The organism is Coleofasciculus sp. G3-WIS-01 (assembly GCF_040223135.1).
Classification (GTDB): domain Bacteria; phylum Cyanobacteriota; class Cyanobacteriia; order Cyanobacteriales; family Coleofasciculaceae; genus Coleofasciculus.
Genome location: NZ_JAVJZI010000259.1, coordinates 1 through 49,887 on the forward strand (window position 1 = coordinate 1; position 49,887 = coordinate 49,887).

The following is a 49,887-nucleotide window of genomic DNA, read 5'->3' on the forward strand; positions in this document are numbered from 1 at the left end:
CTATGGTCGCGGGTAACGTCTATACCGCCCTTAAGCAGATTATTGCCCTCGGTGAAGATGCGGATTGGAATGGTCCATGTTATACCCCATCCTTAATTTTAGAAGGACTCTCAGTCACCGCTTCCGAGCAAACCTCTATTCTGATTTAGCCCGTTAGGGGAGCATGTAGAGACGCGCCATGGCGCGTCTGGGAGCAGGGGAAGCAGGGGGAGCAGGGGGAGCAGGGGGTGATGAGAGAGAATATTCCCAATTACCTCTTCCCCAATAACTGATATCAGCCGCTCTTGAATTCCCTGTTCCCTGTTCCCTGTTCCCTGTTCCCTTTTTCTTTATTTTTGAGGACGAAATTGCTGTTCGACAATCTGCACCAAGGTTTTTCTGGGCAATAATCGGGGCAGATTAACGATAAAATTATTCTGCCACCGCCCTGTTACTACCGTACAATCATCAGCATCTAGAGCCTGGAGAATTTCCTGAACCACTACCTCTGGGGAATCGGTTTGTTGCTGTTTTAAACTCTCAGGAGCATATTCGGCAAAATTCGCCGTGGTGAAAAAGTTCGTTTCCGTTGGTCCAGGACAAGCTGCCAGAACTTTAACACCCGTGTGCTGATTTTCTGCCCAAAGCGCCTCACTGAAACTAAGAACAAAGGCTTTAGTTGCTGAATAGATGGATAGATACGGGAGCGGTTGAAACCCAGCAATTGAGGAGAGGTTAATAATAATTCCAGAACCTCGTTGTTGCATCTGGGGGAGAACGTGATAAGTCAAGTCTACCAACGCCAGGATATTAAGCTGAATCATCTCTAGCTGTTTACGCCGAGACGTCTGACTAAAGGCACCGTAGTCGCCAAACCCAGCATTATTAATCAGTAAATCGATGGAAATATTTTTCTGATTGACTATTTCAAAGACGTGTGGGACGGCATCAGGTGCGGTAAGATCCTGGGGAATAACCTCAACTTGAATCCCATAGGTGGCTTGTAAATCTTGGGCAAGTTGCTGTAGTTTGGTTTGGGAACGAGCCACAATCACTAAATCGGTTTGCCGTTTAGCGAGTTCCTGAGCAAATGTAGCCCCCAGTCCTGCCGACGCTCCAGTAATTAAAGCAGTGGACATTAATGTTCTATTCTTTTTAGAGATGTTTAGGTTACCATTCTTAACCTAATTTCTAGTTTAACGTATTGCCACTAAAATGGTGCAGCCAAGAAGGAACTCAGCCTCAAGGAATATTTTACAATTCATTGTGGTTGATTAAACAAATAAAGTCTATAATTTATAGTCATACAAAAATATCGACGTTTATTTTAATTGCGAATGTCCCGATTGAACAAAAAATTTTCAGTTTTGATCGTAGTATTGCTGACGGTTATATTTACTGTAGCCTGGGGAATTAACCGTCCAGTTACTGGAGACGATCAAACAGAGATTCTTTGGGATACATGGGGCGTACCGCATATTTACGGGAATAATATAGAGAATCTATTCCAAGGGTTTGGCTGGGCGCAAGCGGCGAGTCATGGCAACCTGATTCTACAGTTATACGGACAGGCACGGGGTAAGGCTGCCGAGTATTGGGGTCAAGACTATTTGGACTCTGATAAGTATGTCCGCACTATGGGCATTCCCGCCAGGGCGCAGGAATGGTACGAGGCGCAAGATCCAACGATGCGGCGTTATCTGGATAGCTTTGCGGCGGGAATTAATCGTTATGCCTGCGAACATGATGAGGAAATTGACGATAAGGTCAAGGTGGTGTTGCCTGTGGATGGGGTGGATGTGTTGGCACATTTGCAACGGGTGACTCATTTTAACTTTGTGGTGAATCCCCAGCGCTGGGAATCATTGAAATCGGGAGAGTCTCAAGCCGGTTCTAATGGATGGGCGATCGCACCGTCTCATTCGGCGAGTGGAAATGCCATGCTACTGGCGAATCCCCACTTACCCTGGTCGAATTTTTATCTGTGGTACGAAGCCCAGTTAACCGCCCCAGGAATTGATGCTTATGGGGCGGCGTTGGTGGGAATGCCTATGTTCTCGATCGCGTTTAATGATCACTTGGGTTGGACAGCGACAGTCAATACCCATCGGGGTTGGACGGCTTATCAACTCACTTTGGCTGATGGGGGATATGAGTTTGATGGGCAAGTTCGTCCCTTTGAAAGTGAAACCCAAACCCTGAAGGTGAAGCAGGAAAATGGGACAATAAAGGAAGAGGAACTGGTGATTCGGCGGTCGATTCATGGTGCTGTGGTTACGCAACAAGAAGGGAATGCGATCGCGTTGCGGGTGGTGGGGTTAGATCAACCGCAGTTAATGGCGCAGTTGTGGGATATGGTGCGATCGCGTAATCGCCAAGAGTTTGAGACAGCCGTCGCCCGTTTACAACTGCCCATGTTTACCATCCTCTATGCTGACCGAGATGGGCATATTTTGCATATCTTTAATGGTCAAGTACCCGTGCGTTCTCAGGGAGATTGGCACTATTGGCAGGGTGTGGTTCCCGGCGATACCTCCGAAACCTTATGGACAAGGTATCATTCATATTCAGATTTACCTCGTATTCTTGACCCAGAAACGGGTTGGTTACAAAATGCCAATGATCCACCCTGGACAACCACATTTCCGCAAAGGATTAACCCTGATGATTATCCGCCCTATATGGCACCCCAATCGATGAGTTTTCGCGCCCAGGGATCAGCGAAGATGCTGATGGCGGAGAATCCAATTAGTTTTGAGGAGATGATTGCTAAAAAATTTTCGTCGCGTCTAGAATTTGCAGATCGGATACTAGATGACTTAATTGCTGCAACACGACAGTCGGGGGATGAATTAGCCAATGAAGCAGCGAATGTCTTAGCCAACTGGGATCGACAGGCAAATGCAGACAGTCGGGGGACGGTTTTGTTTGCTACTTGGGTACAGTTAATGCCGAATAATAATCAGTTTGCGACGAGTTGGAACCCTCAATCGCCTCTGACTACTCCAGATAGTTTGGCAGATCCGGTGGCGGCGGTGAAGACTTTAGCAGGAGCCGCCGCTAGGGTTAAGTCGGATTATGGCAGGTTAGATGTTCCTTGGGGTGAGAGGGCGCGATTGAAGTATGGGGACGTGGATTTACCCGGAAGTGGAGCTTCTGGGCAGTTAGGCAGTTTCCAGGTGATTGATTTCGCACCAATGGATGAGACAAAGTTGCGATCAGTGGCTGGGGATAGTTATATTGCCGCGATCGAGTTTTCTGATCCGGTTAAAGCAAGGGTACTCACGGTTTATGGCAATGCCACACAACCGGGTTCTAGGCATATTGGGGATCAGTTACCCTTGTATGCACGGAAGGAATTGCGACCGGTTTGGCGGACTCGTCAGGATATCGAGGCGCATCTGGAATCCCGGACGGTGTTTTAGGGTCAATGGTACGCTCCTGTCAGCCCACATTCCGCACTTCAATTTGAAGTGCGGAATGTGGGTTATAACACAGAAAAAGTTTTTGCCAATATTCAGTGAAATGAATCTGTTACTCGGTCGAATGATCCGAGTAACATTCTACAATCGCCCCTTGCATACCAGAGTAAAGATTGTGTTCAGGCAAATTTACCAGTAACTTAATTCCATCAAATAACTCGGGTTCAATCATAAATCTATTTCAGTTTCATCTAACACTCAGGGAAAAGTCAGGTACTTTCGCCAAGGCTTCCCGCACTACCTCAGAACCTGCACCCGTAATACAAGATTTTTCGGTTAAATGTCGCTTCCAAGCGCGACTCCCAGGTTGTCCTGAAAATAATTGCAGGATATGGCGGGTTATTTTATTAAGCTTCAGTCCTTTTGCTACCCAATAATCAATATAATTTAACATCCCTTCCACAACCTGATGGCGAGTGGGGGGTATACTTTCCTCCCCAAATATCTGACAATCGGCTTGAGGGAACAGGTAGGGATTATCATAAGCGGCGCGTCCAATCATTACCGCATCGACAAATTTTAACTGTTCCTGTACCTGTTCTAAACTGGTAAATCCGCCGTTAATTTCAATAAATAACTGGGGAAATTCTTGCTTGAGGCGATGCACATCACTATACCGTAAGGGGGGAACCGTGCGATTTTCCTTGGGACTTAATCCTTGTAACCAAGCTTTCCGCGCATGAACGCTAAAATGCTGACATCCGGCTGCTGAGACAATACGGACAAAGTTTGCCATATCCTCATAGCGATCGCACTCATCAATACCAATCCGATGCTTGACGGTAACAGGTATTTTAACCGCCTTAATCATCGCTTCCACCCCCCGCGCTACCCGTTCCGGTTGCGCCATCAGACAAGCACCAAAGTTACCATTTTGGACGCGATCGCTGGGACATCCCACGTTAAGATTAATCTGGTCATACCCCATCCCTTGGGCAATTCGGGCGCATTCGGCGAGTTCTAGGGGATTATCTCCACCCACTTGCAGCACCAAGGGTTTCTCTTGGGGGGAAAAACCCAACAGGTGTTCGCGATCGCCATGTATAATAGCTGCACTGGTCACCATCTCGGTATAGAGGAGAGTGCGGCGGGTAATCTGGCGCATGAAATACCGAAAATGGCGATCTGTGCGATCCATCATCGGCGCGACACTTAAGGGATAAGTTCCCTGGATGGCGTGAGGTTGAGGTAGAACGAGGGTATTGGGACTGACCATGAGGTTGTAGAATTTGTCTGGATGCGATCGCACTTGTGATCAAATATAAATTAAGCCAAAAAGGGAACGTCCAACTAATTGGTGATGAAATTGACCTGTAATACCAAATCCGGCTTATGTTTTTTGTGAGAATTGGAAACCTTAGGGGATACGGTAGGTAGGGGCACGGCAATGCCGTGTCCCTAACCGATGTGGCTAAATCAAAACAACTCCCTATTCCGGAAGAGTCTGAGAATCTAGATAAATTGTAGCCTCTAAAATTATCAAATTCGTGTCATTTTCTCAATCAGAGACTGATGTTGAGGATAAAGCTTAGTTAATTCCTCTCGTTTAGCCAACTCAAAATCATTAAAATCAAAACCGGGATGTACGGTACAGCCCACCAGTGCATAAGATTGCGGATCATTCACCGTCGAGCCAAACCAACATCCCGCTTTGACTAAGGCTTGAAACACCTCACCCTCGTCAAAATTATCACCGAGTTTGATCGCACAATAGTTTCCCGATTCCTCAATCACATGAACGGTTAATGAACTCCCGGCATAAAAATGCCATAACTCATCGGAATCGAGGCGATGCAGCGCCGAAAAATCAGTTCCCTCTAATAAAAAATAGATGGCGGTTGCCGCATTCCGAGAACCTTCAAATCGTTTGGGTAGATTTTCGTGAGGTATTTCTTGCTCACAACGATAAGTCTCCTTGTAGTACCCTCCTTCTGGATGTTTTTCAAGTCCAAGCTTTTCAATCCAATAGCTAGCGTTTTTGGTTGACATAGAGTTTCTCTTTAGAAATCATAATTTTATCTGTAGGGGCACGGCAATGCAATGCCTGAGCATTTTGGCATCATCAAAACCCTTGATCCAAAATCCGCCTTGTAACCGCCTTGCGTCACTTTACACTTCTTCTAGTTTATCGAGTTTTAGCCTCTCGCTCCCATCCCGTGCATCTCTTATGTTAGCAATTCTCCCTATTCCCTAAATATCTGGTTCAATGAGTTGAAACCTGTCGAAAAAACACCATCACCTATTAATTTAACCAGATTCTTTTCGGCTTGGATATCACAGTCAAATAGGGCTGTCCATTCAGCATAAGTTAAATCTCCATCTGTGATTGGTTTAAGCTGCAATGTTGCCACATAGTTCTTTAAGGGCATGGGTGATTCTAGAATTGAGTAGGAGAATAAATAATCTAAGTCGCTGAGAGCCAATAGCTTTTCGCGAATAGTACCCCCTTCTTTGAGATTGAAATGACGAATACAGTTAACTTTATCGCTGGGCTCACCATCTTCTATGAAACTGTTAGCAATAGCTGGATGCCAGTTAGGCAGAGCATTAAAATCTCTGCTCTTCATCCATACGTTATCAATAGGAGCATTGATAACAGAACTTGTAAACACTCTAACCATTATGTCAATTTTACCTCTACTCTATTATCCAAGAGCTGATTAGACAGAATCTATGTTTCAGCTACTCGTTGCCCTATTATACATCCCAGACTCCGAACTTCAAAATGTAGCAAGTAGTAAGTAGGTTGGGTTAAGGAACGAAACCCAACACCATCGTTAGCCTGTTGGGTTTCGTTCCTCAACCCAACCTACGAGGCTAAAATTGTATCGGGCGGCTCTTATCATCAAGTGCCTGCCAAAACAGATTGATATCCTCAGTTTTGATCTGTTGCTCCATGCGATAAACCCCGGGTTCTATTGCTTTTTCCGTCGTCGCCAGTTTCACTAATCCTAGCAGTTGCATCGTGACAATGGGATCAATATATTCGGTTTTTACGCCTTTCTCATGTTTGGCAAAAAAGTTGATCACAAAGCCATCGGCTAACAGGACTAATCGTTTCGACTGCCCGTTAAACTGAATATGATAGATTGTACCAATATCCTGGTGAATGGATTTACGAATTGAAAGACTGCTTTTAATCTTACGCCGAATCCATGCCGCGAAACCAGACGCCCAGGTATCAGGTTGGGCATCTTTCAATCCACTAATTTTGAGCAATTCAGGATATTGTTTAAGTTGGGCAACGAGGGCATCAGGTGTTTTCCCAGAAGCCAAAACTTGACGGATCATATCCATGTCATCGTCGGCGATAAAGCACATCTGTTGTTCATAACACCTCGTATACCCGGTCAACTGTTGCTGAATATCTATCGTTTTTTCGGAAAGAACCGCTAACAATTCATCCAGAAAAGCAATGGCTTTTTTGAATTCATAATCCTTGGATGAACCACTAACCAGGACAAGTTCATCAACCGGATTTCCACTGTTATGTCTGGTCAAAAACGCATTGATATCCTGTTCATCGAATACAGGTAACCCCGTCATGCCAATTATGGTATCAACATGGTTCTGAATCAGGCGCGTCACTTTTTTGAACGAGAGTACCTGTTCTGAGACTAATAACGTGACTTTTTTGGATAAATTGCCGTTACTAAAGAATTGAATCATCCCTTGTCCATTGGGCAAGAATTCCATTTTCTCTGCCACATACCCAGACTCCTGTCTGATAGAATCCCATAACTGATTCAATCTGTCCAGTTCTTGCCATAGCATCTCCAAGGAAATGTCTGGATGTGGGAAAGAATTGGTAAAGACTAATTCCGTAAAGGAGGCGTAGGGGGAAGAGACTGAAAAGAACTCGCGCACGGATTTCTCCAGCGTCTGGTTGTATAGGTGCAGACTACGATTGCCAAACGACAAATCGATAATCACCGGTAAACAGTTGTCTTCGACAACATATCGACCCAAGTTTAAGTAATCAACTTTTATGGCTACATAGGGAAACCTTTCGCTGTCAATTTCTCGATAAAAGGCGTGATCGACAATATCTATGGCAAACACATTACTGGTGCTATTCTGCATTTCGGTCAATTCTTCAACCAGTCGAGTACCGATTGCCCCATTGCCACCAATAACTGCCACTTTACGGGTTTCAAATGTGGGCAATCCTAATCGACCTAATGCCGTTGACGTGGAGTCAATAATTGCTTGTGAAACTCCTTTTGCCTCAAAAATAGTTTTGATGTCATCCCGTGCGGTTGAGAGTACCGGCAGCAAGGCTTTTCCTTGATTCGATTCAATTGCTGCCAAGTCTCTGCGTTCTCCAGCCCCTGTCACTTCAACGGCACCAACAATTATCGTTTCATCCACAGCTTGTTTGAACAGGGAATGCCAAGGATGGCTGGAATCGTTATAAATTTGATAAATCAGAGGTATGGCATATCCGCCATCTTCATAAATCAAAAATTTGGTCTTTTCTTGGAGACATCGTTGAACACTGCGAACCAGTTCGGTTTCCACTAAGGTTGTCATTGCACTCATATAGTCCCGATTCACGTTCGAGTCGTTATATAAGTCGGTAAACAACGCTTCATCAGCACTCAAAAGAAAAGAGGATTGCTTAAAGTCAAATCGGTATTGCGTCGGTTCAATCGGATGTTGAATCATGCGTAAACATCGATAGCTTTGACTCGACACATAATCTAACATCCTCATGGTGGGCCAATTGCTTTCACCATAGGGAATGCCAATAAAGGCATCAATGGTAAATCCTAATGCCTCTAGGGTTTGTAACGTCATCACCACTTCATGGGTGCGATGATGAAGTACCAACAGATGATAGGGATTCTGCTGGTGCAGGCTGGATTTTTCCGGCAAATTAGTATAAATATGCTGCTGAATCGGCATATTTATGCTTGATATCAAGTATTTAACCTGTTTGTGAACCGACTGTTGATCCTCTGCGATATCGATAAAAATATCAGCGGTTGTGGTTGAAGCGGCTTGATCATAATGTATGCCCTTTACCTGCCACTGAATAAAAAAGGTTTGCTGTTGTGAGTCGTACTGCTTATGCACAACTAAGCTACCCCCTCGCCCTAATGATTCAGGAGTGCCGATAATTTCAAATTGATCAGAAGAAACCTCTTCGAGTAGACGGCTATTCCCAATTTGGGAGAAGAGAGTATGCAAAATTATCGCCCCAGACGGCGTTCCCGGTTTCAGAACCGTTTCCAGGATGTCAGGAGTGGCAAAGAAGGCGAAATCAAGGTCTTCTTTTTCGGGGACAGCATCTAAAATTCGGTCAGACCCCGATAAGATGAAGTTATGTTGCTCCCTGATAATCAGTTTTTTCTCTAAGGGAATAATGCTGTCCGACTTATAAGCCTCAGCCGCCAGTTCTTCGGCTAAAAAATAAAGGTAGTCATTGGCGAGTTCTCGATCAAGCGTCATACAAATACTTCTGGGTCTCAGGTTTTTATTGATGTATCGAACATATTACATCCTATCTATATCCCATAACGGTTTAATTAATATTTTTTTACAAGCAGAGTAAATTAGCGATAACTCCGACAGTTTGATCGCAAAACAAAATGGCGTATGGTTTCCCTGGGAATCGCGTTGTTCATATCCTTGAATAAGTTTTTGAATTTCTGCGTTTGTAGCGTTGTCAACTAATGGCAATAGGGTTTGAATCTGCTTTTTTCTAGCGGCTTGCAATTTAGGATTATTTAACCCTAGCCTTTCAATTGTTTCTTTTGCTGCTTTCTCCATTCCCGGTTCATCGGTTGGTAAAATCTCTCCCGCTCCTGTATACCTGAAAAAATCAGCACAGTTTTTTAACAAAGGTGAAACCATCAAATTAGCATCGTACCAATCCTCTTTTTTGTATCCACAATGTTTTTGGGATAGAGGTAATTTTTTAAAGCTTCTCCCCTCGGAGAACTCACCTTCCCCCGGACAAGACGCCAATAAATTAGAATATTTAAGTTCTAGATTAGGGTAGGTTGTACGAGGCTTTAAATGTTCAATGTGGCTGGTTTCTCTGCTGATCTGAATACCACAGTAGCAACAGATAGAACCTTGTTCCTGTAGTAAGGCTTGATGGACGGCTGGTTTCTCTGGCGATCGCAACGCATCCCAATTGGGTTGCCAATCTTCATTTTTCCTGGCTTTCCAAGCCGTAAATCGTTCTGGTTCTTGACCTTTTCTGATATATTTCATCACCCCAATATCTCTTTTCTGCGAATCAGCATATCCGCACTAGCAAATTCGGGTTCGTCTGACCCAATTTCTTGAGCCAGATTATTTTTTAATTGGCGAGCTTCACTCAGTTTACCATCATCAATCAGTCGAAACAGTTCCAAAAGTCTTTCTTTTATTGGCTGCGGACGTTCTGGTGTATCCATTAAGTCTTCCAGAATCCGATTACTGTCTCTACCATAAGAACTTTCTGGCTGCTTGGCGACGATCCCATCCTCGGTTTTCTCCAGAATATAGATTCCTTCTGGCTTAACTTGACTAATCACTTGGGGTGAGTGAGTTGTGACAATAAATTGACAATTCGGGAAGGTTCGGGTTAGTGCTGGAATACTATCGCGTTGCCATTTTGGGTGCAAGTGTAATTCAATTTCATCAATCAGAACAACGCCACTACCTTGAAGCGGCTCGTCTAAACCGGGATTGGCTATTGCTAAACGTCGAGCCAAATCTCCCACCATTGCCAGCAAGCATTTCTCTCCATCAGATAGTTGATTGATGATAAGTTCTTCATCGTGTTTTTGAATCGTCATTCGTAAGGGGGAACGACGAACTCTTAAGTTGGAAAAATTATCGAGAATAGACGATATAGCTCGTCTTACCGCTTCTAACTGGCTGTCTATAAAATCGGCTTTATTCTGGAGACGATATTCATTTTCTAAGTCTTCTCGTTCTCGAAACCATTCAAAGAAACGTTTAAAATCTACTTGTCTCGCTTGGAGGGCTTGCTCATAAGCATCGATCTGCTTAAGTTCATGGTTTTCTGTGACCTCTAAAGGAATATCAACAACCTGTCGATTAATGGGGTAATATACGATTAGAGGTAAGTTGAATTCAGACGGCTCATCAAGAAGATTCCGGCGTATTGTATCAACAAAGTTTTGAAATTCATCACTACCCGTCATCGCTTCCCACTGAGAGCGGATACCCTCTAAATCAACTCGGTACAGTCCCCCACTGCTGGCGATAGACTCTAAGGTAGGGCGTATCTGCTTTTGCAGCTGAAAGCTACTCATACGCTCTTTTAAACCCGGTACTACAAGTAATAGTAGTTGCTCTAGGGCGTTATCGGTAATAGGGATTTGCTGAGAACCTCTTTGGTGACGACGCTTCCAAGTTACGTCTTGAGAATCGTATACTATTGTAATTTCGTTATCGGTTTCATTTTTTCCATTCGTAATATCTTGTTCACTGAAGCCTCGAACCGATCCAGTATAGTCTTGCAACCATCCGGTCATCAGTGATAAAAGTATGGCAAGACAATCAAGGATACTTGACTTTCCGACTCCGTTAACACCAATAATTACAGTTGGGTATGTCTGCTGAAAGTCCAATGTCAAATCATCAAGTCCACGAAAATTATTTATTTTTAGGCGTTTAACTTTCATAATCAGAACATACGCGGTGAATCTAGTCCTAGTAGGGGTACGACATGTCGTACCCCTACAGGTAGCTCTTACTTCTGCACTCTCACACCTCTACACTCTGGCAATTTCAACCGCAAACGCTTCGCTCAACTGTCCTTAACCTGTTGGTTGAGACGATGCGGGTTGAGATGATGCCGAATTCAATTTAGGAGCAGTTATTGGCGCTGAGGAGGGTGGATTTTCTTGCCATCCTGGAGGCGCAAACTGCGGCAAAATTTCCCGGCTGAATGCTTCGGCGGCTTTGGAACGATAGCGATGGGGATTGACGATTAAAGACAACATTCGCTTCACCACAACGCCTTCTATCGTTGCTCGGTGTAAAACACCCATTTGCAATTCTTTTTCGATGGCTGAAATAGACACAAAAGCCGCCCCTAATCCAGATTGCACCGCGTTTTTAATTGCCTCAATTGAGTTGAGTTCCATCTCAATTTTCAGGCGTCGGGTATCAATATCGCAGCGCGTGAGAACTTGATCGATTACCTTACGAATCGTGGATTGGGAGTCGAGGGCAATAAATTGTAACTTATACAGATCCTCCTTATACACCGTTCCCACCTTTGCCAGGGGGTGAAAGACGGGTAGAATGAGCGCCAACTCGTCTTCCGAATAGGGCATAATATGTAGAGTTTCTTGAAGTTCCGTGGGTACTTCACCGCCAATGATGGCTAAATCGACCTGTCCATTGGAAACAGACCAAGAGGTACGGCGAGTCGAGTGGACTTGTAATTGTACTGAAACATCGGGATACTTCTGTCGAAACAAGCCAATCATCCGAGGTAAGAGATAGGTTCCCGTGGTTTGAGAAGCGCCCACAATCAGCGTTCCACCCTGGAGATTCTGTAAATCTTCAATCGCCCGACAGGTTTCCTGACAAAGAGTGAGGATTTTTTCACCGTAGCTTAGGAGTAAGTGTCCGGCTTCTGTCAATTGAGCGCGACGCCCGCCTCGGTCAAATAAAGGAACATCAAGCTGTCGTTCCAAGTTTTGCACTTGTAAACTCACAGCCGGTTGGGAAACGTACAAACTATCAGCAGCACGTTTGAAACTCCCCTCAGAAGCGATAGCTTTGAGAATGCGGAGTTGATCGAGAGTGAAAGGAAGGTCAGACATAGGAGCTAAACCATCAAAAAAGGAGCAATAACAGGCAATCCCAGGGGGGTTGAAGATAAGATTTAACGTCAACGATGAATTGGATTGCCGACAACGAACGTGTAAGCCTCTGCCTGAAATCGACAGTAACACAACACGGGATCAACTCTTTGAGTATTCTTGCTAGGATGAATTGTGCAATGAATCAACATCAGGATTTATGGGGGTCTTGACTAACGTGACATCCAGTCATTGGGTAATGGCTGGACTGCTTTTGAGCTTTGCGATCGCGCATAGTGGTCTAGCCGCACTGCGACCTTGGGCTGAACAACGCATTGGCGCGAGGTTCTATCGAATTTTATTTGCTCTGGTTAGCCTATCTCTTGCCGTTGTATTAATTATTTACTTTTTCAACCACCGCTATGATGGGATTCAATTGTGGCAGATGCAGGGAATTCCGGGGATCAAGTCCCTAGTCTGGTGGCTTTCAGCGATTTCTTTTTTGTTTCTGTACCCCGCGACATTCAATCTTTTAGAAATCGCCGCCATCCAGAAACCTCAAGTTCACCTCTACGAAACCGGAATTATTCGCATTACCCGACATCCGCAAATGGTGGGACAGGTGATCTGGTGTATTGCTCACACCCTCTGGATTGGCACCAGCTTCACCCTACTCACCTCGGTGGGATTAATTTTGCACCATTGCTTTGGGGTTTGGCATGGGGATCAACGGCTTTCCCAGCGCTATGGTGAAGCCTTTGAGTCCGTCAAAGAGCGTACCTCGGTTTTTCCTTTCCTGGCGCTAATTCAGGGACGCCAAACCCTGAAATGGGAAGAATTTATCCGTCCCGCCTATCTAGGCGTAATCGGCTTTGTCGGCTTGTTGTGGTGGGCGCATCCCCTACTCATGCGAGCAACTGCCCAAATAAATTGGTAAAATTAGTAGATTTATTGTTCAAATAATCCCAATTCGATGTAGCATGATCCCAAGGCTAGAGTAAAAATCCAATAGAATTCGAGGGATCATGGTGTTGTCGGTGAACGAGCAGACGTTTAAGCAATACGTTTTAGAAAACTCCAAGATGGTTCTGGTTGATTTTTGGGCACCTTGGTGTGGGCTGTGTCGCCTAATCCAGCCAATGTTGGAGGACGTACAGCAGGAATGGAGCGATCAGATTGAAGTCGTGCGGGTGAATGCGGATAATAGTCTTAGGCTTGCCAGTGCCTATCAACTCAAATCTTTACCCACCTTGCTCTTATTTGAAAATGGTCAGTTAGTGGAGCGATTAGAAGGCTTTCAAGGACGAGATGACTTGCGCTTAGCGATTCAAAACCTGATCGGGAACAATGAATCACAGTATTCAGCATCCATGGGGCAAAGTTTAACTCATACCGCCTTAGAGAATGCAACTCAATCAGCCGCCTAGTAAAAGCAGAAGGCAGAAGGTTCCAGGGCAGAAGGCTCCAGGGCTGTAAAGTTTATGGTATCTGCTTTTTGGCTTATGGTTAACGGGTGGTTATTTGAAAGGTCGCTGCACTGAACTATTCGTGTTTTTGAGGCATCACTATCAGCAAAATTAATCAACCCAAGAGTTTCCTTATAGAATAAGTATTTCTACTTGAGGTTGGCTCACACCGAGCCAACTTTCTTTTTGTATAGGTATATGTCACAGTTGTTAACGGTTTGTCAAAATAGTAAAGAAATCTAAAGTAAGCTGTCTTCCATGGAATCGCTTTATCAATATGCCTGGTTGATCCCGGTCTTGCCCTTGGCAGGGGCAATGCTAGTCGGCTTAGGGCTTATCTCATTCAACAAAACCACAAATCAGCTACGGCAGTTATCCTCCGTGTTCGTCGTATCCCTGCTGGGGGCGGCGATGGTGCTGTCGTTTGCCATCTTCTGGAGTCAATTTCATGGACATGAACCGTTTACCCGTACCCTGGAATGGGCGGCGGCGGGGAATTTCCACCTAATGATGGGTTACACCATCGACAACCTAACGGCGTTGATGTTAGTCGTCGTTACCACCGTCGCCTTTCTGGTTATGGTGTATACCGACGGCTACATGGCACATGACCCCGGTTATGTGCGCTTCTATGCCTATTTAAGCCTGTTTAGTTCCTCGATGTTGGGTCTGGTGATTAGTCCCAACCTAATACAGGTCTATATTTTCTGGGAACTGGTGGGCATGTGTTCTTACCTACTCATCGGATTCTGGTACGATCGCAAAGCCGCCGCCGATGCTTGTCAAAAAGCCTTTGTGGTTAACCGGGTGGGGGACTTTGGTCTCCTTTTAGGTATCCTAGGGCTGTACTGGGCAACCGGTAGCTTCGAGTTTGATGTCATGGGCGCCCATTTAGAAGCCTTTGTCGAATCCGGTTATATTAGCAGCGGACTCGCCGCCCTGTTTGCCGTATTAGTCTTTTTAGGACCGGTTGCCAAATCTGCTCAATTTCCTTTGCATGTTTGGCTTCCTGACGCGATGGAAGGTCCGACGCCCATTTCCGCACTGATTCACGCCGCCACTATGGTTGCGGCTGGGGTATTTCTGATTGCCCGCATGTACCCCGTGTTTGAAAATATCCCTGTGGCGATGACAGTCATTGCCTGGACGGGAGGATTTACCGCATTTTTAGGGGCAACCATCGCCCTGACCCAAAATGACATCAAAAAGGGTCTGGCTTATTCAACCATCTCCCAGTTGGGCTACATGGTGATGGCAATGGGGATTGGCGCATACAGTGCTGGGTTATTCCACCTGATGACCCACGCTTATTTTAAAGCCATGCTCTTCCTCTGTTCCGGTTCTGTGATTCATGGTATGGAAGCCGTGGTGGGTCATGATCCGGATTTAGCCCAGGATATGCGGCTGATGGGAGGATTGCGGAAGTATATGCCGATTACCTCCCTGACGTTTTTAATTGGCACTCTGGCAATTTCTGGGATTCCTCCCTTTGCTGGATTCTGGTCAAAGGATGAAATCTTAGGCAGTGCTTTTGCTGCTTCTCCAGGACTGTGGGTTGTCGGTTGGCTGACGGCTGGACTGACTGCCTTCTATATGTTCCGCATGTATTTCATGACCTTTGAGGGCGATTTCCGAGGTAATATCACTAGTATTAAGGAACAAATTAAAGGGGCTTTGGCTGAACCTGCACCCGCTTTTGGACCTGGTGCCATGGATAGGCGAGAATTAGAGGCTGAGGATCATGACCATGGGCATAGTGAGTCTCCCCATGAATCACCCTTAACCATGACCTTACCCTTACTGTTACTCGCTGTCCCCTCGACGCTGATTGGTCTGGTGGGGATGCCCTTTGACAACTACTTTGAGGAATTTATCCACGCCCCTGGAGAAACCGTGGCGGAAGTGGTGAGTCATGAAGCGGCGTTTAACTGGAGTGAGTTTCTGGTTATGGCAGGTTCCTCAGTGGGGATTGCCCTGATTGGTATTACCGTAGCATCGCTGATGTACCGGATGCGTCAAATTGACCCCGCCGCGATCGCGAAAAACTTTACATCGCTTTACAAGTTTTCCCTCAACAAGTGGTATTTCGATGATATTTATGATCGGATATTCGTCCAGGGAAGTCGCCGCCTAGCCCGCCAGGTGATGGAAGTAGACTACCGTGTGGTCGATGGTGCGGTTAATTTAACCGGTTTAGTTGCCCTGATCAGTGGTGAAGGACTCAAATATCTCGAAAACGGTCGCGCTCAATTCTATGCGCTAATTGTCTTTGGGGCAGTTCTCGGTTTTGTGATTGTTTCTGGGTTGTCTTGATAAGTTTGTCGGGGCGGGTTTGACTCCTATCGTTTCTTACCTCACAACAAATGTGACTTGCACCCGCCCTGACTTGACCCTTCACGACCTTTGAGGGCATGGTTTTGACCCTTCACGACCTTTGAGGGAACCGGGTTTTGAGTTCTAACCATACACTATGAACAATAAACCATAAACTATGAACCATGAACCATGAACCATGAACTAATGACTGATTTTCCTTGGTTAACTGTAATTATTCTGTTTCCCATCGTCGCTTCTGTCGGCATTCCATTATTGCCGCAGAAGAATGGCGTATGGGAACGCTGGTATGCCCTGATTGTTGGGCTGATTGATTTTACGTTGATAGTTTGTGCTTTCGTCACAAAGTATGATTTTGCCAATCCGGGACTGCAACTGGTTGAGAAGTATGCTTGGGTGCCCACCCTAGACTTGAATTGGTCGGTAGGGGTGGATGGCTTATCGATGCCTTTGGTATTGTTAACGGGGTTTATGACGACGTTGGCAATCCTCGCGGCTTGGCCCGTAACCCTAAAGCCTAAGCTGTTTTACTTCCTGATGCTGGCAATGTACGGCGGTCAGATTGCCGTGTTTGCGGTTCAGGATATGCTGTTGTTTTTCCTGGCGTGGGAACTGGAGTTAATTCCGGTTTATTTGCTGCTTTCGATTTGGGGTGGCAAAAAGCGGCTGTATGCGGCGACGAAGTTTATTCTGTATACGGCAGGGGGATCGCTGTTTATTTTGATCGCGGCGTTGGCGATGGCATTCTATGGGGATACTGTCACCTTTGATATGCGATCGCTCGCTTTAAAGGATTATGCCCTAAATCTGGAACTGTTGCTGTATGCTTGTTTGATGATTTCTTATGGGGTGAAGTTACCGATTTTCCCCTTACATACTTGGTTACCCGATGCCCATGGAGAAGCCACCGCCCCGGTTCACATGTTGCTAGCGGGGATTCTGTTGAAGATGGGTGGATATGCCCTAATTCGCATGAATGCCGGGATGTTACCCGATGCCCATGCCTATTTTGCCCCAGTGTTGGTGATTTTGGGGGTGGTGAATATCGTTTATGCGGCATTAACCTCTTTTGCCCAACGCAACCTCAAGCGCAAGATTGCCTATTCCTCGATTTCCCACATGGGCTTTGTCTTAATCGGGATTGGGTCATTTACCGACTTGGGTTTGAGTGGGGCGGTGTTGCAAATGGTGTCCCACGGTTTAATTGGGGCGAGTCTGTTCTTCTTAGTCGGGGCAACTTATGACCGAACCCATACCCTGATGTTGGATGAAATGGGGGGCGTGGGTCAACGGATGCGGAAGATTTTTGCCATGTGGACGACTTGTTCCATGGCGTCTCTGGCGTTACCGGGGATGAGTGGGTTTGTGGCAGAGTTAATGGTGTTTGTCGGATTTGCCACTTCGGATGCCTACAATTCCACGTTTAAGGTAATTGTGGTCTTTTTGGCAGCCGTTGGGGTAATTCTGACGCCAATTTATCTGCTGTCAAATCTGCGGGAAATCTTCTACGGTTCCGAGAATAAGGAACTGGTGGAACACGAGGTTTTACAGGATGCGGAACCGCGTGAGGTGTTTATTATTGCCTGTTTGCTGGTGCCGATTATTGGTATTGGCTTGTATCCCAAGCTAATCACGCAGATGTATGACTCGACGACGCAGCAGTTAACCGCCCGGTTGCGCGGTTCGGTACCGACGTTGGCTGAAGGAAATCCGCCTACAGTATCGATGGTAGCGCCGAAAATTGGAGGACGCGATCGCGTGGGGTTAGAGGTGCCGCCACCTGTGCGTTAGCGCTTCTGGTTTCAAGTAGGGGTACGGCAATGCCGTACCCCTATTTTTTTGACCCAAGATTTACTGAATTTCCTCGCGCAACTCTCGCACAGTTTCTAGATTTAATCCTGTTGTTGCAGCTATTGCTTCATCATCCATTTGAGGGATTAATTTCTCCGCAATTGTACGTTTTTCTTGTTCTCGACCTTGTTGTATCCCTTGTTGCATCCCTTCTTCGCGACCGAGAGCAACCGCTCCTTGCTGATCATAAATAAACATTTCTCTACGCTCAAAATCTTCGAGTTCATCACGGCTGAGGTTAGCTTGGTTGGCGATTTCAAAGGCTCGGTGAAGTTCCGGAATGTTGTCCATATTGGTGGGAACCTGATCAAGAGAGCGTGCTGATTTGATAAAGTAAATCCATTTATCAGTAATGGTTTCCAGTTGTTCGATGTCTTTGGTAAACTTTGGCAATTCAATGAACACCAGTTCAATATCGTTTTCGGGATACACGTAACCATCGGATACTTCTCGATAAACGAAGCGAGAGGTAAACGAATGGCGATGGGGAAACATCTCAAAATCTGTTAGGGTTAGAGCGATAACGGGTTTAAGCATTCGGTAGCCTTCTCCCTTTTGCAGTTGAAAGGCATAGGTTTTGGCGGCGTTGAATAAGACTCTCTTGCCAAAGGATTGCACATTCAGGACTTGCATTTCGATGATCACCAAGGTGCCGTTGTTGAGTTTTGCTTTAACATCGAGGTACGTGTCTTTTAATCCTTCAATTTTTGGCGGTAAATTGGGATTGATGATGTCTAGGTCTTCAATGGTAGGGTTACCGTCATAAATCAAGGCATTCAGAAAACTGATCAGAATGTCTTTACTTTCAGCAGAACCAAATATTTTCTTGAAGGCGTAGTCGGTTTTGGGATTGATAAAGTTCATACTTGGATTAAAACTATAAGTGATGAAATAGGATCAATATACATAGGAATCGCCTAGGGTTAGAGGTAGAATTAGACGCGATCGCGTGGGGTTAGAGGTGCCGCCACCTGTGCGTTAGCGCTTCTGGTTTCAATTTCAAGTAGGGGTTTGGTTACCAAACCCCTACTACCAATTATTGCTCTGAATTGCCGACAAATCTCTGAATGGCATGAAAAAACTGGTTGTGTTCCAGAGAGATTCTGATATTGTGACCCGCATTTTCAATCAGCACCAGCTTTTTGTCTTGTGCCGCACAGTAGTAGTAGAGTTCTTGCCCTTCAGCAACGGGAATTACTGTATCTTTTCTGCCATGAATAATTAGAGTTGGGATAGTGATTTCTCCCATCTTCCGCAGATTGCCAAAAACATCGCCATTCACCCCTACTTCTCCCGTCGAGGTATTCAGATAAGACAATTGAGGAAACTGCTGGGCAAAACCACTTTCAATAATTAACCCCGCCAGTTGAGTTTCGGCTTGCCTTGCCACTTCGATCGCGGCGGCACTTCCCAAACTTCGCCCTAGCACATAGAGTCGCTCTTGGGAAAGCCCTTTTGACTGTAAAATATCACCAACCTGATTAAAGATAGTTACCGCATCAGTTAACACATTATTCGCTGTTGCTTGACCCTCGCTGGCACCATTACCCCGGTAATCAAAAACCAGCAGTGTGACTCCAATCCGCCGATATAACTTGGCAATAGAATTACAATCGGCGGCTAACTCATTAATATTAGGGAAATAGAGAATAACCGGGGCATCAGTTGCCGCTGGGTAGAGGATTCCTCGAACTTTGACCTGAGAGTCAACAGCGACAGCCACTGGGTAGAGTTCAAGGGGCGTAATCTGATTATTCAGCCGGGGACGTAATAGTAACTGCAATAGTGAGGCTTCGTCTAAAACTAATTTACCGAGGATAAATTTCTGGATTGCTTCAAAGTATTGCCACATCCCCATGCGGATCAAGGTGTTATGACCCGCATTTTTAATCCGGATCAACTGCTTATTTGGGGCGGCACAAGAGTTGTATAGTTTTTCTCCTTGTTGGAGAGGAATTAATGAATCTTTCTCACCATGAATAATCAAGGTTGGTATAGAAATGCGGCTGATTTTTTCGGTATTCCCAAATCCCAAACGCTCATCCTCATTACCTCTACCCCGCCAGCTAAGACGTTTGAGCAGGGCGAAGGTATCGGCAAAGCCACTATCAATAATCACTCCGGCTAATTTATCTTGAGCGCGATCGGCAACAGCAATGGCGGGGACACTACCCAGGCTGCGCCCCATCACGTAAAGTCGTTGGGGAAACAGTTGATGCGCCGTTAAGATTTTACCAAAAGCAGCGAATACTTTCAGGGCATCAGCCAGGAGATTAGAGGCGGTGGATGTCCCATCACTTTTACCATAGCCCCGATAGTCAATCACCATCATGGTAATGCCCAAGACAGTGAAAATTTTGGCGATGCTATCGTATTCAGCCGCAATCTCACCGTTGCCATGGAAAAATAGAATAGCGGGCGAATTGCTGGCGGCTGGGTACAATCGTCCTCTGAGAAAGAGTCTCGGTTCGACTTCAACGTCAATGAGATGGATATTTGGCGATCGCGGCTTACCTGTTGTATCCGGTTTGGGATGAAACAGGACTTGCAAAATATCGCGTTGGTCGAGAAGGGGATGCACCATATAGTAGCGGTTTGCGGCTTTGTAGATATTTTATCTTGCTTCTACCAGTAAGGTAGGGAACACTCCATCCTACGCGCCCTGTCTCAATCCTAGAGGCTGGGAGGCTAAGGTGCGATCGCACTTCCTAAACATCACGGCTGTGTTTCTTCTAGCATCGACTCTTTGACTGAATGTTCCCACTAAAGTAGCGTTAAAACTTAGCGTCAAGTATTGACAATTGACAAATGTTGTGTATTGCTCTTTAATCAGAAAAGAAAAAGCGTTAGTACATCCCCGCCAAGAGACTGACTAACGCCCTTTCCTTTGTTCCTTACGGATAATCTAATCATGCCATACAATTTCAATCAAATCACTTACCGAGAGCGACTAACTCCCTGGGCGATCGCTCAACTCCTACCCAATATGCAACGAACGATCGTGGGTCGGTTTCGCAGTCGGTCTGATGCTGACGGTCACTTGGGGTGTCTGCGTCAGCTTATACCCCATGGGTCGTTTGTCGTGGTATTTGACCCGCAACCGGATGAGGAAACGGTATCTGTGTCTCTAGCAACGGCGCAAAAAGCGGTTATTTGAGGATGAGGGGAGGCGATCGCATGTTCTGGATGGGTGAGTGCGATCGCGAATTGATTCTCTTGACACCATCGTAGGGGCGCATAGCGATGCGCCCTTAAAAATGGGGAGTGAAAGGCACAGATAATGTAAGTTTTAATCAGCGATCGCGTTAAGCTTTTACTCTCGAATCCGAATTCGATAAACTTCTACGACCAGTAGTTTACCCTGATAATGCTCCATGCTGTTATGAGTTGATAAATAGTCTATCAGCCTTTGCATTAACTGGGGAATAATCTCTGGGTGATTTCTGAGCTGAAGCGAAATTATTCCCCGATAGTTGCCAGGTGGATAGGAAACAATATCAGCAAAATCTCCATTAAGAGAGACAAGGATTGCATCAAGTTGCTGGGCTTTAGCAATAACGACATTATCAGGGGAATCAATAGCGATGTAATCCCTTAATAGTAAAACTTCATGGTCAGCATCATGCAGAATTTGGCTGATGGAGGAGGGAACACATTGATCGACGAAAAACTTTAAACCCATTAAGCAACTATCTCAAATTCTGACAAATCGCGGGCATAATCGAGACAAGCCATTATTTGCTCTTTTGATAAGTCAGGAAACTCTTGAATTATCTGAGCATAAGTATTACCTGTTGCCAAGTAGCCTAAGATAAGACTGACTGGAATCCGAGTACCTTTAATTCTGGGTTTACCTCGTAGCACTTCTGGAGTGCTGATGATATATTCTTTCCAATTTACAGGCATTAGTTTTTCTCCTTGAAATCACTGTGCGATCGCGCTTTTGGAGGTGAAGGTGCGGTTTAGGTTTGATTCAGATATTTCTCAAACGGCTGAGAGCGAACACAATACAGTTGTAGCCATGATAACTTCATTTCCCTCCTATTCCACCAATATAGCCTGAGCCGCCAAAATCACATCCCCATCGAGTGCTTTGGAATCTGCCGTTGGTTTTCCTCTCCTTCGTGCTTCTGCCCAAAGTTCAGCCGCTTTGAGCATTACTGCTGTAGTAATGGGATGGTAGGTAAGTACAGCTTTTAGTTCATCTAGTCGCCTGATACCTGCCACCTTACCTGCGCGAAGCAATTCACGCCGAACTTCGTAGTCTGCAATTTCTGGCAATATTACTGTGTAACCCTTTGGTTCCAAAGAATCAAACCAACGTTTACATTCTTGATATATAGGAGATTTAGCTTTAGGAGTTGTCACCATTCCTAAAGGACCAGACTCTAGCAATACTATTCTGCTCATAGAATGGTTTAGATAGATACCTGATCTTCTTCTAGTGCCTTACGGAGAATTTCAGCAGTTTCTGTTTGCTCCTGCTCATCTCCCTCTTCTCGCCATTGCCTAAGCAGTTCACTCAGCGCAATCTGTCGTACTGATTTCTTTACAGGATCAGGATTTTTTATTTCGTCCATTGCCTGTTCCGAAACCTGCGATCGCACTGGCTTCATTGTCACGCTTTCACGGAATAAGTGAACGATTTGCAGTAAATTCGGTAAATACTCTTCTGGCGTTTGCTGAATTTCAAGAATTAACTTAGCTAAAACGTGATTGTCGCTTACAGCAGAGTTGTCTTCTGGGGAACTGCTTTCGGTACTTGGTGTGTTGGCTACATTACTTAAGTCTTGCTCAGACATACTTTCCTCCTTGACTTCATCTTTCCCTACCTTAACAACCAACTGAAATGTTATGCTCCTGTAATTTGTTCCCGTACCCAAGCTCGAAAAGCTCTCATCGTCTTATTCCTACCCTCAGTCTTTACCTGGCTCAAATATTGGGGAATTACCTCAACAAGTGGTAGGTTAGGAAAAATCGAACTAAACCCTGACTCGATATACTGCCCATCCTGTAATACATTAATCTGTAACTTGCCCTGCTCAAATCGCCAAAGCTCAGGCACTCCTAATGCTTCATAAATACTCGGATGAGTGCGAGACGTTACATCTATCTCTAAAGCTAAGTCTGGAGGGGGATCGACGGATAAGTCTAATCGTTCTTTTCCTCTTACTGCGGCTTCATTTTGAATATAAAAGCAGTTATCGGGTTCTATGCCTTTGAGCATATCCTCATTTTTAAAGGTAGTAGAACCAAGAGGATAAAAATCAATATCTAGTTCTTCCAGGAGAATTTCAATAAAATTAGTGATAAAGAGCTTCCTGGTTTCATGCTCTGGTAAGGGCGTCATAATTTCTAATAGTCCGTTCTCATAGGCGACTCTTGACGCCCGATGTTCTCCTAACTCTTCTAAAATTGTTTCAAATTCTTGCCAGCTTACATCCTCTAGAAAGACTTTATGACCGGGTGGTATATTAAATCGCTTTAATTCCAATAGCATTGCATTAGCTCCATCTTCAATACTGGAACAGTAAGGTGGGCATAGTCCACTCTACTTTAATTACTGTAAGACCTCTGCTTTCATCTAGGTTAAATGACCTCTCCCCCAACCCCTCTCCTACAAGGAGAGGGGAGCGGAATAAAGTTTGTTAGCGGAATAAAGTTTGTTAGCTGAGAGGGGAGTACAAGTCTCTTGTTCCCCCTTCCGTGCAAAAAAAAGCGAAGCATCCTTTGTCATCCCCCCTCGCAGGGGGGAACGAGGGGGGTGGGAAGGGGGTTAGGGGGTTAGGTTTCTCCACAAGCTGCGGAAATACGCGCCAAAACACGATCAAGATTCTGTCTCACGTCTTCATTTCTAACTCGCAACAGCCGCAATCCTCGTGCAGACAAAATGCGATCGCGTTCTGAATCGTATTCCGTTTGTTGTTGATGAATTTCTCCATCCACTTCTATGACTAATCTAGCAGCATGACAGTAAAAGTCGGCAATAAACCCATCAATAATTTGCTGACGGCGGAAGTGTAAGCCATTCAATCGATTAGCGCGAAGTTTTTGCCAGAGGATTGTTTCTTCTTGGGTCATTTGGCGACGGAGTTCCTTGGCAAGTTGTAGTTTGACTGAGGTTACTTTTTGTCCGATAACAATATTATTGGTTAACTCTTTTGGGGTTTGTTGGGGAGTGGGATTATTCATTAATAAAGTATGGTAATTGATTGGTATTGTTACATTTTGGATGACCTCTCCCCCAGCCCCTCTCCTACAAGGAGAGGGGAGTAAGAGTTTCTTGTTCCCCCTTCCCTTGCAGGGAAGGGGGCTAGGGGGTTAGGTTTCTATCATCATCAATAACTTGATTGAAAAAATTGTGATATTTCGAGTTACCTAGATTGACCACAATCAGATTTTGTCTACATCTTGTTATTCCTGTGTATATTAATTCATCCATGGAATCATCACTGTCTTCAGTATAATCTTCAATAATTAAAACTAATGTATTTATTTCCCATCCCTTGAAGCTATGGATTGTAGATAATTTAACCGTGCCAGAATTAATCCAAAAATTTGCCTTTTTATTTTCACCTATTTCTTTTATTTCAATTTTTGATATTGTATATTTGGTTTTATCAGACATAATTTTATCATAGATTTCCTTTGATTCAAACATAACTTTAGTTTTTTCGTGTTTATCATTTCTTATAAAGTAATCTATCTCTCTTACTGTTTGTATAGTAAATGATAAAAAACAAATATCATTAGGATGTATGTTATATTTATTTATTTTGTTGTAAATATTATCGACTACTATATTCAGTGAAGTATTTTTCATATAATCTAAATAATCAAATACTTCTGGTTTATTGTTATTGTTGTTTTTTATGATTTTAACTTTATCTATTTTATATTTTTCTTGAAAAAAGGTTTCTTGGAATTTTTCCGCTATATGTGCCACTTTAGTTGATAGTCTAAAGGATTCATTTAAAACATTCCAAGCACCAGGCATACCTATGGCTTTAAAGTTTTTATATTCATCTAAGTTTCTTTTGTATATATTTTGCTTAACATCCCCAAATACTACATACTCGCCATCTTCAGCCAGGAAGAATTTCATGATAATTGTTTGCCATTCTTCCTTATAGTCTTGAAGCTCATCTATCAATATGGCGTTATACTTTCTTAGCTTCTGCTTTATTCCTTCAAATAAATTTTTGTTTGAGTAATAATTTTCTTCCCAGTATTGTGTTTGATCAGAACTACTCCAAGTCTCAAAGTTTTCTGGTACATCAATTTTTATTTCTACGTTATTTAACTCTGCATTTATAAAATTATGGTAGTTATTTATATAGAAACTATTCCAGCTAAATTCTTCTCTGACTTCGCTAATTCTGTCATGGATGTAGTTTTTCAGAGTTATATTGTAAGTAAGTATCAATACTTTATCGCCGGTTCTTTTATGTGCATTAACAGCTCTCCGGGCTAATATAAGGGTTTTTCCAGAACCTGCAATTCCTTTAATCTTCTGCCTCGGACTAGACTTACTAAGTGTTAATTTTTTTTGTTTATCCGTCAACTTAATTTCTATTCCTTGTTCGATTGTATGAAATGACGGCTGAAGGTATCTCTTAAAACTATTGTAAAGTTTTTCGTCAAACAATGATGAATTTTCATAAAGCCTTGCTTTACTAAGAATAATTTTCATTTTATCGATATTCAGTGAATCTTTACCAAAAACCTGTATATATTTTTTAGCATTTTCATATTTAAATGCATTGCAGAAAAAATCCTTGATACTTTGTTCATCTTCGTTGTGAAAGTAAACGGCGCAATACACTATTGCATAAAATTTTTGATTCTCTATTTTTCGTTCTAGCAAATCCTCAATATGTAAATTAAATAAATTGTCTTTGTACTTTTTAACTTGCTCAATTGGCGATTTGATAATAGAATGGTTATTTTTTAATCTCCATTGTTTTTGGCTATCTACATAGTAAGATGATAAATTCCAGTCCTTCACTTCTATGATCAAAACACCCGATCCCTTTCGCATAATAATGATGTCTGGTTTATCTCCATTTAAAAAAGGTTGATAGTATATTTCAAATCGATCATCTTTATCTAACGTTTCCTTTAAAAATTTTAGTAAACATTTTTCACCTTCAGTTTTTTCTAATTTTGAGATGTTTTCTTCAGAGGGAAATAGTTTAGCCATTTTCTTATTTTATAAAAATTAAACAACAAATCAGGTGGGCAATTGCCCACCCTACTTTAATTACCTCGCCGCTGTCGGCATCCCCAAAATATCCTCAATCTTGGGCATTTCTGACAACGGAATCACTCGTCCTTCATCCTCAAACCCAGCAATTTGATCGAAATTCAAATACCGATACAAATCACCAGCAAAAGGATTCAATTTTTCCGTCACAATCGCCGTATATTCCTCAACCGTGGGAATCCGTCCCAACAGCGCACAAACGGCGGCTAATTCCGCAGAACCTAAATACACTCGCGCACCTTTGCCCATGCGGTTGTTGAAATTTCGAGTCGAGGTTGAAAATACCGTCGCCTCATCTTCAACTCGCGCCTGATTTCCCATACATAGAGAACATCCCGGCATTTCTGTCCGTGCATCCGCAGCGGTAAAGGTATCATAAATCCCTTCTTCCCGCAGTTGCTTTTCATCCATCCGGGTAGGCGGACAAATCCAGAGGCGCACTTTAACTTTTCCAGCCCCTTCTAATACTTTGGCAGCCGCGCGATAATGTCCGATATTGGTCATGCAAGACCCAATAAACACCTCATCAATTTTGTCTCCGGCACATTCGGACATTAATTTGACATTATCTGGGTCATTGGGTGCGGCGACAATGGGTTCTGTGATTTCGTTCAAATTGACTTCGATAATATCGGCATACTCAGCATCGGCATCCGCAGACATTAACTCCGGACTTGCCAACCATTGCTCCATTTTAGCCACACGGCGCATAATGGTACGAGCATCTTGATAGCCTCGCGCTGCCATATTTTTCAATAGAGCAATATTGGAACGCAGATACTCAGAAATCGTTTCTTTACCCAGCTTAATGGTTGAGCCAGCACAAGACCGTTCTGCCGTGGCATCGGTGAGTTCAAAGGCTTGTTCAACTTTTAAATCGGGTAAGCCTTCCATCTCCATAATCCGTCCAGAGAAAACGTTTTTCTTATTCTCTTTAGCAACGGTTAATTTGCCTTGTTGAATCGCTACATAGGGAATCGCATTGACAATATCCCGCAGGGTAACTCCCGGTTGCAATTCACCCGTAAACCGGACTAATACGGATTCGGGCATATCTAATGGCATAGCCCCCAAAGCGGCTGCAAATGCGACTAACCCAGAACCGGCGGGGAAGGAAATGCCTAGGGGGAATCGGGTGTGGGAATCGCCACCGGTGCCTACGGTATCGGGTAATAACATCCGGTTTAACCAGGAGTGAATAATCCCATCTCCTGGACGCAAGGCGACACCACCGCGAGTGGAGAAGAAGTTGGGGAGTTCTTTGTGGGTGGTAATATCCACGGGTTTGGGATAGGCGGCGGTATGGCAGAAACTCTGCATGACTAAATCGGCGCTGAATCCCAGACAGGCGAGTTCTTTGAGTTCGTCCCGTGTCATTGGACCGGTGGTATCTTGGGAACCAACGGTAGTCATTAAGGGTTCGCAGGAGGTTCCGGGACGCACTCCGGGTAATCCGCAGGCTTTGCCCACCATTTTCTGTGCCAAGGTAAAGCCTTTATCGCTATCCTCTGGCATTGTGGGACGAGTGAAGAGGGTGCTGGGGGCTAATCCCAAAGCTTCACGGGTTTTATCGGTGAGACTCCGCCCGATTAACAGGGGAATACGTCCACCGGCGCGGACTTCATCGAGGATGGTTTCGGGTTTGAGTTTAAAGGTGGAAATGACCTCTCCGGCTTCGTTGGTGATTTCGCCTTTGTAGGGGTGGATAGTAATTACCATTCCGGTTTCCATCTGGGTGACATCGCACTCGATGGGTAATGCACCGGAGTCTTCGGCAGTGTTGAAGAAGATGGGCGCGATCGCACTTCCTAAAATATACCCGCCTGCGCGTTTATTGGGAACGTAGGGAATATCTTCCCCAATATGCCAAAGTACGGAGTTAATCGCGGATTTACGGGAGGAACCTGTACCCACAACATCCCCAACGTAAGCCACAGGATAGCCTTTTTCTTTGAGCTTGGCAATGGTTTCTAACCCATCCGGCATCCGGGATTCTAGCATCGCTAAGGCGTGTAGGGGGATATCCGGGCGGGTGGTGGCGTGGGTGGCGGGAGAAAGATCGTCGGTGTTGGTTTCTCCCGGTACTTTGAATACGGTGACAGTGATGGCTTTGGGGAGTTTGGCACGGCGGATAAACCAATCGGCTTCTGCCCAAGCATCAATGACCTGTTTGGCGTAGGGATTGACATCCGATAGGGCGAGGACATCGTTGAAGGTATCATACACCAAGGTAATTTTACTTAGTTCAACGGCGGCTTCTGATGCTAAGGGGTTGTCAGGGGATTTGAGTAAATCAACTAAGGATTGGACGTTGTAACCGCCTACCATTGTCCCCAAAAGGTCTACGGCGCCTTGGTGACTGATTAGGGGGCTGGTGATTTCGCCTTTGGCAATGGCGGTGAGGAAGCCTGCTTTGATATAGGCGGCTTCGTCAACACCCGGAGGAACGCGATCGCGAATTAGGTGCATTAGGGTTTCTTTTTCCCCCGGTGGCGGGTTTTTCAGCAGTTCGCACAGTTCAGTCGTCTGCTTGGCGTCTAGGGGTAGGGGGGGAATGCCGAGTTCGGCGCGTTCGGCAACGTGTTGGCGATAGGCTTCTAGCATTCTAGTTGTCTCCTCTCTAAGCGTTTGCTGGCATTTTGGCAGTTAAGGTTAGAATTTTTCAAGTGGGGTTGTTCTGTTCTGTCTGCCTGTTGCATAGATAAAGGGTACTGTCTTCTCGTCCTCTTTATTGTTGGCAGTGAACCCTTACCATAGAATTTCTCTCGGTGCTGTATCTGATTTAACGTATCGTTGGTGTTTTCGCTTACGGCTAAATCATAGTGGTTATGAGTACGGATTTACAACTGGGAAGCAGGTGGATGTGCGATTGGTTGATTGATTGGGGTTACTTGCGGGTATTTGGGAGGGAAACGCAGAGGGGCGCAGAGGGAAAGCGCAGAGGTTCGCAGAGGGGTTTGGGGGTAAGTCTCATCAACCGCCTTGGGTTTAAACCCAAGGCTAAAAGCGAAAGTCAGCTAAAGCTGACTGGACTAAGAATAATGGCACTGACTTAAGCCTTTTGGAATCGCCGGAACTCTTGCTATGTCATAGGATAGACACTATCTATTAGATTTAAGTTAGTACCATTCTGATTAAGAGTTTTAGTCCACTTTAGTGGACTTGAGCTTTTAGCCCGGAGTTTGAACTCCGGGCGGGTGTCGGGGCGTACTTTAAATCAGTGCTATTCAAATGAAATTAGAGAGTTCTGCGAATAGGATTGAGTTTGGATTAGGGAATGGGTGATGGGGTTGAGTTCAGTTGGCGTGGGATTTTCGCTTCTCAATTTCAGGGATGGGTAATAGTAAGTTTTTTTCAATCTCTTGGCGCACTTCTGGAGATACTGCACAACTACTATTCAAACAATCCATTAGTAGTTTATTCGCTTGGTAGTACCGTCGCAGCACATTTATCTGCGGAGTGTTGAAGCATTTATTTTTATTAAAACTTAATAGCCACGTCCAAGTCTCGTAATATTCTCTAACCACTAAAGAATTGTATTGAACGTCACCTTTTAAGGTTTTATTAGGGGCGCATCTTAGAAGATACTGGTACAACTGTTCATCATCCAATATAATTGCATCAATTTGCTGTTTCATTAAAATCAACAAATCATTAGCATTTAGCGACATCTCAACGGCTATAATAAATACTTCCCGCCAGCGTACCTCTGTCAGATGCTCGACTAAACCTTGCCAATCAGCATGGTACACAAACCATTTTGCCGTAAAATACTCGTGAAACGTCAGATGAGAAAACGAATAAATACCCCTGGCTCGTTCGACTAATAATCCATGTTGGGCTTCAATGGATTTTAGAACTGCCTCACTATCTAATAACAAAGCGTCCGGATCTGTTTTAGCATCGGGTAAATTGCGAATGTAATCAGCGATATACTGCTCAATATCTCTTTGCTTAAAGAAATACTCTCCCCGCTCAAAGGTAGCAAAAGCGACTTTAATCAATAAATCCTCTTTACGCTGTACTGACAATTTCTTGTAAACCTGCTCCCGCACAATCCGATAGCTATCATCCCATTTTTTCAAGAGGGTGCGGATAGCTCGACGATATAATTCAATCCGGTCTGCTGGAAATTTCCCAGAATCTTCAAATTCTATACACAGTAACGTCAACAGCAGTGGATTACTTGCCAGTTCTTTGATGGGTTCGTTGTTTTCTAATTGTTCGATAAAATAGCCAGCTAAATCTGATTGTTTAGCCTGAAACCATTTGGTAGCAAATGTGCGAATCTGCTTATCGTCAAAATCATCGACTTCAACATCTGTGAACTTTTCAAAGGTATACTCCCGTGCGGCAATCCGACAAGTGATGACAAAGGTGTTAGCATCATACTTTTCGGTATCAGTAAAGGATTGAATCTGAGTTAAGACGCGATCAGCATCTTCTTCCTTAACCTCATCTAAGCCATCTAGCAGAATTAACCCTCTTCCGTGTTGAAGAATTGCAGCGACTTGGTTATCTGTAACGTTACAGTTATCGAAAATTTGATTAATATAGGCGGTCAGACTTGGCTGATTTTGCGTTTCGGCAAATTGCTTCAGCGTAATAAAAATAGGAACCTTATCCGTCAAAACCTTAGAGTTAGCACATTGAATCGCTAAATATTTGAGAAACGTCGTTTTACCCGCACCCGGTTTGCCTAATACCATCAACTTGTCATGTTTTTTGACAGCTTCTAGCCCCGGTATTTTTTCCTCTTTTACCTTACCGAATCCCAGACGGTCAAAGCTTTCTGAGTCTAGGTTACAACTTTGCATCAATTCATTAGTCGATAACCGCCTACGCCCAATGACTTTTTCTAGAATATTGACTTTGGTATAAATATCCTTCAACCCAATAGGTTGAGTCATGTCCAGCACCTTCATTGTGCCGCAATCCTTTTGAATGCTGGGTTTGATTTTCTGGCGTATTTCTTGCACCAGGGTATCAATCTCTAACTCATGAGTAGGAGTCTGAGTAGTTGAAGTTGGATGAGAGGCTTGATACTTCTGGATGAGAAAATGATTCAGTTTCGGAACCTTATTTGGACTCTTACCACCAATGCTGAACCTTTTATAGACACCACTCATGCGAGTGCGAAAGGCACCTGGAGAGATATGAAGAGATTCCGCGATCGCGTCTACATCCCCCTGACGACTGAAACGTGCCACAAATGCTTCTTCCTGTTCGGGGGAAAGCTCATGGAGGCGAGCGATTTTGGTCAAAAAGTCCTGGGGTAGCGGTTGCATGAGACGAATGTTAGGCTATGTTAGCCATGTTAGCCTAAGTTTCAGCGTAATCTCTTAATTGCAACGGCGATAGTAAGAAGCAGTTGAGTTAAAAGGTTAATTCAGATGACTAAACAAACAAACTTGAGTGCGGCTAAAATCATTGTTGCCTTGCATATTCTGCTGACGCCTGTTGTTCTGGGAACTGTCAGTTACTGGGTAATTAAGTCTGACTTTCAGGGAGTGATTCAATTGAAGTTAAACCGCGATGGGGGTGAAGTGCTGATTGATCGGCGTTCTCAGTAAAAGAACCTGGCGCGTATGTAGGGGGGATTTAACTATTATCTTTTCAGTTGCACCCAAATGTGACTAAACCCGCCCTGACTTGACCTTTGATTTCGCTAGCTGGTCAGTCATAGCAATGGTGCGTTACGCTCAGCTAACGCACGATGGCGGCGTGACTCAACTAAAATAGGGCTTTGTTTGTAGTAAGCACAAAGCGTGCTTTAACGCATAGCTGGAGAGGGCTAAAGCCCTGACTACAAACCAAATCTAATACAATGAAAGGTATAGGATAATGATACAAGAAATCGGGAAACAATCGGATGCGATCGCGTGGATTCAATTCCTACTTAATAATTAAGCTTATATGTAGGGTGGGCATTGCCCACCTACCACTATAAATAAGAACCCATCATTATAGAGACGTTGCATGGAACGTCTCTACATCTATTCTATCCCTGAACTATTATCCAGAACTCAACTCAGCCAAACCCAGCACTTTCTGCAACAGCCGTTGATCTTCTAATTTAATCTGAAAACGTCCCTTTTCAATATCCCGAATCCAGCTTTGGCTTTTACCCGTCAATTGCGCCAAGTCTCGTTGACTGAGTTGGTGATGTTTTCTCGCCGCGATAACATCTGCGCCCGAAAGTACAGGCGATGAATGGGATTTAGTTTTGCGTTTTGTCAATCGTACCTTGTTCGGCTCAACGGTAGTCAGCGCATGTTCCCATTCTGCCTTCAGTTCAAACCATAAAATCCGGGCTTTCATTAACAGATTCCACTTGCCACGGGGCGCTGCATCGGTTAACCGCCTCTTACTATTTCCATCTTGAATCCAAAACTCTAGCGCCGCATCAGCATCGTCGGGGAGATCCCCTAATTTCGCCCACATAGGTTGAATCTCTGGTAAATACGTCACCGGATCAAACACAGGTTTAAGTCCATAATGACTGAGAACCTCTAAATCAGTTTCAAATGTCCGCACCAGACGTTTCCGTTCATCTCGTTGGGAAGACGCCCGCAGGAGTTTCTCCTCACCATAAGCTACTCGCATTAATGTGGGTACGGTAATCCGCTGTCGTTTACCGATTCTAGTTTTAAACAGCAGCCATAACATCATCCGCGTCGCCCCTTCATGATGTTGCCAATTACTCATCACGGCGCTGAGTAAAGATTGAGGCAGATTGCCATACTGATAGAAAGCGGTTCGGTTTTGACAGCCTTGCCGATTTAAGAAATACTTTGCCCATATCCCAGCCCTAACCCGAAAGGTTAAGCCAACTAAATGTTTATATCCTTGTTCGTCTTCCTGAAAATGATGTTCAATTGGCTGAAGATGCCACAAACGGCTTTGGGGAATGCTAAATTCTGGAACTTTGCCTTGCTTTGACCAATGAGCACCGATGGTAATTTTGCAGGGCTGCTGGGCAAGATGTTTAATCAGGCTTAACTTAGCCGCTTTACTCAAATCTGTGCGTTTCTGGAGTCCCAAGTATTGCTCAATTTGCACATCGTTGAGGGTAAACTCTTCTTGCCAAGGTTTTTCTAATGCTGTCGCGTATGCAGCATAAATGAGATGGAGACAGGTGGCTTTGATATCCATCGCCTCAAGCGTCGCCTGTGCTTCGTCAGCGGATAAAGCCTCAGTCGAATCTGTATCGAATGTATCGGTTAGGCAGAAGTCTACTTTACATTTACCTTGACTAACCTGTCGCTGATAACAGAGTTTTCCGGAAGCATCAGTGTGCCAAGGAAGGGAGAGTCCCTGTGCTAATAGGTTGCACGCTTCCCAGATGACGATGGAAGAGGCAAATGGATTGGTTTTGTCATTGGCAAATAAGTCGGGACTGGTGGGAGGTCTTTCATTGAGCTTGTATCGTCCCTTTTTTCCTTGAGAGGGAACTGGAGAACTGATGGGACAGTGAATCACGCATTGAGGTTCGGGATAATACCCTTCACAGTTGTTACACAGATTTGGATCAATCCACGTCTGGTTATCCTTGATTTTGATTGCACCCGTTGGACATAGGGAGCGACAGGTATCACACCCAGTACAACTTTGTGAAAGTTTATAAGCCATAACATTATCAGACTACTGCAAAATTTAATCTTTAATAGGTAAAATGCTGGGTTCTAGGGGAACATTTAGATGGCTTATTAATTTGATAGGGATTGAGTGACGGCAAAGTCTAAAATAGACGACTGCCACCGATGACCAGCTATAGACTGTTGCCTCAAATCACTGTTCGATTCATGGCATTTTGTTTATGCTTCTCAACAATCTTTATGATCAAATCGTTACATGTTACCTTCAGGATATTTGTTCAACCTGAGCAATTATTATTTTCTTAATATTTGTTTTATTAGGTAACACTTTTTACTGCTTTTTTATACTAAAGTATTACTGTAGAGAAGGTGAGATGGCTAGACGTAAATGAAACGAACCACGATTACGATCAAAGTGACTATCGAGCAAAAGCAGCAGCTTAAACAGGAAGCAGACAAAGATAAGCGAACGCTGTCTAACTACATCAAGGTCAAACTTGGCTTGCTGTAATTGATCCAGATTTATGTCAATCCTGGGTCAAAATGGTTGTTTTTGCTAAAAAATGCCCAATTTTGATGTCTAATAGGAGGATTTAACCCTTTCTATCTCGACTGATTGGTTTTGGCGACGGAACGCCAACTGAAGCTATTTGTGATTTGCATCAGTGTTATGCAAAGCTTACTCAGAGGTTACTAAACAGTGACAAAATAGCGATCCCATTACCTGGGCAGCTTGCCACTCCTTAACTATCTAAGCACAGAGGATTTCGGAGTTTGTATAGCGCTATTGGTTTCGTTAAATATTTGGCTTATCCATCAATCAAACAGTCCGAGTGTGGCAAGTTGTCTTTCTCTATCTAAAGGAGTATTGTTTTGCAAAAATTGTTATTTTGTAGCGTAATTAACTGAAAAATATAACTTGATACTATATTTTATTCAATCTAATTTACACTCAATCGTTTTTGGTATCAAGTTTAACAAAATTCTAGCATAATTTAGGCTATTTCTTGGGATAGGTTTAGTAATATCAGGGCGAGAAAAATAAGGATAATAGTAAAACCTGCCCCTAGGGAAAAACTGAAAAATGTAATCCAAGCTACCAATGCTCCCAGAGGTGCCATTTAACTCTCTACCTTCCACGGAATAGTTTTATTCAGAGAAAAATCAGCACATCTGTTTCGATCCCATCACTTGCCTTATCATAGAGAGCTAGTTCGTTGCCAACGGTCAACTGCTCCTCGGATCAGCATCTCAGAATTGACCGCTCCTACTACTGACAGGCTTGGGTGCGGTCTTACTTTTCACGGGAAGTCTAAAAACTATTGTAGAGACGCGCCATGGCGCGTCTGGGCGGGCGCGAGTTACATCTGGGTGCAACCGAAAAGATAGCCGTGAAAGTGAGCCCCTACACAATTCACACTCACATTGCACCAGATACCGTGAAAAGTCAGGGGTGCGCTGGGTTACAGGCAAGTAATTTGAGCCAAGGGCTTTACAATTAGTTACATGACCAGGGATAATCTCATACTGGGAAATTTATTAGTCTTATTTATGGTCAAGACGATAAAATTTAATAAAATTTTAAGCATTCAACCGTCCACTCCCTCAAAACCCCCGCAATAGTTGAGCCACGCATCTGAGTGTGGAGAAAATCATGGCTATTCTACCCAATTCCCTTGAATCCACCCCAAACTCCACCAAAGACCAACAGACACCCGAATCGCTGCAACAGAGCGAAGCCCGATTTCAGACGTTAGTTGCCAATATTCCGGGCGCTGTTTACCGTTGTACCTGGGACTCGGTTGGAACGATGACGTTTCTAAGTTCAGCGATTCAGCCTATTTCTGGCTATGAAGCGTCTGAGTTTATTCACAATCGAGTACGCTCTTTTCACAGTATTATCCATCCTCAAGATCGCCGCCGAGTTGAGGAGAGTGTGTGGCAAAGTATTGACAGCCAACACCCCTATACGATTGAGTACCGGATTGTCCGTGCTGATGGCAAAATCACTTGGGTGTATGATCAGGGTCAAGGGATTCTGGATGAGAACGGTGTTGTCCAATGGCTCGATGGTGTGATCCTGGATATTACTGAGCGCAAACAAACTGAAATCCAATTGCGGGAGACACAAGCCTTCCTCAACTCCGTGGTGGAGAATCTCCCTGTCGGTGTCTTTATCAAAGATGCCAAAGATTTGCAGGTGATGTACTGGAACAAAACCAGCGAAGAACTGTTGGGTTACTCGAAAGCCCAAGTCTTGGGTAAGAATGACTATGATTTTTTACCTTACGAACAAGCCCGACTCTTACGGGCGAAAGACCGACAAATTCTCACCGATGGTAAATTAGTTGATATTCCCGAAGCTTCCCTAAACACGCCCCATCGGGGAGAACGCATCGTCAATACCAAAAAAGTCCCCTTGCTGGACGAAAAAGGTACGCCACAGTATATATTGGGGATTGTTGAAGATATCACTGAACGCAAGCAAGCCGAAGCCGCACTGCAAGAATCGGAACGTCATTATCGCTGTATCGTGGAAACCGCATCCGAGGGGGTTTGGGTGTTTGATGCGAATAACCAAATCACCTTTGCTAATAGTCGCATGGCGCAAATGCTGGGTTATCCCATTGAACAAATGCTGGGGCGATCGCTGTTTGATTTTATTGACACCGAATCCGAGGCGCTGATCCAAACCTACTTAGAACGTCGCCGTCAAGGAATCCAGGAACGCTACGATTTCAAGTTTCGCCGCCAAGATGGATCAGATCTGTGGGCGATTATTTCCGCGACGCCACTATTTAATGATCAGGGTAGCTTTGTCGGGGTGCTGAGAATGATTACCGACATTAGCGATCGCAAACAAGCCGAGGAAGCCTTACAAGAAAGAGAACAATTTTTACGCAGTATCCTCAATGGTGTAGAAAACTCAATCAGTGTCGTCGATGTTCATCAACGCCAGAGTCAACCCAATCCCTCTTGGCAATTCCGTTATGTGGATGTGAATCCGGCTTACGAACACTTAATCGGTATCCCAGGCGAACAACTACGCGATCAACCCTTGGATGCTATCTTACCACCAGACCTGGCAGTAACGATAAGCGAACGCTACAACACCTGTGTTCAGACGGGAACATCAATCTCTTATGAAGAATGTTTTGGCGTACAGGGACAAGAAAGTTGGTGGATTACCACACTAACCCCCCTGCGCGATCGACTTGGACATATTTATCGGGTGGTGAGTACCAGTACCAACATCACCCAGCGCAAGCAAGCAGAACAAAAAACGGCGCGATTGACCGCGATCCTAGAAAGTACCACCGATTTTGTCAGTATTTGTGAACCTGATGGGACTTTCCTCTATATTAATAAAGCAGGGCGGCAAATGGTGGGACTTGATCCAGAACAGCAGATCAGCCATTTGCAGATTTGGGATTTTCATCCCCAGTCGGTGAAGCAGCATTTGTTAGAGGAAGGATTACCCAAAGCGATCCAAGACAAAGTATGGCAGGGTGAAACCTCACTCCTGCATCAACAGGGTTGGGAAATTCCCGTATCTCAGGTAGTGATGGCGCACCAAGGTGCAACTGGAGAGGTGGAGGTGTTTTCCACGATTATCCGGGATATTAGCGATCGCAAACAAGCTGAGGAAGCCTTGCGGAAATCTGAACATCAGTTACGAGTCAAAAACCACGATCTCCAGCAAACCTTACATCAACTCAAGCAGACTCAAACCCAACTCATTCAACAGGAAAAAATGGTCAGTTTGGGTCAAATGGTTGCGGGAATTTCCCATGAAATCAATAACCCGATTAGTTTTATTGCTGGGAATATTACCTATACTCGTCAATATGGAACTGAGTTGTTGCATTTATTACAACTCTATGCTAAGAATTATCCCGAACCGGTTGCCGAGATTCAAGCAGAGATTGAGGCGATTGATTTAGACTTTGTGAGGGCAGATTTTCCCAAACTCTTGAACTCCATGCAAGAGGGTGCCAATCGCATCCGCCAAATTGTGCTATCCCTGCGGAATTTCTCCCGTTTGGATGAGGCGGAGATTAAGTCGGTGGATATCCATGACGGCATTGAAAGCACGTTACTCATTTTACAGCATCGACTCAAATCAACACTTAATCGTCCAGAAATTCAAGTTCATAAACAATATGCTCACTTACCATTAGTGGAATGCTACGCCAGTCAGCTTAATCAGGTGTTTTTGAATATTCTGGGAAATGCTATTGATGCGTTACACTCCCAAACTGAACCCGGAAGAATTACGATTTCGACCCAAATGAGTTCTCAGTTTCCTGTTGTACCATTAGAGGAGTCACCAGAAAACAAATCCCAGCAACCTCAATCGATTGAACGGGTGATTATCCGGATTCAGGATAATGGTCCGGGTATCCCAGAAGCGATTCAAAATCAAATATTTAATCCCTTCTTTACCACCAAACCCATTGGCACAGGGACGGGTTTAGGGTTATCGATTTCCCATTCAATTGTAGTGGATAAACATGGCGGTCAATTGACCTGTATATCCCAACCGGGTCAAGGGACAGAGTTTATAATTGAGTTACCCGTGAAACAAAAATCGCTCTCCTCTGGGCTTAAGTTTTCCTTTGGGGAATCTTTCCCCTTATCACCCAAAGTTGTGCAGTCGTCAGCATAAAATCAGGTATTCTTAGGGTGGGTGTGGGTTTAGAGAGTCTGTGTGTTGGTAATGGATAACGGCTCAACCCAACCAGCCCCAGCGTTAAATTACCTGTAATTCAGTCAGGACAGTGAAACTAGGTCTTCATACCTTCCTACTTTGCCTTATGTTTCTGTAATTGTTTAAACGTATGATACATTTCCGGTAACCGATGATAAATCGCGGATACTTTCAAAAATAATTTATGGGGAACAGCGGGAGTACCAGAGACAATCGCCCCGGCTGCTACATTATTATGAACGCCCGTTTGCGCGGTTACGATCGCGCCGTCACCGATTTTGGCTTGATTAGCAATCCCAACTTGACCGGCGAGGATCACCCGATTCCCCACATTCACACCCCCAGCTAAACCGACTTGCGCCGCGATCGCACAAGCACCCCCGACTTGACACCCATGACCAATCTGGACTAAGTTATCAATTTTAGTATGATGACCAATCCGAGTTTCTCCCACCGCCGGACGGTCAATTGTCGTATTACATCCCACTTCCACTCCATCTTCTAAAACGGTATATCCTGATTGTTCCATTTTGAACCACCCGTCTTTCGTGGGGACAAAACCAAACCCTTCCGCACCAATTACCGCACCGCTATGTATGACACAATCCGCCCCAATTTGGCTACGTTCATGAATAGTACAGTTAGCATGTAAGATAGTGCGATCGCCGATTTGCACATCGGGATAAATCACCACATTCGGATGAATACAAACCCGATCACCAATATTCACCCCCGCCTGAATCACCACATGCGCCCCAATATAAACCCCATCCCCTACCTGCGCCTCTGGGTGAATCACAGCGCTAGGGTGAATTTCCGGTGTAGGTTTCCAGGGTTGATAGAAAAGCGCGATCGCACGGGCAAATAATAGTCTAGGTTCAGATACCCCCATCCAAGCGATACCGAGTTCTGTGGCTTGTCGTTGTAACTCTTCATCTGAGGGTAAAATTAAAGCACTCGCCTCGATGGTTTTCACCCTTGCGGCAAACTTCGCTCCCTCAATATAGCTGATCGCACCCTTAGTAACTTGATCAATAGGGGCAATCCCCTGAATCTCTGGATTACAATTAGGATTAACCGATAGACTCGTGCGATCGGTGTCTATATTAAGTTTTTGTACCAGTTCACTAAATTTCATTTTAGTCAGGATTCATGGTTAATCGTTCATGGTTCATTCTTAAGCCATGGATAGTTCTGGGAACGGGTTAAATTAATTTCCAATCGGTCTATTATAGTTAACAGTTACCGTTCCATTGTTTTGATTAACAGTTACGCTAGTTTCCACAGTGTAGCTTGTCGCACCGGGAGGGCGTCCTTTAAAGGTAAACGTTACTGTACCATTGTTATTTTCTATATAAGGTGCATCTTGTACCGGACCATGCATCGCCGCTTCAGCCCGATATCGCCCCAATCCACCATTAATACGTTCAGCCGCTTGTCGGGCTAGATTTTTCGCCCGATTCAGGTCAATATAATATCCGGGATCTACGTCTGGAGAAGATGCAGGCGATCGCGGCGATGTCTGGGCTATGCCATTGACAGCATTTCCGGCAAATGTCACCAAAGTTAAGGCAGAAACTATTAGGATTTTATACATACTTCTATCCTCACAAGTTTGAAGACATAGATTATATATTATAGCATTTTCCCCAAAAAAATCGGAAATTACTATTATTTTATTTTCTTATAAACCCGATAAAATTGTCCCTCAAATCCTTTACCCCCTCTGCGTCCCTCTGCGTAACCCTCTGCGCTCCTCTGCGTTGAAAAAATACATTAACAGATTTGATCGACATAATGAATCATTTTACCCCTAGATAGAACCGGGCGGGTTTGTTGTTCAGTTATCAATAACCAACGAACTTTAGTCCCTAAACCCGCCCCTAAATCTTCCCCATTGCTTGACCCGCCAACCAAGCCGTTGTCCAAGCATTCTGAAAGTTAAATCCGCCCGTAATCCCATCAATATCCAGAATTTCGCCAGCAAAGTAAAACCCTGGACAGCAGCGACTTTCCATAGTTTTAAAATTCACCTCTTTTAAAAATATTCCCCCGCAGGTAACAAATTCATCCTTAAAAACACCCTTTCCTTGAATCACGTAACGTCCTTGATTTACTTCTTGTATAAGTTGATTCAGTGATTTTTTAGAGACTTCTGCCCAGAGTTTGTTTTGGTCAATACCAACATAACTAATTAAACTCTGCCATAGCCGTTTCGGAATCGGAATCGGACAACTCGTCCCAATATAACGTTGAGGAAGTTGAGATTTAACGGCTAGTAAAACCTGGCGGAGATAGTCTTGGTTGTATTGAGGAAGCCAATTAATGATTAAAGGAGTTTTGTAGTGACAATCATGGAGAAACCTAGCCGCCCAAGCCGAAAGTTTCAGGACGGATGGACCACTTAATCCCCAATGGGTAATCAGTAAGGCTCCCGTTTGTTCCTTGACATTTTTCCCGGCTTCTGGTAGTGTTAAACGAACATCATTGACACTAATTCCGGCTAAATCCTGTAAGCGTGGGTCTGATATTGTAAACGTAAATAAAGAAGGGACAGGGGGTTGAATAGTATGACCCAAATCCTGAGCCCAGCGATAACCAAGGGGGTTACTCCCGGTTGCTAAAAGCACGCGATCGCACTCGATTATCTCCCCTGTCTTTAACTGGATTTGAAACCCAGAGGTAAAGCGAATGGATTTAACTGGAGTGGCGGTGCGAATTTGAACACCTGCGCTTGTCGCAGCATGGAATAGACAATCCACAATGGTTTGGGATGTATCCGTAACCGGGAACATCCGCCCATCCGCTTCTGTTTTCAGGTGTACCCCCTGGGCTTCAAACCACGCGATCGTATCTTTGGGTTGAAACCGAGTAAAAGCCCCGCGCAAGGCTTTACTCCCTCTCGGATAGGCTTGTACCAAAAGGGCGGGGTCAAAACAAGCATGAGTGACATTACAGCGCCCACCGCCAGAAATCCGCACCTTAGTTAAAGGCGTTTTCGAGGCTTCCAGCAGAATGACTTGGGTGTGAGGATAGGTGGATGCAGATGCGATCGCGCCGAAAAAACCAGCCGCACCACCACCGATAACAACAATTTTAAGAGACAAAGTGCTTGCATTACTCAGGGTTATGATTATTCTAAGGGTTCAAAATCCGATTTAGCCGCCCCACAGACGGGACATACCCACTCATCAGGGATATCCTCAAAGGCGGTTCCCGGTTCGATACCGCCATCGGGATCACCTTTTTCGGGATCATATTCGTAGTTGCAAAGGGTGCAAACATATTTTTTCATATTGTCTTCTCCTATTGTCTTGTCTACCCATACTATAAGTGTGTCAACATTTTTGATTCAATGGGTGTGCGGCGCGATCGCTGATGATTTCTGCGATCATCTCATCAACGATTTCGGGTTCATCTTCCCAGCCACCTAGCCTTTTGAGGAGGCGATTAAAATCGCTGCTACACAAACAAAGTCCGCCTGCGCGGACTGCGTTCTAACGGGGGTAGCTAACCAAAATTTGGTATAAAAGCATCCCCACTGTGCCAATTACTTTTAATCCAATTTGTTTAGCAACGCGACGTGCTTTTTTATAATTGATTTCTATAAATTATAGCTTGAATGAGGTGCGCTAGGCGGTTAAATGATATCTTTGGCAATTGGGAAACCTAACCCCCCAGCCCCCTTCCAGGTGTTAGTTTGACTTTCATGGCATATTTACTCAAAGTCTAAAAAGCTGAATCGGGGCGGGTTTAGTTACATCGGGTTACAACCGAAAAGATAGTTGTGAAACCCGCCCCTACACAATTTATACCAAATCCGGGTTAGCCCCCCCCTTTATAAGCTAGTCCGCGCAGGCGGACTTTGTTTGTGTAGCTGCGACTTCTAGTCGCCAAGGCAAAAAAGGGGTTCCTGAAATTTACCTACCTATCTATATTTATTAATCCATTTTTGTTTGGCTATTAATAGTTTCTTTTCCCATCCCGGTGAAACAGCCCCTAAAGCTTGATAAAAAATAGATGGTATTTGCATAATGTATGCAACTAATGCTTCTTGCCTTCTAAACTTAATTAGGTTTATTTTGCTTTCGTTAAAAATAAGCTTTGACAAAATATAAACCTTAAAAAATCTGACTTGATCGCAAAAAATATACAGTTCATGTTGATTGAACTTAAGAGAGTCAATGATTTTTTGGGCATAAAGTAAATTATGCAGAGTTGTCAGCGCTCTTTCTTCTAATACTATATTTATAGTCGGGGTTGGCTGATCGATTAAGGAAGACATTAACATAGCTTCAGAGGTGGTTGAGTCTTTAAAGGTATAGCCACCACTGAAAATTAAATTGTTTATTTCATTTTTTAAGGCGTATTCCATGACAGAATTCACGTACCGCTTTAATTGATTGTCTACATGACTACCATAACCGCAGACAATACCCACTTTCATGATGTTAATTTTATCCTGATAAACAAAGCTAAAAATTATATTGGTTTTTTCTTATCTGTAAGCAACAGATGACGGAACCAACGAGTAAACTTAAATAATCTGTAAATTCTAGACCAATTCAATACTCCTGCTTTACGATATAGATTCAAGCCTTCAAGTAGTGTTTTGATGAACTTGAAAAACTGGCGTTGTCGCCAATAAGAAATAGCTAGACCCATTATACAGCTTGCTGCACCTTGCAAGTTCTCATTCTTCTTTCTCCAGTCAAATGCTCTATTGAAGTTTTTAACCGCCTGATGATTTTCTCCTTTATCTAGAAAAATAAATCCTAGTAGCTCATAGGAATCCGTTATTCCTCTTTGATCTTCCAAGTTGTTATATCCATCCAGAGATGTTTTGCAAAAAGCTTCTGCCTGTTTATAGTTTTTATTCATCCGGAAAGCCCAGGATAAGTGATGATCAATCCAAACTAATGCTGGTTCATCCTGAATCTCTATGGCTTTAGCTCTGGCTTTTTCCAAGGTTGCGATTGACTCATTAATCCGAAATTCTCTCCTTTCCATGATCCCTTGATGAACTAAAGGATTAATGATTTTATGAAACATTCTATGTTCTTCTAAAATTTGTAAAATTTGCGAATCTTGTATCCTTGCCTCTTCAAACTTGCCCAAATTCATTTGAAAATAAGCCAGATTTGACAATATATCTATTTTTAAAGCCAAAAAATTTGTATTTGATTCTAAGTTAGTACCAGACTCTAAAAAACTTTCAATCAATCTTAAGGAACACTTAAGATTTGGGATGCCTTCTTGGTAAAGTTCTCTCTGAACTTGAGATATAGCTAAATTTGCCTTAGCTTCTATATAGATTTCTGAGTTCTGAGATGAGTTTAAACATAACTCTTCATAAATGCGACTAGCTTCAGGTAAGTTGCCCGTTTTTCCCAAGGCTTTAGCTTTCAAGATTCTGATAGATCTAAGATCGATTCCAGTATCCTGGAATGAATTGATAATTTCGTTAGTAAGTTCCAATAGCTTAGGCGAAAGCCCCTTGAATATCAGATAGTCACACAAGGGCAATGCAAAGCTAACTGCTGTTGTGTTGATACTAATCGGTACGGTAAGAATAGACTGTACTCGATTCCAGTCTTTGCTCTCACATAAGTGATGTAATGATTTTGTATAACGTTCTACATTTTCTAAATCAGTAGCATTAGATGGTGGATCGTCATCATCCATAAGATAGTTTTCTACGGCTATATAATGATCAAGCTGTTCAAACGGAACTTCATCTAGATTAATACCCCACTCAGCCCAAAGCAATTGACCAGGTTCTTTAAAGTTATTTCCCATCTTAACTACACCCCATTTTTAAAGCTTTCTAATAACCTTCTTCGATGAGCGATCGCCACACTGCGAATTAGATTATGTTGCCCTAAAACGCGCCGATTATTGTGGTTGATCGATTCCTCCACGAGAAAACGATTACTCAACTCTTCTAAAGCCTTCTCCTGTCGTTCTTCACTACACTCTTGATTTTCCAAACGCTTCAGCCACTGCACCAAATGCTTCAACCAATATGCCTCTTTTTCTGGAGAGCGATAAACTGAAGCAGCGCAAACTAATATATAAGCATCAAAGACATCTCTTTTTAATCGGTCAAAAGCGGCTTCAAGCCGTTTATTTACTTGTATTCGCAGTTCCTTTGTCAGTGTATGTAATTTCCAATTATCCTGTTCACCTAAGTTTTTTCCTGCCTCAGCCTCTGCTAAAGCCTTTTCCACTTCTTCTATCTTGTCGCCGCAATCCTCCCAGTATGCCTGCACATTTCCAAAGAAAGGCTCACTGTTAATTTCCTGGATAATTACCCGAAAAACTAGAGGATTACCTTTGTAGGCTTTGCCAATTCGCACCAGTAGGGGTTTATCGGCTGACTCCTCACTAACATCTAATTCTGTTGTCTCGAATAACGCCACCTGTTCTGATTCATCTAATCCATACACAATTTGGCGATGCCAGAAATTACTGTAACGGGAATCTACCAACTGAACTGGCAAATCTTGTGAGGTGACAATTAACCGACTTTGGCAAGATTCGGCTGACAACAAGCTCAAAAAGAATTTGATCCACCACTCATCAGCAAAATCCCCCCAACCTTCCTCTTCATTTCCCGTCAACAGTCTTTCTAGAGAATCAATCAGCACCAGCACCTGATTCTTGTGCAGGTGTTTGACTAACCTGGACAGTAATAGTTCTGGCTGTTTCTCTTCTGCTGAGAGTCTTTCTCCCCATTCCTCCAACCATCTGGCGGCGACACTGGCAAAATCGGTGGTTTTGTCCTGATAATCAAAATTAGCTCTCCGCAGGTTATTCTTCCAATCCCCCTGAAACCAGTCTTGTAGTTCCACCGCCAAGCGTTCAGCCAAGGCGGTTTTACCAATTCCGGTGATACCAACCAGCAGTAATAGCCGACACCTCCCTCGCAGCTTCTGATTCAGTTCAGTAACTAACTGTTCTCGACCTACCCAGGCTTCGTCATAGGCAAAAAATTCGGGTCTGGAATCTGTCTGCGACGGTGGACTATCATCAACAATCTCTTGCCAATTCTCTATCCCGACAGCCTGACAAATTTCAATAAAGGCATCTTGCTGAATGGGTAATCCCCGCCGAAACCGCTTCAGGGTTGCTTGTGTCGTGTTGGCATCCTGATACCAAACGGCGGCTGTCGCTGTCCAACCTTTCTTTTTTCTTGCCTGATCGACTATTTCCAGTCCCTGTTTAGATGCTTTGAGAGTAACCGCCATGCTTATCTACTGAATGTCCGGTTGATGGCTCAATTTTGGCTCACTTTCAACAGTAGCAGCAAGAATGAGCCGAAAGTGCAGCTTTTAGAGATGGGTAGCTAAGGAATCATAAAGATGTTGAACGCAAAGGAAAGACATATTCATGTCCAAGGAACAAGCTACGATTTCCACCAGCCAAACTAACCCAACGACTCCACCTATCGATCCGACGCCGTTATTGCAGTATGGGGATAATCCGACGGCGATTATTCTGAGTATCGCTATTCTACTGTGGGTCTTGCGTCCAGTGATGTTACGCCAACAATAAAATCTGGCACAAACGCCGGGATCAACTCAGGGTAAGTGGACACCTTGGGGTAAAGGCGCGATCGCAGCCTTTGTGCGTACCTTTAATTCCCACCATTAACGGTTTCCGGAGTGCGGGTATCTTAAACGCCTATAGTTAGTAGTGCCAAGAATGGCTGGGTTATGGTGGATCTCTAATTAAGATGGCGGCGTGGCTAAAGCAAGATGGATAACGCTTACACCCGGAAACCGTATGGGCGCACCGACGTGTGCCCATCTTCCCAGTCACCTAATATCATGTCCGGTCAAACACCCCTATTCTTCAATTCTACTCCGGTTCTATCCAAGGTATGTCTAAACGTCTGAAGTCTCGGTCAAATGATACAATTGTTCCACCTTCTCGGCGGGCAACTTCTGCTAGAAAAGCATCTAGTAAATCTACATTAGCCGTTGCCATTTTATTAAGGGCAGCTATCACCTGATCAGCTTCATCAAGAACTATTCCTTCTGTTGTAACAAGCGGTAACAGCACTTCAGCAATTTGGCTGCGGGAATACCGATAAAAGGAGTTGAGTACCCAAACAATTTCTGCAACAACTATCGGTGAAAGTCTGAGTGTCACGTCTCCCCGTTCAGCCCGTTCTGCTAATCTCAGTGATCGTTGAGCAAACTCTGGTGGCTCTCCGGTTAATAAGCGGAGTAAAACATTAGCATCAACCCATAAGTCTGTCATGAGTTTTCAATCTGAGTTTTTTGGACAAGTGTTTCCGCGACACTCTTGCGAATTGCCTCTTTACCGGGATAAGGAACAGTTGCAGGTAAGACACCATAAAATTCACTAAGTCGCTTAGGCTTAATGATTCGCAATTTTAGATCAGTTCCTTCTAGGAGAAGTAATATTTCCTCTCCTCCTTGAAGTCCGAGTTTTTGGCGAATGTGGGCAGGAAGTGGAATTTGTCCTTCAGGTGTTAGTTTGACTTTCATGGCATATTTACTCCAACAGGATGGCTGGGTTATGGCGGATATCTAATTAATTACAGCGTGTTGCAAGTTCGTGAGGTACAGTATTTGCTCTCTGAACAAGTAGTAGCACTATGTAGGTGTACTTCATTTACCTGCAATCTGCTGTAAGATGGCGGCGTAGCACACCTAAGCAAGATGAATTAGAATTCCGCCCGGAAACTGTAGGGGCGCAAAGCTTTGCGCCCGATTCAATGGTAAAATCTATTCCACAATTTTAGCTGTGTCAAGCCAATAGGCTTGCATCCTTGACTACGAACTAGGAACTTTTGCGATCGCACTTAAAGCTCTCGGCGATAATTTGATAGGCTGAGGTGCCCGGGTCTTCCGTACTTAGTGTGCTAAAATATCAGTTTTAATAAGCCAGAAAGCCTACCAATCAAGGATTGTGACTTTTAAGCGTCTTAAAAGGAATTGAAATCCGGGCAAAAATGGTTAAATCTATTGCTGTCCAATATTCAGGCAAATCAAACTAACAATTTAGCACACTAACTACGGAAGACCCCAAATTGTTAAATCACACAAAGGACGAATGACAAAGGACAAATGACAAACTTATTGATATCCCGCCGCCTGTAGCGCAAATAACCGCGCATAACGTCCGCCAAGTTCCACTAATTCCTCATGGGTTCCCTGTTCAATTATTTCTCCCTCCGCCATCACCACAATTTTATCCGCCATTCGTACTGTAGAGAAGCGATGAGAAATTAATACTACCATTTGATCCTGGGTAATCGTGCGGAAATGGTTAAAGACTCGCACCTCCGCTTCTGCATCCATGGCGGCTGTGGGTTCATCTAAGACTAAAATATCTGCACCGGTTCGCATAAAAGCACGAGACAGGGCTATTTTCTGCCACTGACCCCCAGACAGTTCCTGTCCCCCTTTAAACCATCGCCCCAACTGGGTGCTAAATCCTTCTGGCATTAATTCAATAAACGGTTTTGCCATGCCTTTCTCCGCCGCATTTTCCCAGCGGGTTTTGTCTTGCAAATAGTCTACATCCCCAACGCCAACATTCTCCCCGACGGTAAATTGATAGCGGACAAAGTTCTGGAAAATCACCCCAATGCGGCGACGCAGGGTATCAATATTCCATTCCTTTAAATCTAACCCATCTAAGAGAATGCGCCCCGAATCTGGCGTATAGAGACGAGTTAATAATTTAATTAACGTTGTCTTTCCTGACCCATTTTCGCCGACAAGGGCTAACTTCTCTCCCGGTTTCAGGTGCAAGTCAATCCCTTTAAGTGCAGGATTTTGACTTCCAGGATAGGTAAAAAACACCTTCTCAAACCGAATCCCATCCCCTGGTTTTATCCCCTGAGTGGCTGTCCCCTGGTATTGGGGAACCTCTTGTTCTAGAAATTCGTAGAGGTTGGAAATATAGAGATTATCTTCATACATACCGCCAATGGAGGTGAGTATGGCGGAAAATGTAGATTGTCCTTGGCGAAATACGGTTAAATACATGGTCATGTCGCCCAAGGAAATCCGACCAAAGATGGTTTCTATGACAATCCAAGCATAGGCTCCATAAAATGTCAGCGTACTCAGTAATCCTAACAAATAACCCCAAAAACCGCGACGAATGGTCAAATCTCTATCTTCTCGGTAAAGGCGCCCGAATGTATCGTTGTAGCGCTGTAGCATAGTCGCGCCAAGCTGGTATAGCTGAATTTCCTTGGCGTAATCTTCTCTAGCAATTAATGTTTCCAAATAATGCTGCTGGCGGGTTTCTGGGGAACGCCAACGGAATAAGCGAAAGGCTACCCCAGCAAAGCGAGTTTCGGCGATAAAGGGAGGAATTGCGGCTATGACTAATATTGCCACCGCCCAGGTTGAGAATTGCAGCAGTAGTCCGCCAAAGGTGATTAGTGACAGACTATCCCGAACCAGTCCAAATGTCCGCGTCACTAGCGCCAGAGGGCGACTGGAGGCTTCCCGCCGCGCCTGGGTCATTTTGTCGTAAAATTCGGAGTCCTCGAAGTGGGGTAAGTCTAGGGTTAAGGCTTTTTCTAGAATTAACACATTCACCCGTTGTCCTAGCAATACCCGCAATAGCGACTGGCAAACGGTTTGACCTCGCTGACTTCCTGCTAGTATCATAACTGCGATCGCTTCTAATCCGACATAGCCTAACCCTAGCCAACGATGGGCGGCTAACCCCGACTCAGACGCCAATACCACGGTATCCACAATCAACTTACCCAAGTATGCGATCGCGGCGGGTAATAATCCCGCGATAACGGTTAAAATTGCTAGCACCAAGGTTAGTCTGTGACTGGTTGTCCAAACTAACTTCAAGGCGCGTCCGCTATAGCGGAATACTGAAAGCGATTGACGAAGATTCCGAACCACAAATCTCAGCGAGTAGCGTTTTTTACGTCGGTTCATGGCTTGCAGGTAGACATTTTGCCAGCACTACTACGCAGTTTAGATCGTATATCCTTATTCATTGTCGGGACGGGTTTAGCCACAATCCTAGGGGCGGGTTTAGCCACAATCCTAGGGGCGGGTTTAGGGACAATTGTAGGGGCGGGTTTAGGGACAATTGTAGGGGCGGGTTTAGGGACAATTGTAGGGGCGGGTTTAGGGACTAAATTCAGATATTCACCGATAACGGAACAACTTGCACCCGCCCTCCTCACTAACGGAACAACTTGCACCCGCCCTCCTCACTAACGGAACAACTTGCACCCGCCCTCCTCACTAACGGAACAACTCACCGTTCGCTCATTTGGGTAACTCAGTAGCCAAATGAGCAGCCACACAGTAGTCTGAGTGAGCAATTGCACGATTAAACAGACTACTAGGAGGCAATGGATGAAACCAACCCTCTCAGAACGAGTAGATGATCTTCCT

General features: G+C 44.3%; 44 protein-coding genes and 1 pseudogene. 13 read left to right on the forward strand and 32 right to left on the reverse strand.

Annotation, left to right across the window (positions count from 1 at the left end; genetic code table 11):
- The coding region (locus RIM23_RS27440; protein ID WP_446371280.1) for a metallopeptidase TldD-related protein at positions 1-149 on the forward strand (149 nt) is incomplete at its 5' end.
- A gap of 180 nt (positions 150-329) precedes the next feature.
- Here RIM23_RS27440 and RIM23_RS27445 read toward each other — a convergent pair.
- Positions 330-1,118 (reverse strand): SDR family NAD(P)-dependent oxidoreductase, encoded by a 789-nt coding sequence (locus tag RIM23_RS27445; protein ID WP_446371210.1) that lies wholly within the window; start codon positions 1,116-1,118, stop codon positions 330-332.
- A gap of 198 nt (positions 1,119-1,316) precedes the next feature.
- On the opposite strand from RIM23_RS27445, the gene RIM23_RS27450 reads away from it, so the two are divergent.
- On the forward strand, positions 1,317-3,404 hold the full coding sequence (locus RIM23_RS27450) for an acylase (protein WP_446371212.1): 2,088 nt from the start codon (positions 1,317-1,319) through the stop codon (positions 3,402-3,404).
- 109 nt (positions 3,405-3,513) lie between these two features.
- Here RIM23_RS27450 and RIM23_RS27455 read toward each other — a convergent pair whose 3' ends face one another.
- The 8 genes from RIM23_RS27455 to RIM23_RS27490 form a co-directional block, all read right to left on the reverse strand.
- Positions 3,514-3,633: a DUF4926 domain-containing protein gene (locus RIM23_RS27455; protein WP_446371214.1), complete on the reverse strand. Its 120-nt coding sequence runs from the start codon at positions 3,631-3,633 to the stop codon at positions 3,514-3,516.
- 15 nt (positions 3,634-3,648) lie between these two features.
- Positions 3,649-4,677, reverse strand: coding sequence for a tRNA dihydrouridine(20/20a) synthase DusA (gene dusA, locus RIM23_RS27460; protein ID WP_446371216.1), 1,029 nt, complete (start codon positions 4,675-4,677; stop codon positions 3,649-3,651).
- Between the two features lie 263 nt (positions 4,678-4,940).
- The gene (locus RIM23_RS27465) at positions 4,941-5,450 is read right to left on the reverse strand and encodes a cupin domain-containing protein (RefSeq protein ID WP_446361420.1); all 510 of its coding nucleotides are present in this window, start codon (positions 5,448-5,450) and stop codon (positions 4,941-4,943) included.
- A gap of 194 nt (positions 5,451-5,644) precedes the next feature.
- Positions 5,645-6,082, reverse strand: coding sequence for an SRPBCC family protein (locus tag RIM23_RS27470; RefSeq protein WP_446371218.1), 438 nt, complete (start codon positions 6,080-6,082; stop codon positions 5,645-5,647).
- Positions 6,083-6,278: 196 nt separating this feature from the next.
- Complete coding sequence (locus tag RIM23_RS27475) at positions 6,279-8,915, reverse strand: hypothetical protein (protein WP_446371220.1); 2,637 nt, start codon at positions 8,913-8,915, stop codon at positions 6,279-6,281.
- Positions 8,916-8,960: 45 nt separating this feature from the next.
- The gene (locus RIM23_RS27480) at positions 8,961-9,686 is read right to left on the reverse strand and encodes a retron system putative HNH endonuclease (protein WP_446371222.1); all 726 of its coding nucleotides are present in this window, start codon (positions 9,684-9,686) and stop codon (positions 8,961-8,963) included.
- Positions 9,686-11,110 (reverse strand): AAA family ATPase, encoded by a 1,425-nt coding sequence (locus RIM23_RS27485; RefSeq protein ID WP_446371224.1) that lies wholly within the window; start codon positions 11,108-11,110, stop codon positions 9,686-9,688. The genes RIM23_RS27480 and RIM23_RS27485 overlap by 1 nt, the downstream gene beginning before the upstream one ends.
- 135 nt (positions 11,111-11,245) lie before the next feature.
- Positions 11,246-12,262 (reverse strand): LysR substrate-binding domain-containing protein, encoded by a 1,017-nt coding sequence (locus RIM23_RS27490; protein ID WP_446371226.1) that lies wholly within the window; start codon positions 12,260-12,262, stop codon positions 11,246-11,248.
- A 199-nt stretch (positions 12,263-12,461) separates the two neighbouring features.
- Between RIM23_RS27490 and RIM23_RS27495 the strand changes: the two genes are divergently transcribed.
- The 4 genes from RIM23_RS27495 to RIM23_RS27510 all read left to right on the forward strand — a co-directional run bounded on the left by RIM23_RS27495 (position 12,462) and on the right by RIM23_RS27510 (position 17,832).
- Positions 12,462-13,178 carry an NnrU family protein gene (locus tag RIM23_RS27495; protein ID WP_446371228.1) on the forward strand — a complete coding sequence of 239 codons (717 nt, stop codon included), beginning with the start codon at positions 12,462-12,464 and terminating at the stop codon, positions 13,176-13,178.
- Between the two features lie 88 nt (positions 13,179-13,266).
- Positions 13,267-13,668: a thioredoxin gene (trxA, locus tag RIM23_RS27500; RefSeq protein ID WP_446353122.1), complete on the forward strand. Its 402-nt coding sequence runs from the start codon at positions 13,267-13,269 to the stop codon at positions 13,666-13,668.
- A 297-nt stretch (positions 13,669-13,965) separates the two neighbouring features.
- Entirely contained in the window at positions 13,966-16,020 is a 2,055-nt protein-coding gene (locus tag RIM23_RS27505; protein WP_446371230.1) for an NAD(P)H-quinone oxidoreductase subunit 5, read from the forward strand.
- 207 nt (positions 16,021-16,227) lie between these two features.
- Complete coding sequence (locus RIM23_RS27510) at positions 16,228-17,832, forward strand: NAD(P)H-quinone oxidoreductase subunit 4 (protein ID WP_446371282.1); 1,605 nt, start codon at positions 16,228-16,230, stop codon at positions 17,830-17,832.
- 60 nt (positions 17,833-17,892) lie between these two features.
- On the opposite strand, the gene RIM23_RS27515 is transcribed toward RIM23_RS27510, so the two are convergent.
- A complete protein-coding gene (locus tag RIM23_RS27515; protein WP_446353116.1) occupies positions 17,893-18,756 on the reverse strand; it encodes an Rpn family recombination-promoting nuclease/putative transposase in 864 nt (287 codons plus the stop codon).
- Between the two features lie 172 nt (positions 18,757-18,928).
- Entirely contained in the window at positions 18,929-20,476 is a 1,548-nt protein-coding gene (locus RIM23_RS27520; RefSeq protein WP_446371232.1) for an alpha/beta hydrolase, read from the reverse strand.
- Between the two features lie 327 nt (positions 20,477-20,803).
- On the opposite strand from RIM23_RS27520, the gene RIM23_RS27525 reads away from it, so the two are divergent.
- The gene (locus tag RIM23_RS27525; protein ID WP_446371234.1) at positions 20,804-21,049 is read left to right on the forward strand and encodes a hypothetical protein; all 246 of its coding nucleotides are present in this window, start codon (positions 20,804-20,806) and stop codon (positions 21,047-21,049) included.
- Between the two features lie 156 nt (positions 21,050-21,205).
- On the opposite strand, the gene RIM23_RS27530 is transcribed toward RIM23_RS27525, so the two are convergent.
- From RIM23_RS27530 to RIM23_RS27570, 9 genes and pseudogenes are all read right to left on the reverse strand, one after another.
- Entirely contained in the window at positions 21,206-21,574 is a 369-nt protein-coding gene (locus tag RIM23_RS27530; protein ID WP_446353111.1) for a DUF5615 family PIN-like protein, read from the reverse strand.
- Positions 21,574-21,798 carry a DUF433 domain-containing protein gene (locus tag RIM23_RS27535; RefSeq protein ID WP_446348241.1) on the reverse strand — a complete coding sequence of 75 codons (225 nt, stop codon included), beginning with the start codon at positions 21,796-21,798 and terminating at the stop codon, positions 21,574-21,576. Before RIM23_RS27535 ends, RIM23_RS27530 begins: the two co-directional genes overlap by 1 nt.
- A 138-nt stretch (positions 21,799-21,936) precedes the next feature.
- Positions 21,937-22,302: pseudogene (locus RIM23_RS27540) on the reverse strand (type II toxin-antitoxin system VapC family toxin); the annotation flags it as partial.
- An 8-nt stretch (positions 22,303-22,310) separates the two neighbouring features.
- Positions 22,311-22,694 carry a hypothetical protein gene (locus tag RIM23_RS27545; RefSeq protein ID WP_446371236.1) on the reverse strand — a complete coding sequence of 128 codons (384 nt, stop codon included), beginning with the start codon at positions 22,692-22,694 and terminating at the stop codon, positions 22,311-22,313.
- A 50-nt stretch (positions 22,695-22,744) separates the two neighbouring features.
- A complete protein-coding gene (locus RIM23_RS27550; RefSeq protein ID WP_446371238.1) occupies positions 22,745-23,392 on the reverse strand; it encodes a Uma2 family endonuclease in 648 nt (215 codons plus the stop codon).
- Between the two features lie 284 nt (positions 23,393-23,676).
- Positions 23,677-24,084, reverse strand: a complete 408-nt coding sequence (locus RIM23_RS27555) for an endonuclease domain-containing protein (protein WP_446371240.1) — start codon at positions 24,082-24,084, stop codon at positions 23,677-23,679.
- Between the two features lie 121 nt (positions 24,085-24,205).
- Entirely contained in the window at positions 24,206-26,095 is a 1,890-nt protein-coding gene (locus tag RIM23_RS27560; protein WP_446371242.1) for a UvrD-helicase domain-containing protein, read from the reverse strand.
- A 60-nt stretch (positions 26,096-26,155) separates the two neighbouring features.
- Positions 26,156-28,762 carry a bifunctional aconitate hydratase 2/2-methylisocitrate dehydratase gene (acnB, locus tag RIM23_RS27565; protein ID WP_446371244.1) on the reverse strand — a complete coding sequence of 869 codons (2,607 nt, stop codon included), beginning with the start codon at positions 28,760-28,762 and terminating at the stop codon, positions 26,156-26,158.
- Between the two features lie 692 nt (positions 28,763-29,454).
- Positions 29,455-31,446, reverse strand: coding sequence for an NACHT domain-containing protein (locus RIM23_RS27570; protein ID WP_446371246.1), 1,992 nt, complete (start codon positions 31,444-31,446; stop codon positions 29,455-29,457).
- A 105-nt stretch (positions 31,447-31,551) separates the two neighbouring features.
- On the opposite strand from RIM23_RS27570, the gene RIM23_RS27575 reads away from it, so the two are divergent.
- Positions 31,552-31,731 (forward strand): hypothetical protein, encoded by a 180-nt coding sequence (locus tag RIM23_RS27575; RefSeq protein ID WP_446371248.1) that lies wholly within the window; start codon positions 31,552-31,554, stop codon positions 31,729-31,731.
- A 442-nt stretch (positions 31,732-32,173) separates the two neighbouring features.
- Here RIM23_RS27575 and RIM23_RS27580 read toward each other — a convergent pair whose 3' ends face one another.
- On the reverse strand, positions 32,174-33,790 hold the full coding sequence (locus RIM23_RS27580; protein ID WP_446371250.1) for a helix-turn-helix domain-containing protein: 1,617 nt from the start codon (positions 33,788-33,790) through the stop codon (positions 32,174-32,176).
- 354 nt (positions 33,791-34,144) lie between these two features.
- On the opposite strand from RIM23_RS27580, the gene RIM23_RS27585 reads away from it, so the two are divergent.
- From RIM23_RS27585 to RIM23_RS27595, 3 genes are all read left to right on the forward strand, one after another.
- Positions 34,145-34,267, forward strand: a complete 123-nt coding sequence (locus RIM23_RS27585; RefSeq protein ID WP_446334798.1) for a hypothetical protein — start codon at positions 34,145-34,147, stop codon at positions 34,265-34,267.
- 826 nt (positions 34,268-35,093) lie between these two features.
- A complete protein-coding gene (locus RIM23_RS27590; RefSeq protein ID WP_446371252.1) occupies positions 35,094-35,258 on the forward strand; it encodes a hypothetical protein in 165 nt (54 codons plus the stop codon).
- A 152-nt stretch (positions 35,259-35,410) separates the two neighbouring features.
- Positions 35,411-38,425, forward strand: coding sequence for a PAS domain S-box protein (locus tag RIM23_RS27595; protein WP_446371254.1), 3,015 nt, complete (start codon positions 35,411-35,413; stop codon positions 38,423-38,425).
- Between the two features lie 136 nt (positions 38,426-38,561).
- Here the strand turns inward: RIM23_RS27595 and lpxD are convergent, their stop codons facing one another.
- The 8 genes from lpxD to RIM23_RS27635 form a co-directional block, all read right to left on the reverse strand.
- Positions 38,562-39,605, reverse strand: coding sequence for a UDP-3-O-(3-hydroxymyristoyl)glucosamine N-acyltransferase (gene lpxD, locus RIM23_RS27600; protein WP_446371256.1), 1,044 nt, complete (start codon positions 39,603-39,605; stop codon positions 38,562-38,564).
- Positions 39,606-39,677: 72 nt separating this feature from the next.
- Positions 39,678-40,064 (reverse strand): hypothetical protein, encoded by a 387-nt coding sequence (locus tag RIM23_RS27605; protein ID WP_446371258.1) that lies wholly within the window; start codon positions 40,062-40,064, stop codon positions 39,678-39,680.
- Positions 40,065-40,350: 286 nt separating this feature from the next.
- Positions 40,351-41,574 carry an NAD(P)/FAD-dependent oxidoreductase gene (locus tag RIM23_RS27610; RefSeq protein ID WP_446371260.1) on the reverse strand — a complete coding sequence of 408 codons (1,224 nt, stop codon included), beginning with the start codon at positions 41,572-41,574 and terminating at the stop codon, positions 40,351-40,353.
- A gap of 26 nt (positions 41,575-41,600) precedes the next feature.
- On the reverse strand, positions 41,601-41,762 hold the full coding sequence (gene rd, locus RIM23_RS27615; RefSeq protein WP_446371262.1) for a rubredoxin: 162 nt from the start codon (positions 41,760-41,762) through the stop codon (positions 41,601-41,603).
- A 43-nt stretch (positions 41,763-41,805) separates the two neighbouring features.
- Positions 41,806-41,937, reverse strand: a complete 132-nt coding sequence (locus RIM23_RS27620; RefSeq protein ID WP_446371264.1) for a hypothetical protein — start codon at positions 41,935-41,937, stop codon at positions 41,806-41,808.
- 458 nt (positions 41,938-42,395) lie between these two features.
- Entirely contained in the window at positions 42,396-42,914 is a 519-nt protein-coding gene (locus RIM23_RS27625) for an ElyC/SanA/YdcF family protein (RefSeq protein ID WP_446371266.1), read from the reverse strand.
- A gap of 35 nt (positions 42,915-42,949) precedes the next feature.
- On the reverse strand, positions 42,950-44,266 hold the full coding sequence (locus RIM23_RS27630; RefSeq protein ID WP_446371268.1) for a hypothetical protein: 1,317 nt from the start codon (positions 44,264-44,266) through the stop codon (positions 42,950-42,952).
- 5 nt (positions 44,267-44,271) lie between these two features.
- On the reverse strand, positions 44,272-45,717 hold the full coding sequence (locus RIM23_RS27635; RefSeq protein ID WP_446371270.1) for an AAA family ATPase: 1,446 nt from the start codon (positions 45,715-45,717) through the stop codon (positions 44,272-44,274).
- Positions 45,718-45,859: 142 nt separating this feature from the next.
- Between RIM23_RS27635 and RIM23_RS27640 the strand changes: the two genes are divergently transcribed.
- Complete coding sequence (locus tag RIM23_RS27640; RefSeq protein WP_446371272.1) at positions 45,860-46,024, forward strand: hypothetical protein; 165 nt, start codon at positions 45,860-45,862, stop codon at positions 46,022-46,024.
- Between the two features lie 306 nt (positions 46,025-46,330).
- Here RIM23_RS27640 and RIM23_RS27645 read toward each other — a convergent pair whose 3' ends face one another.
- The 3 genes from RIM23_RS27645 to RIM23_RS27655 all read right to left on the reverse strand — a co-directional run bounded on the left by RIM23_RS27645 (position 46,331) and on the right by RIM23_RS27655 (position 49,419).
- Positions 46,331-46,735 carry a PIN domain-containing protein gene (locus tag RIM23_RS27645; protein WP_446371274.1) on the reverse strand — a complete coding sequence of 135 codons (405 nt, stop codon included), beginning with the start codon at positions 46,733-46,735 and terminating at the stop codon, positions 46,331-46,333.
- The gene (locus RIM23_RS27650; protein WP_446371276.1) at positions 46,732-46,986 is read right to left on the reverse strand and encodes an AbrB/MazE/SpoVT family DNA-binding domain-containing protein; all 255 of its coding nucleotides are present in this window, start codon (positions 46,984-46,986) and stop codon (positions 46,732-46,734) included. Before RIM23_RS27650 ends, RIM23_RS27645 begins: the two co-directional genes overlap by 4 nt.
- Before the next feature lie 591 nt (positions 46,987-47,577).
- Positions 47,578-49,419 carry an ABC transporter ATP-binding protein gene (locus RIM23_RS27655; protein WP_446371278.1) on the reverse strand — a complete coding sequence of 614 codons (1,842 nt, stop codon included), beginning with the start codon at positions 49,417-49,419 and terminating at the stop codon, positions 47,578-47,580.
- On the opposite strand from RIM23_RS27655, the gene RIM23_RS27660 reads away from it, so the two are divergent.
- Complete coding sequence (locus tag RIM23_RS27660) at positions 49,363-49,707, forward strand: hypothetical protein (RefSeq protein ID WP_446371284.1); 345 nt, start codon at positions 49,363-49,365, stop codon at positions 49,705-49,707. The two genes, RIM23_RS27655 and RIM23_RS27660, sit on opposite strands and share 57 nt — an antisense overlap.
- Positions 49,708-49,887 lie beyond the last annotated feature (180 nt).

What these genes read in the sequence shown, in the direction of transcription:
- RIM23_RS27625 (WP_446371266.1), bottom strand. Translation starts at nt 42,914, where the DNA reads ATGAAAGTGGGTATTGTCTGCGGTTATGGTAGTCATGTAGACAATCAA.
- RIM23_RS27590 (WP_446371252.1), top strand. Translation starts at nt 35,094, where the DNA reads ATGGCGCGTCTGGGCGGGCGCGAGTTACATCTGGGTGCAACCGAAAAG.
- RIM23_RS27510 (WP_446371282.1), top strand. Translation starts at nt 16,228, where the DNA reads ATGACTGATTTTCCTTGGTTAACTGTAATTATTCTGTTTCCCATCGTC.
- acnB (WP_446371244.1), bottom strand. Translation starts at nt 28,762, where the DNA reads ATGCTAGAAGCCTATCGCCAACACGTTGCCGAACGCGCCGAACTCGGC.
- RIM23_RS27605 (WP_446371258.1), bottom strand. Translation starts at nt 40,064, where the DNA reads ATGTATAAAATCCTAATAGTTTCTGCCTTAACTTTGGTGACATTTGCC.
- RIM23_RS27480 (WP_446371222.1), bottom strand. Translation starts at nt 9,686, where the DNA reads ATGAAATATATCAGAAAAGGTCAAGAACCAGAACGATTTACGGCTTGG.
- RIM23_RS27575 (WP_446371248.1), top strand. Translation starts at nt 31,552, where the DNA reads ATGACTAAACAAACAAACTTGAGTGCGGCTAAAATCATTGTTGCCTTG.
- RIM23_RS27550 (WP_446371238.1), bottom strand. Translation starts at nt 23,392, where the DNA reads ATGCTATTGGAATTAAAGCGATTTAATATACCACCCGGTCATAAAGTC.
- RIM23_RS27445 (WP_446371210.1), bottom strand. Translation starts at nt 1,118, where the DNA reads ATGTCCACTGCTTTAATTACTGGAGCGTCGGCAGGACTGGGGGCTACA.
- RIM23_RS27455 (WP_446371214.1), bottom strand. Translation starts at nt 3,633, where the DNA reads ATGATTGAACCCGAGTTATTTGATGGAATTAAGTTACTGGTAAATTTG.
- RIM23_RS27530 (WP_446353111.1), bottom strand. Translation starts at nt 21,574, where the DNA reads ATGGGTTTAAAGTTTTTCGTCGATCAATGTGTTCCCTCCTCCATCAGC.
- RIM23_RS27465 (WP_446361420.1), bottom strand. Translation starts at nt 5,450, where the DNA reads ATGTCAACCAAAAACGCTAGCTATTGGATTGAAAAGCTTGGACTTGAA.
- RIM23_RS27470 (WP_446371218.1), bottom strand. Translation starts at nt 6,082, where the DNA reads ATGGTTAGAGTGTTTACAAGTTCTGTTATCAATGCTCCTATTGATAAC.
- RIM23_RS27570 (WP_446371246.1), bottom strand. Translation starts at nt 31,446, where the DNA reads ATGCAACCGCTACCCCAGGACTTTTTGACCAAAATCGCTCGCCTCCAT.
- rd (WP_446371262.1), bottom strand. Translation starts at nt 41,762, where the DNA reads ATGAAAAAATATGTTTGCACCCTTTGCAACTACGAATATGATCCCGAA.
- trxA (WP_446353122.1), top strand. Translation starts at nt 13,267, where the DNA reads ATGGTGTTGTCGGTGAACGAGCAGACGTTTAAGCAATACGTTTTAGAA.
- RIM23_RS27490 (WP_446371226.1), bottom strand. Translation starts at nt 12,262, where the DNA reads ATGTCTGACCTTCCTTTCACTCTCGATCAACTCCGCATTCTCAAAGCT.
- RIM23_RS27645 (WP_446371274.1), bottom strand. Translation starts at nt 46,735, where the DNA reads ATGACAGACTTATGGGTTGATGCTAATGTTTTACTCCGCTTATTAACC.
- RIM23_RS27505 (WP_446371230.1), top strand. Translation starts at nt 13,966, where the DNA reads ATGGAATCGCTTTATCAATATGCCTGGTTGATCCCGGTCTTGCCCTTG.
- dusA (WP_446371216.1), bottom strand. Translation starts at nt 4,677, where the DNA reads ATGGTCAGTCCCAATACCCTCGTTCTACCTCAACCTCACGCCATCCAG.
- RIM23_RS27515 (WP_446353116.1), bottom strand. Translation starts at nt 18,756, where the DNA reads ATGAACTTTATCAATCCCAAAACCGACTACGCCTTCAAGAAAATATTT.
- RIM23_RS27655 (WP_446371278.1), bottom strand. Translation starts at nt 49,419, where the DNA reads ATGAACCGACGTAAAAAACGCTACTCGCTGAGATTTGTGGTTCGGAAT.
- RIM23_RS27635 (WP_446371270.1), bottom strand. Translation starts at nt 45,717, where the DNA reads ATGGCGGTTACTCTCAAAGCATCTAAACAGGGACTGGAAATAGTCGAT.
- RIM23_RS27640 (WP_446371272.1), top strand. Translation starts at nt 45,860, where the DNA reads ATGTCCAAGGAACAAGCTACGATTTCCACCAGCCAAACTAACCCAACG.
- RIM23_RS27520 (WP_446371232.1), bottom strand. Translation starts at nt 20,476, where the DNA reads ATGGTGCATCCCCTTCTCGACCAACGCGATATTTTGCAAGTCCTGTTT.
- RIM23_RS27525 (WP_446371234.1), top strand. Translation starts at nt 20,804, where the DNA reads ATGCCATACAATTTCAATCAAATCACTTACCGAGAGCGACTAACTCCC.
- RIM23_RS27580 (WP_446371250.1), bottom strand. Translation starts at nt 33,790, where the DNA reads ATGGCTTATAAACTTTCACAAAGTTGTACTGGGTGTGATACCTGTCGC.
- lpxD (WP_446371256.1), bottom strand. Translation starts at nt 39,605, where the DNA reads ATGAAATTTAGTGAACTGGTACAAAAACTTAATATAGACACCGATCGC.
- RIM23_RS27495 (WP_446371228.1), top strand. Translation starts at nt 12,462, where the DNA reads ATGGGGGTCTTGACTAACGTGACATCCAGTCATTGGGTAATGGCTGGA.
- RIM23_RS27560 (WP_446371242.1), bottom strand. Translation starts at nt 26,095, where the DNA reads ATGGCTAAACTATTTCCCTCTGAAGAAAACATCTCAAAATTAGAAAAA.
- RIM23_RS27535 (WP_446348241.1), bottom strand. Translation starts at nt 21,798, where the DNA reads ATGCCTGTAAATTGGAAAGAATATATCATCAGCACTCCAGAAGTGCTA.
- RIM23_RS27585 (WP_446334798.1), top strand. Translation starts at nt 34,145, where the DNA reads ATGAAACGAACCACGATTACGATCAAAGTGACTATCGAGCAAAAGCAG.
- RIM23_RS27650 (WP_446371276.1), bottom strand. Translation starts at nt 46,986, where the DNA reads ATGAAAGTCAAACTAACACCTGAAGGACAAATTCCACTTCCTGCCCAC.
- RIM23_RS27450 (WP_446371212.1), top strand. Translation starts at nt 1,317, where the DNA reads ATGTCCCGATTGAACAAAAAATTTTCAGTTTTGATCGTAGTATTGCTG.
- RIM23_RS27630 (WP_446371268.1), bottom strand. Translation starts at nt 44,266, where the DNA reads ATGGGAAATAACTTTAAAGAACCTGGTCAATTGCTTTGGGCTGAGTGG.
- RIM23_RS27595 (WP_446371254.1), top strand. Translation starts at nt 35,411, where the DNA reads ATGGCTATTCTACCCAATTCCCTTGAATCCACCCCAAACTCCACCAAA.
- RIM23_RS27545 (WP_446371236.1), bottom strand. Translation starts at nt 22,694, where the DNA reads ATGTCTGAGCAAGACTTAAGTAATGTAGCCAACACACCAAGTACCGAA.
- RIM23_RS27555 (WP_446371240.1), bottom strand. Translation starts at nt 24,084, where the DNA reads ATGAATAATCCCACTCCCCAACAAACCCCAAAAGAGTTAACCAATAAT.
- RIM23_RS27475 (WP_446371220.1), bottom strand. Translation starts at nt 8,915, where the DNA reads ATGACGCTTGATCGAGAACTCGCCAATGACTACCTTTATTTTTTAGCC.
- RIM23_RS27485 (WP_446371224.1), bottom strand. Translation starts at nt 11,110, where the DNA reads ATGAAAGTTAAACGCCTAAAAATAAATAATTTTCGTGGACTTGATGAT.